Source organism: Streptantibioticus ferralitis (assembly GCF_029223525.1).
Lineage (GTDB): Bacteria > Actinomycetota > Actinomycetes > Streptomycetales > Streptomycetaceae > Streptantibioticus_A > Streptantibioticus_A ferralitis.
Genome location: NZ_JARHTQ010000041.1, coordinates 1 through 52686 on the forward strand (window position 1 = coordinate 1; position 52686 = coordinate 52686).

At 69.7% G+C, this 52686-nt stretch carries 46 protein-coding genes and 3 pseudogenes; 31 read left to right on the forward strand and 18 right to left on the reverse strand.

Going from position 1 to position 52686, the window contains the following annotated elements; genetic code table 11:
* Positions 1 to 204 precede the first annotated feature (204 nt).
* The 6 genes from P2L57_RS35445 (at position 205) to P2L57_RS35470 (ending at position 10017) form a co-directional block, all read left to right on the forward strand.
* Positions 205 to 732 (forward strand): DinB family protein, encoded by a 528-nt coding sequence (locus P2L57_RS35445; RefSeq protein ID WP_275821820.1) that lies wholly within the window; start codon positions 205 to 207, stop codon positions 730 to 732.
* 1165 nt (positions 733 to 1897) lie between these two features.
* Complete coding sequence (locus tag P2L57_RS40455; protein WP_275821822.1) at positions 1898 to 3745, forward strand: Ig domain-containing protein; 1848 nt, start codon at positions 1898 to 1900, stop codon at positions 3743 to 3745.
* A 302-nt stretch (positions 3746 to 4047) separates the two neighbouring features.
* The gene (locus P2L57_RS35455) at positions 4048 to 4899 is read left to right on the forward strand and encodes an Fpg/Nei family DNA glycosylase (protein ID WP_275821824.1); all 852 of its coding nucleotides are present in this window, start codon (positions 4048 to 4050) and stop codon (positions 4897 to 4899) included.
* 319 nt (positions 4900 to 5218) lie between these two features.
* Complete coding sequence (locus P2L57_RS35460) at positions 5219 to 6178, forward strand: LysR family transcriptional regulator (RefSeq protein WP_275821826.1); 960 nt, start codon at positions 5219 to 5221, stop codon at positions 6176 to 6178.
* Between the two features lie 572 nt (positions 6179 to 6750).
* A complete protein-coding gene (locus tag P2L57_RS35465) occupies positions 6751 to 8664 on the forward strand; it encodes a M9 family metallopeptidase (protein WP_372516062.1) in 1914 nt (637 codons plus the stop codon).
* 87 nt (positions 8665 to 8751) lie between these two features.
* The gene (locus P2L57_RS35470) at positions 8752 to 10017 is read left to right on the forward strand and encodes an alpha/beta fold hydrolase (protein ID WP_275821830.1); all 1266 of its coding nucleotides are present in this window, start codon (positions 8752 to 8754) and stop codon (positions 10015 to 10017) included.
* A gap of 123 nt (positions 10018 to 10140) precedes the next feature.
* On the opposite strand, the gene P2L57_RS35475 is transcribed toward P2L57_RS35470, so the two are convergent.
* The 7 genes from P2L57_RS35475 to P2L57_RS35505 all read right to left on the reverse strand — a co-directional run bounded on the left by P2L57_RS35475 (position 10141) and on the right by P2L57_RS35505 (position 17836).
* Positions 10141 to 11220 carry a PP2C family protein-serine/threonine phosphatase gene (locus tag P2L57_RS35475; RefSeq protein WP_275821832.1) on the reverse strand — a complete coding sequence of 360 codons (1080 nt, stop codon included), beginning with the start codon at positions 11218 to 11220 and terminating at the stop codon, positions 10141 to 10143.
* 761 nt (positions 11221 to 11981) lie between these two features.
* Positions 11982 to 12137, reverse strand: a complete 156-nt coding sequence (locus P2L57_RS35480; RefSeq protein WP_275821834.1) for a hypothetical protein — start codon at positions 12135 to 12137, stop codon at positions 11982 to 11984.
* Positions 12138 to 12260: 123 nt separating this feature from the next.
* Positions 12261 to 12584, reverse strand: coding sequence for a response regulator (locus tag P2L57_RS35485; RefSeq protein WP_275821836.1), 324 nt, complete (start codon positions 12582 to 12584; stop codon positions 12261 to 12263).
* Between the two features lie 410 nt (positions 12585 to 12994).
* Entirely contained in the window at positions 12995 to 14461 is a 1467-nt protein-coding gene (locus tag P2L57_RS35490; RefSeq protein WP_275821838.1) for an ABC transporter ATP-binding protein, read from the reverse strand.
* Positions 14458 to 15306 (reverse strand): ABC transporter permease, encoded by an 849-nt coding sequence (locus P2L57_RS35495; RefSeq protein ID WP_275821840.1) that lies wholly within the window; start codon positions 15304 to 15306, stop codon positions 14458 to 14460. Before P2L57_RS35495 ends, P2L57_RS35490 begins: the two co-directional genes overlap by 4 nt.
* A complete protein-coding gene (locus P2L57_RS35500; protein WP_275821842.1) occupies positions 15303 to 16295 on the reverse strand; it encodes an ABC transporter permease in 993 nt (330 codons plus the stop codon). The genes P2L57_RS35495 and P2L57_RS35500 overlap by 4 nt, the downstream gene beginning before the upstream one ends.
* Positions 16292 to 17836, reverse strand: a complete 1545-nt coding sequence (locus P2L57_RS35505; protein WP_275821844.1) for an ABC transporter substrate-binding protein — start codon at positions 17834 to 17836, stop codon at positions 16292 to 16294. Before P2L57_RS35505 ends, P2L57_RS35500 begins: the two co-directional genes overlap by 4 nt.
* 276 nt (positions 17837 to 18112) lie before the next feature.
* Between P2L57_RS35505 and P2L57_RS35510 the strand changes: the two genes are divergently transcribed.
* From P2L57_RS35510 to P2L57_RS35530, 5 genes are read left to right on the forward strand one after another with little or no spacing between them, the layout of a single operon-like run.
* The gene (locus P2L57_RS35510; RefSeq protein ID WP_275821846.1) at positions 18113 to 19105 is read left to right on the forward strand and encodes a TauD/TfdA family dioxygenase; all 993 of its coding nucleotides are present in this window, start codon (positions 18113 to 18115) and stop codon (positions 19103 to 19105) included.
* Between the two features lie 26 nt (positions 19106 to 19131).
* Positions 19132 to 20157 carry an ornithine cyclodeaminase family protein gene (locus P2L57_RS35515; protein ID WP_275821848.1) on the forward strand — a complete coding sequence of 342 codons (1026 nt, stop codon included), beginning with the start codon at positions 19132 to 19134 and terminating at the stop codon, positions 20155 to 20157.
* Positions 20148 to 21521 carry a type III PLP-dependent enzyme domain-containing protein gene (locus P2L57_RS35520; protein WP_275821850.1) on the forward strand — a complete coding sequence of 458 codons (1374 nt, stop codon included), beginning with the start codon at positions 20148 to 20150 and terminating at the stop codon, positions 21519 to 21521. Before P2L57_RS35515 ends, P2L57_RS35520 begins: the two co-directional genes overlap by 10 nt.
* Before the next feature lie 32 nt (positions 21522 to 21553).
* Positions 21554 to 22582 carry a cysteine synthase family protein gene (locus P2L57_RS35525; protein WP_275821852.1) on the forward strand — a complete coding sequence of 343 codons (1029 nt, stop codon included), beginning with the start codon at positions 21554 to 21556 and terminating at the stop codon, positions 22580 to 22582.
* A gap of 8 nt (positions 22583 to 22590) precedes the next feature.
* Positions 22591 to 24021 carry an MATE family efflux transporter gene (locus P2L57_RS35530; RefSeq protein WP_275821854.1) on the forward strand — a complete coding sequence of 477 codons (1431 nt, stop codon included), beginning with the start codon at positions 22591 to 22593 and terminating at the stop codon, positions 24019 to 24021.
* A 432-nt stretch (positions 24022 to 24453) separates the two neighbouring features.
* Here P2L57_RS35530 and P2L57_RS35535 read toward each other — a convergent pair whose 3' ends face one another.
* Positions 24454 to 24933, reverse strand: a complete 480-nt coding sequence (locus tag P2L57_RS35535) for a MarR family winged helix-turn-helix transcriptional regulator (protein WP_275821857.1) — start codon at positions 24931 to 24933, stop codon at positions 24454 to 24456.
* 214 nt (positions 24934 to 25147) lie between these two features.
* On the opposite strand from P2L57_RS35535, the gene P2L57_RS35540 reads away from it, so the two are divergent.
* The 4 genes from P2L57_RS35540 (at position 25148) to P2L57_RS35555 (ending at position 32575) form a co-directional block, all read left to right on the forward strand.
* On the forward strand, positions 25148 to 25774 hold the full coding sequence (locus P2L57_RS35540; protein ID WP_275821859.1) for an isochorismatase family protein: 627 nt from the start codon (positions 25148 to 25150) through the stop codon (positions 25772 to 25774).
* Positions 25775 to 26406: 632 nt separating this feature from the next.
* Entirely contained in the window at positions 26407 to 30354 is a 3948-nt protein-coding gene (locus P2L57_RS35545) for a type I polyketide synthase (RefSeq protein ID WP_275821861.1), read from the forward strand.
* Positions 30355 to 30389: 35 nt separating this feature from the next.
* Entirely contained in the window at positions 30390 to 31817 is a 1428-nt protein-coding gene (locus P2L57_RS35550) for a coproporphyrinogen-III oxidase family protein (protein ID WP_275821863.1), read from the forward strand.
* Positions 31814 to 32575 (forward strand): SDR family oxidoreductase, encoded by a 762-nt coding sequence (locus P2L57_RS35555; RefSeq protein ID WP_275821865.1) that lies wholly within the window; start codon positions 31814 to 31816, stop codon positions 32573 to 32575. Before P2L57_RS35550 ends, P2L57_RS35555 begins: the two co-directional genes overlap by 4 nt.
* Before the next feature lie 25 nt (positions 32576 to 32600).
* On the opposite strand, the gene P2L57_RS35560 is transcribed toward P2L57_RS35555, so the two are convergent.
* Entirely contained in the window at positions 32601 to 33494 is an 894-nt protein-coding gene (locus P2L57_RS35560) for an acyl-CoA thioesterase (protein ID WP_275821868.1), read from the reverse strand.
* A 167-nt stretch (positions 33495 to 33661) separates the two neighbouring features.
* Here P2L57_RS35560 and P2L57_RS35565 point away from each other — a divergent pair, with 167 nt between their 5' ends.
* The 3 genes from P2L57_RS35565 to P2L57_RS35575 all read left to right on the forward strand — a co-directional run bounded on the left by P2L57_RS35565 (position 33662) and on the right by P2L57_RS35575 (position 37733).
* Entirely contained in the window at positions 33662 to 35974 is a 2313-nt protein-coding gene (locus P2L57_RS35565) for an MMPL family transporter (protein WP_275821870.1), read from the forward strand.
* Between the two features lie 222 nt (positions 35975 to 36196).
* Complete coding sequence (locus P2L57_RS35570) at positions 36197 to 36814, forward strand: flavin reductase family protein (RefSeq protein WP_275821872.1); 618 nt, start codon at positions 36197 to 36199, stop codon at positions 36812 to 36814.
* 67 nt (positions 36815 to 36881) lie between these two features.
* A complete protein-coding gene (locus P2L57_RS35575) occupies positions 36882 to 37733 on the forward strand; it encodes a spermidine synthase (RefSeq protein ID WP_275821874.1) in 852 nt (283 codons plus the stop codon).
* Between the two features lie 109 nt (positions 37734 to 37842).
* Here the strand turns inward: P2L57_RS35575 and P2L57_RS35580 are convergent, their stop codons facing one another.
* Complete coding sequence (locus tag P2L57_RS35580) at positions 37843 to 38940, reverse strand: DUF8017 domain-containing protein (protein ID WP_275821876.1); 1098 nt, start codon at positions 38938 to 38940, stop codon at positions 37843 to 37845.
* A gap of 146 nt (positions 38941 to 39086) precedes the next feature.
* Between P2L57_RS35580 and P2L57_RS35585 the strand changes: the two genes are divergently transcribed.
* The gene (locus tag P2L57_RS35585) at positions 39087 to 39539 is read left to right on the forward strand and encodes a DUF4442 domain-containing protein (RefSeq protein ID WP_275821878.1); all 453 of its coding nucleotides are present in this window, start codon (positions 39087 to 39089) and stop codon (positions 39537 to 39539) included.
* 467 nt (positions 39540 to 40006) lie between these two features.
* Here the strand turns inward: P2L57_RS35585 and P2L57_RS35590 are convergent, their stop codons facing one another.
* On the reverse strand, positions 40007 to 40426 hold the full coding sequence (locus tag P2L57_RS35590; RefSeq protein WP_308292549.1) for an integrase core domain-containing protein: 420 nt from the start codon (positions 40424 to 40426) through the stop codon (positions 40007 to 40009).
* Positions 40326 to 40589 carry a hypothetical protein gene (locus P2L57_RS40980; RefSeq protein ID WP_372516064.1) on the reverse strand — a complete coding sequence of 88 codons (264 nt, stop codon included), beginning with the start codon at positions 40587 to 40589 and terminating at the stop codon, positions 40326 to 40328. Before P2L57_RS40980 ends, P2L57_RS35590 begins: the two co-directional genes overlap by 101 nt.
* Before the next feature lie 15 nt (positions 40590 to 40604).
* Here P2L57_RS40980 and P2L57_RS40985 point away from each other — a divergent pair, with 15 nt between their 5' ends.
* The 4 genes and pseudogenes from P2L57_RS40985 to P2L57_RS35610 all read left to right on the forward strand — a co-directional run.
* Positions 40605 to 40868, forward strand: a complete 264-nt coding sequence (locus tag P2L57_RS40985) for a hypothetical protein (RefSeq protein WP_372516065.1) — start codon at positions 40605 to 40607, stop codon at positions 40866 to 40868.
* A gap of 113 nt (positions 40869 to 40981) precedes the next feature.
* Positions 40982 to 41149 carry a hypothetical protein gene (locus tag P2L57_RS35600; RefSeq protein ID WP_275821880.1) on the forward strand — a complete coding sequence of 56 codons (168 nt, stop codon included), beginning with the start codon at positions 40982 to 40984 and terminating at the stop codon, positions 41147 to 41149.
* Between the two features lie 145 nt (positions 41150 to 41294).
* A pseudogene (locus P2L57_RS35605) lies at positions 41295 to 41339 on the forward strand (hypothetical protein); the annotation flags it as partial.
* Between the two features lie 261 nt (positions 41340 to 41600).
* Positions 41601 to 41813 (forward strand): annotated as a pseudogene (locus P2L57_RS35610) (transposase); the annotation flags it as partial.
* 124 nt (positions 41814 to 41937) lie between these two features.
* Here P2L57_RS35610 and P2L57_RS35615 read toward each other — a convergent pair.
* On the reverse strand, positions 41938 to 42501 hold the full coding sequence (locus P2L57_RS35615) for a hypothetical protein (RefSeq protein ID WP_275821882.1): 564 nt from the start codon (positions 42499 to 42501) through the stop codon (positions 41938 to 41940).
* Positions 42502 to 42721: 220 nt separating this feature from the next.
* Here P2L57_RS35615 and P2L57_RS35620 point away from each other — a divergent pair, with 220 nt between their 5' ends.
* On the forward strand, positions 42722 to 44374 hold the full coding sequence (locus P2L57_RS35620) for a serine/threonine-protein kinase (protein WP_275821884.1): 1653 nt from the start codon (positions 42722 to 42724) through the stop codon (positions 44372 to 44374).
* Here the strand turns inward: P2L57_RS35620 and P2L57_RS35625 are convergent.
* Positions 44325 to 44909: an MFS transporter gene (locus P2L57_RS35625; RefSeq protein ID WP_275821886.1), complete on the reverse strand. Its 585-nt coding sequence runs from the start codon at positions 44907 to 44909 to the stop codon at positions 44325 to 44327. The two genes, P2L57_RS35620 and P2L57_RS35625, sit on opposite strands and share 50 nt — an antisense overlap.
* A 105-nt stretch (positions 44910 to 45014) precedes the next feature.
* Between P2L57_RS35625 and P2L57_RS35630 the strand changes: the two genes are divergently transcribed.
* Positions 45015 to 45800 (forward strand): metalloregulator ArsR/SmtB family transcription factor, encoded by a 786-nt coding sequence (locus tag P2L57_RS35630; protein WP_275821888.1) that lies wholly within the window; start codon positions 45015 to 45017, stop codon positions 45798 to 45800.
* Between the two features lie 112 nt (positions 45801 to 45912).
* Positions 45913 to 46563, forward strand: coding sequence for a DedA family protein (locus tag P2L57_RS35635; protein ID WP_275821890.1), 651 nt, complete (start codon positions 45913 to 45915; stop codon positions 46561 to 46563).
* 25 nt (positions 46564 to 46588) lie between these two features.
* Here P2L57_RS35635 and P2L57_RS35640 read toward each other — a convergent pair whose 3' ends face one another.
* Positions 46589 to 47122, reverse strand: a complete 534-nt coding sequence (locus P2L57_RS35640) for a gamma carbonic anhydrase family protein (RefSeq protein ID WP_275821892.1) — start codon at positions 47120 to 47122, stop codon at positions 46589 to 46591.
* 74 nt (positions 47123 to 47196) lie between these two features.
* Between P2L57_RS35640 and P2L57_RS35645 the strand changes: the two genes are divergently transcribed.
* Complete coding sequence (locus P2L57_RS35645) at positions 47197 to 47982, forward strand: acyltransferase (protein WP_275821894.1); 786 nt, start codon at positions 47197 to 47199, stop codon at positions 47980 to 47982.
* A 254-nt stretch (positions 47983 to 48236) separates the two neighbouring features.
* On the opposite strand, the gene P2L57_RS35650 is transcribed toward P2L57_RS35645, so the two are convergent.
* On the reverse strand, positions 48237 to 49100 hold the full coding sequence (locus P2L57_RS35650; RefSeq protein ID WP_275821896.1) for an EamA family transporter: 864 nt from the start codon (positions 49098 to 49100) through the stop codon (positions 48237 to 48239).
* A gap of 162 nt (positions 49101 to 49262) precedes the next feature.
* Between P2L57_RS35650 and P2L57_RS35655 the strand changes: the two genes are divergently transcribed.
* Together P2L57_RS35655 and P2L57_RS35660 are read left to right on the forward strand one after the other, a co-directional pair.
* Positions 49263 to 49835, forward strand: a complete 573-nt coding sequence (locus tag P2L57_RS35655) for a helix-turn-helix domain-containing protein (RefSeq protein WP_275821898.1) — start codon at positions 49263 to 49265, stop codon at positions 49833 to 49835.
* A gap of 59 nt (positions 49836 to 49894) precedes the next feature.
* On the forward strand, positions 49895 to 50455 hold the full coding sequence (locus P2L57_RS35660; protein WP_275821900.1) for a YbaK/EbsC family protein: 561 nt from the start codon (positions 49895 to 49897) through the stop codon (positions 50453 to 50455).
* 8 nt (positions 50456 to 50463) lie between these two features.
* Here the strand turns inward: P2L57_RS35660 and P2L57_RS35665 are convergent, their stop codons facing one another.
* Together P2L57_RS35665 and P2L57_RS35670 are read right to left on the reverse strand one after the other, a co-directional pair.
* Positions 50464 to 50940 carry a GNAT family N-acetyltransferase gene (locus P2L57_RS35665; protein ID WP_275821903.1) on the reverse strand — a complete coding sequence of 159 codons (477 nt, stop codon included), beginning with the start codon at positions 50938 to 50940 and terminating at the stop codon, positions 50464 to 50466.
* A 103-nt stretch (positions 50941 to 51043) separates the two neighbouring features.
* Positions 51044 to 51451 (reverse strand): CoA-binding protein, encoded by a 408-nt coding sequence (locus P2L57_RS35670; protein WP_275821905.1) that lies wholly within the window; start codon positions 51449 to 51451, stop codon positions 51044 to 51046.
* 109 nt (positions 51452 to 51560) lie between these two features.
* Here P2L57_RS35670 and P2L57_RS35675 point away from each other — a divergent pair, with 109 nt between their 5' ends.
* Together P2L57_RS35675 and P2L57_RS35680 are read left to right on the forward strand one after the other, a co-directional pair.
* Positions 51561 to 51812 (forward strand): hypothetical protein, encoded by a 252-nt coding sequence (locus P2L57_RS35675; protein ID WP_275821907.1) that lies wholly within the window; start codon positions 51561 to 51563, stop codon positions 51810 to 51812.
* A gap of 139 nt (positions 51813 to 51951) precedes the next feature.
* A pseudogene (locus P2L57_RS35680) lies at positions 51952 to 52563 on the forward strand (phosphorothioated DNA-binding restriction endonuclease family protein); the annotation flags it as partial.
* Positions 52564 to 52686: the final 123 nt, after the last annotated feature.

The window sequence follows — 52686 nt, forward strand, 5'->3', positions numbered from 1 at the left end:
TGGTCGTCCAGCACGTCCGGCTCCAGCCCCGCCGACTGCACATTCTCCACGGCCTCAGCCGACACGGTCACGTCTGTCATCAGGTGTCACTTCCTGTTCGAAGATCCACCGTTGACCGTACAGACCCCCTTGAACTTCCGAGTGCCGACGGTTGCGGGCGTGTTCTTGCCGGTGTTCAACGGAGGCAGCGGTGAGGGTATGGGCATGACATGGATAGCACCGCCGGTAGAGCGCACCACGCAGCTGGGCGGCCTGGGCACCGTACCGGAGCGTCAGATGCTGGACGGCTGGCTGAGCTGGCATCGGGAGACGTTGTTGGCCAAGTGTGCCGGTCTGGAGCCCGCCCAGTTGGCGCGGACGACCGTGCAGCCGTCGAATCTCACTCTCCTCGGTTTGGTTCGCCACATGGCGGAGGTCGAGCGTTGGTGGTTCCGGCGGAGCTTCGCGGGTGAGGCTGTAGGAGATGTCTTCACCGGCCCGTCGGATGGCGATGAGGGACTCGACGGAGTTCACGAGGCGGACGCAGAGAGGGACTTCGGATTGTTCCGCGCCGAGGTCGAAGCGTGTGACGCCGCGGCGGCAGGACGTGACCTCGACGAGACGTTCACGTCCTCGCGCGGCGTCTCCCTCAGCCTGCGCTGGGTCTACGTGATGATGATCCAGGAGTACGCCCGCCACAACGGCCATGCCGACTTCCTGCGTGAGCGGACCGACGGGGCAACTGGTAACTGAGCCCGCTTCCTTGGGCGGTTCGTCCCTTCCGGATCGGGTGCGGGCTTTGGCGGCGCTCCTGGCCGCCGGTCGGGACGACGTCTGGACCAGCGAGGACGGCACCCGGGCCCCCTCGCTGACAGCCGCCAGGTGATGCCGGGGAGCTCACCGGCCTGCTCGCCCCTGGCGAGAGGCGACGCTGCGTCGGGACACGCCTACCCGTGTTGTGCCGTCAAATGTCGGGGAGTTGCGCAGGAGTGGGTTTCAACCCGTCCAGGGTGAGGTCGAGAACATTCGCCTTTGCGCAAGCTTTGCTTCACGGGGTGATGCGCGCCACGTGACATGTGAAATTGTACTTCTGTCATGCTCTAGTCATCCACGCGTCGCGTGCCCACCCCCGTCCGGGAGCACCTATCGTGAGTAGAGCCCACACCTCCGGCGGCCGCGTCTCCATCCTCGGACTGGCGTCCTCGGCGTTGAAGGACGGCCCAAGCCCAGGCTTCTCAGTTGCAGCTGCAACGATCGGCGGCCGTGAGCGAACCAGCGGCGTTCGCGGTGCGGTTGGCTGCTCAGCGTCCCCGCGTACCGCGCCCTCGGCCACCTCGTCGCCCTCGCCGCCGACGGTCTCCCCGCTGCCGACGGTCTCCCCGCCGTCGACGGTGAGCCCACCAACATTGTGGGTCCCGCCCCCGGAGAGCCCGGTGTGACCCCGGCCCTCAGCCTGTCTGCCCCTGGGTGCCCCTGATCCGGGATGCCCGCGGCGGCGCCTGCTCATCGGCCTGACTGCGACAGCTCCGCCCCGATTCCGGCGCGAGCGCCGGTGGCTACCGTCTGTCGATGCGGTTGAGGTCGACACCGCGAAGCCCTCGCCGGTGTCTGCAGGTGATGGCCACGGCCCGCCCACATCAACGAACTGACGGGCCGTCATCCATGTCGGCGCCGTGCAGTCGGCTGCCCGGCTGTCAGCAACCAGGGTGAGCAGACATCGCACTTCGCTCCATATCCGCGGGCCCACCCGACCCCGCCCATGAAGCATTCCCGTTGAGCACCCAACTGACCGCACGTCACCTTGCCCAGCCCTCCTACCAGGCATGAAGGGAACCCCGTGACAGCAGTGCCCTCACGTCCGCGCGTTCGCCGTGCGTTCGGGAAACTCACCGCCCCTCTGCTCACCTTGGCCTTGGCTGTGGCCGGAACCATCGCGGCCACCGGATCGACCCACGCAGAGGACCAACACCCGGCCTCGGCGGGCTGGGTACGGACCCATGACAGTTGGGTGCGGGTCCGGCCCGGCCATCCGCACACCGCCGCCGATGCCCTGACCGCACTGACTGCCAGAACGGTTCCGTCCGTGACCCGGCGGCCGTTCCACCCCACGGGTCTGGTCAACAACGAGCAGCCCGAGGTGACCTACCACGGCGGACAGGACTCGGTGGGCGTCACATCCGGACCCCCGAGGGTGTACATCGTCTACTGGGGCTCCCAGTGGGGCACCGCGGGCAAGGACGACGCAGGCTACACCACGCTCTCCAACGACCCGGAGCACGCGGCCCCCTACCAGCAGTCCTTCTTCAAGGGACTGGGGACCAAGGGCGACGCTTGGAGCGGCGTGATGACCCAGTACTGCGAGAGCGTCACCACCGGCTCCACGAAATGCCCTGTCAACTCCCCGCACGTGGGCGTCCCACACGGCGACGCGCTGGCGGGGGTCTGGGTTGACAACTCCACCGCCGCGCCGCAGGCCGCCACCGAACCGCAGATCGCCGCCGAGGCGGCGGCGGCCGCCAAGCACTTCGGCAACACCTCAACAGCCAGCAACCGCAACGTCCAGTACGTGGTCACCACCGCCCAGGGCCTGGATCCGGACCACTGGCACGAACTGAACAGTTGGTGCGCCTGGCACACCTTCGAGCGTTCCAGCTACGGCACCCTCGCATACACGCTCATGCCGTACCTCACGGACTACAAGTACTGCGGCACCAACTGGATCAACCCCGGGCCGCGTGGCCGCCTCGACGGCTGGAGCATCCTGGGGAGCCACGAGTACGCCGAGACCATCACGGACCAGAACGCCATCGGAGGATGGATCGACCCGGCCGGCCAGGAGGACGGAGACAAGTGTGCCTGGATCACCGAGGGGACGCCGGGCGGACTGTTCAACCTCCAACTCGCGACCGGTTCCTTCGCGGTCCAGACGACCTGGTCCAACGACCAGCACACCTGCTCCGGCTCCCATCCCGTGGTCGCCAACCGGCCGCTTGTGGTGAGCACCCTGTGTGACCGCACGGCACCCCTCGACCGTCCGGTGTCGGTGCCGGTCATCGCCACGGACCGGGCGTCGAAGGCACTGCGGTACTCGGCCTCCGGACTGCCGCGCGGTCTGTCGATCGACCCGCGCACCGGACTGATCCACGGCCGTAGCGACCAGCGCGGCACTCGCGCGGTCACGGTGACGGTCCGGGACAGTGCAGGGAACCAGGCGTCGACCCGTTTCCACCTCGGCATACTCCACAACGCTGCGTACGGTTGCGGGGGCATCGAGCAAGTCGTCGACCCGGGCTTCGAGGTTCCCGCGGACGCCAAGGGCAACTACCCGGGCTGGTGGACCCAGTCCTCTCCCGGGATCATCACCCAGTCCACCGCACACGCCTCCCGCTCCGGCAAGGGCTACGCCTGGCTCGGCCGCAACGCTTCCCAGGACGACACGCTCTCCCAAGCCGTGGAGACGACCCCCGGTTACACCCGGGCCCACTTCTCCTTCTGGCTGCACGTGGACTCCACCAACGCATCGACGCAGCCCCAGGACACCCTCACCCTGGAGCTGGACGACCAGTACTCCGGCAAGCGCATCGCCGTACTGCGCACCTGGTCCAACCTCGACACCACATCCGGCTACGTACCCGTCGGCATCGACCTGACGCCTTATGCGGCACCCGAGTTCGGCTCAACGGTGATCGTCAAGTTCACCTCGCACGAGACGGGCAGCGCCGCCACAGCCTTCCTCGTGGACGACACCTCGTTCCGCCTCGCGTGATGCCGCCGGGCGCTCCGGACGGGGCGGTCATCCGGGCCGGGCGCCATGGCGCCGCGTCGCCCGGCCGGACGTGGTGTCAGCTCCACCGCTGCTGCGCGCATGCGGTCATCGCGTCGTACAAGAACTGAGCCGGTGTGGTGGGGCGCAGAGCGTGGCGCCACGGCCCTGGCGCTCGCGGTCCCGGGAGGGCGGTGAACGCCAGGGCGGGCGGCCGGGCGGCCGCTCGGGAGGCGTCGTGCCGACCACCCAGCTCCCCTAGGGGCGCCGCGCGAGCTTGTCACGGCGCACATACGGTGGGAAGCATGCCCGAGCTGCCTGATGTCGAAGGGTTCCGGCGCGTCCTGGACTCCTGTGTGCGCGGGCGGTCTATCGAGCGTGTCGAGGTCGCGGATCCGGGTGTGCTGCGGGAGGTGACGCCGTGGCGCCTCGAACGGGCGCTGGTGGGACGATGCTTCGCGGAGCCGAGGCGGCACGGCAAGTGGCTGATCGCCGCCACGGACGGGCCCGTCGTCCTGCTGCACTTCGGGATGACCGGATCCCTGGTCTGCTGTTCGCCCGCGGACCCGCTCGGTCGGCATGACCGGGTGGCCTTTGTCGCCGGTGAGCGTCAGCTGCGCTACCGCGACCAGCGCAAGCTGCAGGGGATCAGGCTCGTGGCCGATCAGGACGGTGTGCGGCGGGCACTGTCCGAGCTGGGACCGGATGCCCTGGACGTGGGTCCCGCCGAGTTCGACGAGTTGATCGACGGGCGGCGGGCACGGATCAAGGCGGTGCTGATGGACCAGTCCGTGCTGGCCGGGCTCGGCAATCTGCTCGCCGACGAGATCCTGTGGCGCGCCCGAGTGGCCCCGGACCGCCAGGCCGCCGGCCTTGCCGCCGAGGAACGCCGACGAATCCATCGGGCGATGCGCCGCGTCCTGCGTGACTCAGTGCGCGTCGGGCACATTCCCGCGGGCTCGACCTGGCTCACCGGTCGACGCGACAGCCCGGACCCGGCCTGCCCGCGCTGCGGCACGCGGCTGAGGCGCGGCCGGATCACCGGCCGGACGACCCTGTGGTGCCCCCACTGCCAGGGGGAGGGCCAGGCTCTGTCCGGCGCCGCCGGAGTGCCCGCGGTCGAACAAGATCCGTCGGACGACCCAGGCCGGGAGTGACGGTCACCCGGCCTTCGGGCAGCCCTGGCATCCACTCCATGAAGGCTGGGCTCAGGCGGCCGGGAGCATCGGCGGGAGGAGCAGCCGGCGGTGCGCATGCCACTTGGAGCAACGGCGACGACGTAGGGACCCCAACTGCCGCCCGTCCGCGCCGCTTCCGCATACCCCCGCGGCAGCGGCGAATTGCCAATGAGGGCTTCGCCCTCCTTGCGCGGTGCTCGAACGCCGCCGAAACTGCATGGGAACACCAGTGCCATTGCACCGCGTGCTGTGCGCCTCAGCTGTTCGGGGCAGGCGCAAGGATGCCAGGAGCGAGCCGATGGATCTGGAACTCCGCCACCTGCGGGTCTTGTGCGCGATCGCCGATGCCGGGACCGTGAGCGGGGCTGCCGGCGTCCTCGGGTACTCGCAACAGGCGCTGAGCGCACAGCTTCGACGGATCGAGAGCTACTTCGGCGACTTGTTGTTCGAGCGCAACTCCGGTGGGGTGGAGCCGACGCCGTACGGCGTCGAGGTCCTGACGCAGGCGCGCGACGTCGTGGCCCGGGCCAACGCCATTGGGCGGCGGCGACCTGCGGACGGCGGGCGGGAGCGGCGGGTGCTGCGACTGGCCGCGACCAACTCGCCGGTCCTGCCCGGCATGGCCAGCAGGATTCGGAGCCGATTGCCCGATCTGGTGTTCACGGTGAGCAGCGTCTATGCGTCCTCGGAGATCGTCGAACTGTTGGAGCGGGGCGAGCTGGACGCCGCGATCGCGGCGGACTACCCCGGGCTCGACCTGCGGCACTCCGATGCCGTCACGCATCGCGGATTCGCCACCGAGCCGTCGTTCGTGGCGCTCTCAGCCCGGCATCGGCTCCGGAGCGCCCTGGAGATCACGCTCGCCGACCTGGCCGACGAAGTGTGGTTCCTGACTCCGGATGACGGGGCCGGCTGGCCCAGTGTGTTCTACGGGGCGTGCCGGTCGGCCGGGTTCACCCCGGCGGCGGTCAACGAGTTCCTCGGCGACCAGCTGCACCTGCAGGACATGATCGCGGACGGCCTCGGCGTCTCCATGGTGCAGGCGACGACGCGGCCGATTCCCGGAGTGGTCGTCAAGCCGCTTGCCGGCACGCCGCTGTGGTGCCGCTACGTACTGGCCTGGCGCCGGGAGAGCATCACTGACGAGATCGCGGAGACGCTGTTCGGCTCGGCCGTCGCGGCATACCGGAACCTGATCGCGCAGGCGCCCCACTTCCAGTTGTGGGCATCGCGGACGCACAAGAACGTCCGCGCATAAGGAATCGAATCCGCCGCGGGCGGAACCGTGCGCAAAGGTCGGCCACGGGAGGGCCGGATGTTGTGGCCCGAGCGGGCAGACTGCTGTGTCTCAGGGCGTTGTCGCGGGTCACGGTGACTGGGAGCGTGCGTGGTGCACCCCCCACGTCCCCCTGGCGTTCACCTCCCTGAAGGAGCGTCATGATAGGCACCCGACCAAGACGAGCGCTCGGAAGGCTAGCGGCGAGCCTGACGGCCGCCGTAATAGCGCTCTGTCTCGGCACCGGCCCGGCGCTCGCGGTCGTCGCACCGAGCCATGCTGCCGGGACCGTCGGCAGTCCCCCCACCCACCAAACCCGGACCCACACCCACCAAACCGGGACCCCCACCCACGAACCTCGGACCTCGGCCTCGCCTGCCCCCACCGGCGCCTCGACCGCTGGAACTGACGCCGGCGCCGTCCAGCACGGGCGGCTGTCGCCAGGCCGGATCCCGCCGCCGCGCCCCATCGTGGCCCGGGGCTCCGCGCAGTCCTCGCGGAAGCACACGCAGTCCTGCACTCCGGCGGCCTTCAGCAGCCGCACCGGTCAGGCCTTGGCCTCCTACATAGAGTCCTCGACCACCGACTGCATCAACACCCTGTTCTCGACCACCGGAAGCGACGCGCACGGCGTCTTCCAGGAGTCCCAGATGATCCCGGTCGCGCAGGCCTTCCAACGCCTGTCCGGGGGATACTCCGGCGACAACTCCGCGGGAATCTGGCAGCTCGTCATCTACCTGCGCGCCGGATACTACGTGCAGTACTACGACTCCGCCGACGTCGGCTCCTACGACGCGAATCTGACCACGGCGGTCGTCGGCGGCCTCAACGCCTTCTTCGCCGGCGCCCACTCCAAGGACGTCTCCACGACGAACGGCAACGTCCTGGGCGACGCCGTGATCCTCACCGACAGCGCCAACATCCAACAGGACTACCTGGGCACCTACAAGCGGATCCTCAACGCCTACAACAGCTCGTGGGACGCCTACTACGCGATGGACGGCGTCGTCTACGACGTCTACACCCCGTTGTGGCGAGGCCAGTGGAACCCCGCCTTCGTGACCGCCATCACCCACGATTCGAGCATCATCACCACGCTCGACTCGTTCGCCCTCCATCACACGAGCCTGCTCGGCGGCAACAACACTTTCCTGGACGCGGACGCCGGCCAGGACCTGGCCATCTACGTCCAGTTCCCGGCGCTCCAGGCGACCGTCAGACCACTGATGCTCGGCCTCCTGCACGCCTCACACATCTCCGGCACCACCGCCGCGCTCTGGGTCGCCGTCGCCGAGCAGAGCAACGCCTACGACAACGCGAACTGCTCGTACTACGGCACCTGCGATCTCACGGCCCAGCTCACCGCGGCCGCGCTGCCGACCACGTACCACTGCAACTCCGAGATCACGGTCCTCGCGCAGTCGCTGAGCCCGGCCGACCTCACCGCCGCCTGCTCCAACCTCGCGGGCCAGGACTCCTACTTCCAGGGCGTGGCGAAGGACAACGGCCCGATCCCGAACCAGTACAACACCACCGACAACGTCGTCGTGTTCTCCAGCCGGCTGAACTACGTCATCTACGCCGGAGCGATCTACGGCGTGCCGACCAACAACGGCGGAATCACCCTCTACGGCGACCCGTCGGCCCCGGGGAACCAGGACTACTCCATCCTGTACCAGGATCCCGGCCCGGACGGCTACACGGACAACATCTGGAACCTCAACTACGAATACACCCACTTCCTCGACGCCAGGTACGACACCAAGGGCACCTGGACCCAGATAGAGACCGAGCCGAACATCTGGTGGGTGGAGGGGATCTCCGGATACATCTCGTACAGCTACCGAGGCATCGTCGACACCGAGGCGGTAGCTGACGCGGGAAAGCACACCTATCCGCTGAGCACCCTGTGGCAGACCACCTACGCCAACAGCGACAACGACCGCGTCTTCCCCTGGGGCTACCTGGCGGTGCGCTACATGCTCGAACAGCACCCGGCCGACGTCCAGGCGATCCTGACGTACTTCCGGAACGGTGACTACACCGGCGCGTACAACTACTACACCAACACCATCGGCACCAGGTACGACGCGGACTTCAACTCCTGGCTCGACGCCCTCGCGGGCGTCGGCACCCTCCCGACCTGCGCCGGCACCAACCACCAGGCGATGGGCCAGAACTGCTCGCGCGGCAACCAGTCGGCCACCGCGGGCAACCTGGACTACCTCTTCATCTGGCTCCCGGCCGGCACGACGACGCTGACGGTCGCCACGAACGGCGGCACCGGGAGCGCGTCCCTGTACTACGACCCCGACACCTGGGCGACGCCGAGCACGTACACCGCCTCGTCGACCAACTCCGGCGCGGCTCAACACATCACCGTCAGCAACACCTCGGCCGGCTACCGGTACATCAGCCTGTACGCCGTCACCGACTTCAGCGGAGTCACCGTGACCACGCGGTACTGATCCGCTGACCCCGTGCGGTCCCCGGCCGGTCGATCACCGTCCGGGGACCGCTCCTCCCGCGGCTTCCCGAAGAGGTGACCAGCCCGTATGAACCCCCGCTATGCCATCACCGACCACGCCTTCACCGTTCCCCTCGACCACGACGATCCGAGCGGTCCGACGATCGAGGTGTTCGCGCGCGAGGTGGCTGACCCGACCCGGGCCGTCGACAAGCTGCCTTGGCTGGTGTTCCTGCAGGGGGGTCCGGGCGGTAAGTCGCCGCGGCCGCTGGGCCGCTACCCCGGCTGGCTCCACCGAGCGCTCGCAACGCACCGCGTGCTGCTGCTCGATCAGCGCGGCACGGGCCGCAGCACGCCCGTGACGCCAGGCGCGGCGGCCAGGTTCGGATCGGGCAAGGATCTCGCAAGGTACCTGTCGCTCCACCGCGCCGACACCATCGTCCGCGACGCGGAGCTGATTCGGCGGCAGCTCTGCGGCGACGAGCCGTGGGAGACCCTGGGCCAGAGCTACGGCGGATTCATCACGCTGACGTATCTGTCCTACGCACCTGAGGGACTCCGGGCCTGTCACATCACCGGCGGCATCCCCGGCCTTGCCGCCACCGCCGACGACGTCTACCGGCACACCTATCCGCGGGTCGAGGCCAAGAACGCCGAGTACTACGCGCGCTATCCGGACGATGTGGAGAAGGTGCGCCGGATCGCGGACCTCGCCGACTCCGGACGAATCCTGCTGCCGGACGGCGACCGGCTGACGGCGCGACGGCTGCGGACCCTCGGCCTGGTGTTCGGCATGGGCGACGGGTACGAGCGCGTGCACTGGCTCCTCGACGAGGCCTTCGACGCCGCCGGGGAGTTGACGGACACTTTTCTGCTCCAGGTGATGCAACAGACCGGGTTCGTCGAGAACCCCCTGTTCACGATCCTCCAAGAGCCGTGCTTCGCCCAGGACAATCGGCCGACGGCCTGGGCGGCGCGACGGATCGCGGGCGAACACCCCCGCTTCGCCGAGGACGCGGCCCCGTTGCTGTTCACCGGGGAGATGATCTACCCCTGGATGTTCGAGGAGATCAGAGCCCTGCGACCGTTCGCCGAAGCCGCCGAACTGCTCGCCGCCTGGACCGACTGGCCGCCGCTCTACGACCCGCAGCGCCTGGCCGCCAATCAGGTCCCGCTGGCCGCGGTCGTCTACCACGACGACATGTACGTCGACGCGGACCTTTCGCTGCGCACCGTGCGCCAGCTGGGCTCGGCCCGGGCGTGGGTGACCAACGAGTGGGAGCACGACGGTGTGAACGCGTCCGGCGACGCCGTACTGTCGCGGCTCATGGACATGACCGCCGGTCGTCTGTGACCGACCAGCGACGGCACGCCGTTAACGGGGCCGTCGACTCACGCACGGGTTTCTCACCGCCCTGCCAGCGCCCGTCCAACTGCTCCGGGTGGGTGCCATCGAGCCGGGATCGGGCGGCTCGGCCTAGCCGGGGGTCTCACCGGGAAGGCGGTACGCGGCGAGGGCGGCAATGTCGTCGTGGAGGCTCGCGTCGCTGTAGGCGAGCAGGTCCTGGTGCAGTTGGTCGAGGAGCTCGCGGGGTGGGAGAGCGGCCCATGACCGGATGCGTTCGACGAGTGGGTAGAAGGCTCCGGTGCGGTCGCGTGTCTCGGTTACGCCATCGGTGTACATCAGCAGGTGGTCGCCAGGGCTGAAGGGCTCCACGTCCACGTGGTAGTCGTCCCCGAGCAGAACACCGAGGTTGATGGGCGGTGAGGGATCGGTCGGATCCAGTTCGGTGACCCCGTCGCGGGTGATGAGCAGGGGCGGCGGGTGGCCGCAGTTGACGATGCGGACCACGGGTTCGTGGTCGGGAATTTCGGCGAACACCGCGGTGACGAAGCGTTCCGACACGTCGCTGCCTGGAAGATGCGCGGCTCTGCGGCTCATGCTTCTCTCGACTCGGCGCGCCACCCCGGCCAGATCAGTCTCGTCGTGGGCGGCCTCGCGGAAGGCACCGAGCATCGTCGCGGCCGTTTCCACCGCGAGCAGGCCCTTGCCCCGGACGTCGCCGATGAGCAGGCGGACTCCCTGCGCGGTGGGCACCGCCTCGTACAGGTCGCCACCGATACGTGCCTCCGCGGCGGCGGACAGGTAGAGGGTTTCCACGCAGACCTGGCCGAGATGGTGGGGTACCGGGCGCAGCAGCACGCGCTGCGCGGTCTCGGCCACGGAGCGCACGGTGGCGAGGGTGCGCTCCCGGCGCGTTCGGTGGGCGGCCAGAATCGTGCCGAGGACGCCGACCAAGGTGGTGGAGATGTAGACCGCTACGTAGTGGCGTTCCCACAAGTAGCCCACGGAGCGGCCCGCGCAACACGGAGTGCCGGCCAGGACAGCTTCGAACGAGGCGGCGAAAACCGTGATGGCGGCGACGGCGACGGGGCCGTGCGCGAAGGCGGCGACCACGGGGAGGGCAATGAGCAGGAAGCTCACCGGCCACTGCACTGGAGTGAGCGGTTCGAGCACCAGGACCGCCGCGACGTATATGGCGGGCAGCCAGCGCATCCATACGGGCGGAGCAGGTACCGCCAGACTCGACTGCGCCGCGCGGCGGCTTTCAGCTGTGCGCCGACCGGGCCACCTCACTGCTCGCTCCGGCGGAGGCGGCGCGGCGGCACCGGAAGTCCTGGAGAAGCGGACGGCCGCACGACGGTGTGGCCGAGGTCCCGGCGAAAGCCCTCACGGATCCACTCACGCGGCCTGTACACAAGAACTCCTGGCGGGGCTCGGTCAAGTCAACCAGCCTTATGCGGCTCAACGGCTCAACCCGACCATTGCTTCAGCAAGGGCACGTTAGAACATTTGCGACAATCCTACGACTTTGAGATCCCTGCGAGGGATGCTGAGCTGCACTAGGTGGGACGTTGTCGCACAGGTCGCAGTAGGGAGTCATGTCAGTGCCGGGCGAGGTGACGGGCAGGCTGCCATGGACAGCGCTCGGCGCGGCGTTCATGCAGGTCAGACGCGTCCCATAGCGGCTTGAACAGCCTCACCGGATCCGCCCGACATCCTGTCCTCAGGTGCGAAGTGGGGCGGAAAGTGGTATCGGTGAGCGGCGTTATCCCAGGTCAAAGGTGCTGGGTAAGCAGGGCCCGGCTCGGTCGCCGCTCCGTCAACTCCTCCGCCGACGATGTCATCGAGCCGTACGACACACCTCATGGCGCGACTGGCGCCGCCGCTCGCGAGGACGGCCCCGTTGGAAGGTCATGCCGATGTGGCCAGCGCTGAGGCGTTGGCGCAGATGGGTTGGGTCGGTTCCGATGCCGTCAGCGGCCATGAGCTCTCGGGCCGCGCGGTTTCACCAGCAGGTCGTGCGGGGTGGGCCCGTAGCAGGCCGCGGTGTAGGTGATCGGGATACCGCAGCGCTCGGTCGTGACGCTGACCAGCGAGCGGATGGCCTCGCCGAGTCCGGCCCGGTTCACCGCCGATGCGGCAGTGACAGCGACGGCACTCCCGCGAAGGCAAGCCGCAGCATGGCCTGGGCGCGCTGCGCCGACACCTCACGGCAGCGCATCAGGCGCTTCATGGTGCTCGCCTCGGCCGCGTTAGTCCTTGGTCAGATACCCGCTGACACCGTCCTGTAGCGCACCGTAGACCAGGGCGCTGTCATCCTTGGCCGAGAGGATGAGCACCCTGGTCGGCAGTTCCTCACGCCGAACCGCACGGGCCACCTGATGACCGTCGAGCCGCGGCATGCGGTAGTCCAAGACCGCCACATCCGGTCGGAGTTCGCGAATGGCGGTCAGTGCCTGAGCCCCGTCGGCGACGTCGGCCACGGTGTCGACGTAGGCAGGTAGCGCACGCACCACGCCTTCCCGGTAGACGGCATGGTTTTCGCCTATGAGCACCCGTACGCGCTTGTCGTCCATCGGCTCAGCCCCTCCGCTCGAAGGGTGCCAGCGCAGCACACGCCGGCTACCGCTATGGCAACAGCGGCCCCCCAGAGGGCGTCGCGGTAGGTGGCCACGGAATCCGTCACGTACGCGCGTGCTGCCAGTGCGTCACCGGATACGGATATGTCGTGGTCAGCTCCGCAGCATGGACACACGACATGAGTTGCTCCGCCAGCCGAGTCCCTCGACGACAAGTCGATGCGGTGGGATTCGGTGGTGCTGGCGGAGACGGAGACCGTCTGGCCCTGGCCCAGTTGCTCCGGCGCCATACCGGCCACACGCCGCGTTGTGCCCGGCATGCCGCCGACGTCAGCAGAGCGCAAAGGCACGTGTCGACAAGCGAGAACTGGCCGAGTGGGCGCTCGCCAAGGATGCACGGGGCCAGGTCAGCGCCGGTGCGTGGCGGTCGGCTGGGTGGTGGGGAGCAGACTCCGGGTGGGTCCGGTATCGACGAGGCGTCCTGCCGCGAGGATGTGGATGGTGTCGGTGTAGGCGGCGATGAGCTGGAGTTCGTGGCTGACCAGCGCAATGGTGAGGCCGCGTTCGGTTCGCAGCCGGGTGAGCAGTTCCATGATGGCGGTCGCGGTGTCGGGGTCGAGGGCGGAGGTGACTTCGTCGCACAACAGGATGTTGGGCTCTGGCGCCAACGCGCGGGCGATGGAGACGCGTTGGCGTTGACCGCCGGAGAGTTGGTGGGGGTAGCGGCGGGCGAATTCGGCGGGTAGGCCGACGTGGTGGAGGAGTTCGGCGACCCGGTCGGGGACCTGTGCTTTCGGCACGGTTCGGTGGAGTTGGAGCGGGCGGGCGAGGGCGGCGCCGATGGTGCGGGCGGGGTTGAGGGCGCCCAGGGGGTTCTGCGGTATCAGTTGGATGCGGCGCTGGTGGTCGCGGGTGCGCTTGCGGGCAGCGGTCGGCAGCGGTTGGCCGTCGAGGGTGAGGGTGCCGGTGTCGGGGCACTGCAGTCCTGCCAGGACTCGCAGCAGTGTGGTCTTTCCGGAGCCGGAGGGGCCGACGATACCGGTGGCGCTGCCGGGGGTGGCCGTGAAGTCGATGTCCGCGAGGGCGGGGTGGGGCGTCCGGCGTTGGGTGAAGGTCACCCGGATCCCGGTGGCGACGAGCGCGGCGGCGCCGGTGGGTTGGGCGGGCTGATGCGCCTTCTCGACGGCAGGCGTTGGGGTGTGGCCGTCGAGGGCGATGACCTCGTCAGCGCACCGTGCGACGAGTTCGGGGTCGTGGCAGGCGATGACGATGGCGAGGTGGCGACGGTCGGCGAGGTGGCGCAGGAGGTCGGCGATGTCGTCGCGCAGGGCGGCGTCAAGTCCTGCGGTGGGTTCGTCCAGCAGGAGCACATCGGGTTTGCGCGCGAGCGCGCGGACCAGAGCGACCCTGCGCTGTTGTCCGCCGGACAGCGCGGTGGGGCGACGGTCGAGCAGTCCCTCGTCGACCGGCAGTCGGCACTCCACCAACAGGTCCCGCAGGGCCTGAGGGGCCGGGTCCGCGGCGACTTCGCTGACGAGGCGGCGAACGCGCATGCGCGGGTTGAGGGCGGAAGCCGGGTCCTGGCCGACGTAGGTGATGTGGTGGCGGCGTAGCTGTCGCAACTCGTCGGCGGGGAGGGCGAAGATGTCGTGGTCGAGGACCCGGATGGTTCCTGCGGTGAGGTGGGCCCCCGCGGGCAGGGCGCCGACGAGGGCGCGGAGCAGGGTGGTCTTGCCGGAGCCGGATGGGCCGGTGAGGGCAGTGATCTGACCCCGGCGGAGGACGAGGCTGGTCTCGTTCAACAGGACCGGCCCATCGGGGATGTGGATACCGACGCCGGTGGCCTGGACGACCGGTTCGCTGGTGGGGGTCATCGGGTGGTCACCGCCCGTCCCGCCGTGGTGGGTGCGAGTGCGTCGGCGGCGAGGTTGACGCTGACGGCGAGCAGGCCGATGGCGATGCTGGGCGCGACGACGGCCCAGGGGTTGAGGAGGATGCCGGGTGCGTTCTCTCGGATCATCAATGCCCAGTCGGCGGCGGGTGGTTGGGGGCCGAGTTGGAGGAATCCGGCCATGGAGATGACGTAGACCGCTTCGACGAAGCGCAGCCCGAACAGGGCCAGCACGGTCGAGCGGAGGTTGGGTAGGAGTTCGCGCAGTGCCAGATGTGACAGGTGTTCCCCGCTCGCGGTGGCCGCTTCGATGAATCCGGAGGCGGTCAGGGGCGCGGCGGCGCTGGCGATGACGCGTACCGCGTAGGGGGTGCCCAGGGCGATGGCGGCGGCGATGACGGCGAGGCGCCCGCCGCCGGGCCAGGCCAGGGCGATGAGCATGACGCCGAGGACGGGTGGCAGGAGGATGGCGATGTCGGCGGTGCGCTCGGCCCATCGGCCCAGGGTGGGGCTGAGCACGGCGAAGCAGCCGAGGACGGTGGCGAGGGCGGTGACGATCAGTGCCACCGCCAGTGCGCTGCCGATCAGTGCACCGCCGCCGTGCAGAAGTCGGCTCAGCACGTCGCGGCCCAGTTGGTCTCCGCCAAGGACCGCGCTGCCGTCCGGTGCGGCATACGGTGCGGTGATGGGTTGGTCGAGGGCGTGCGGTGCCAGGAGCGGTCCGAGCAGGCCGAAGAGTGTCAGCAGGAGGCCGGGGGCGACACGCGGCAGGATCCGCGGCCAGGAGCGGGGGCGCGGCTGGCTGAGCACGGTGGCGGTGGTGCTCATGGTCGGGCTCCCAGGGTTCGGGCGCGGATGAGGTCGGCGAGCAGCAGAACGAGGCTGATGACGGCTCCGGCGCAGGCGACCACACCGGCGATTACGGGGGTGTCGCGGTCGCCGATGGCGCCGGCCAACACGGTGCCGATGCCTGGGTAGTTGAACAGGGTCTCCACGACCACCGCGCCGCCGAGCAGCATTCCGGTGGAGGTGGCGATGCCGGTGGCGATGGCGGGCAGGGCGCCAGGAAGCTGGTGCCGCAGCAGGATGCGGCGGGACGGGAGGCCGTCGAGGTGGGCCGCTTCCACATGCGGGGCCTTCGCCTGGTCGGTGAGGGCGGCGCGGACGACGCGGGTGTTCCATCCGGTCTGTGGGACGGCAAGCGCCAACACCGGCATGACCAGCATGGTCCAGGAGGCGGGGGAGCCGTCGGCGCTGGTGGTCGTGGCGGCGGGCAGCCAGCCGGTCCACAGGGACAAGGCCAGCAACAGGCCCACGGACACCACGAATTCGGGGAGCGCGAAGGCGGCGGTGGAGGCGAGGCCGATGACGCGGTCCACCACACCGCCTGGGCGGGCCGCCGCCCAGCAGCCCAGGGCGAGCGCGGCGACCACGGTCAGGGCGAAGGCGGTGCCGCCGAGCAGGATGGTGTTGGGGAAGGGCGCGGAGAGCAGGTCGGTCACGCGCTGGCCACGTGCCGAAGTGCCCAGGTTGCCGGTGGGCAGCGCGGTGATCCACTCCCAGAACCGGATCCACACCGGCCGGTCGAGCCCCAACTGGTGGCGGCGGGCGGCGATGTCAGCGGCGCTCTCGCCGCGGTCGGAGGTCGCCGAGGCGGCGTCCCCCGGCAGCAGCTGGATCGCGGCGAAAACGACGGCGAGCAGCACGAACAGCATCAAGACCCGCTTGGCGAGCAGCAGTGCCACCCGGCCGCACACCACCGTGGCGCGGTGCAACACCGAAGGTGTGAAGGCTCCTTCCAGCGCGGTCTCGCTCATCGTGACAGCCAGACGTTTTCCAGCTGGACGCGGCCGTAGCCCGGCAGTTTGGGCAGGCCGTGGACCTTGTAGGTGGCCAGGTCGATGCCGTCGGCCATGCCCCACAGCAGGTAGCCGGACCTGTCGTACTCGATCTGCTGCAGCTCGTGCAGAGCAGTGGCCCGCGCCTTGTCGTCGGCTGTGCCGATGACCTGGCGGTATGCCTGGTCGAACTGCGGGTCGGACCAGCCTGCTTCGTTCTGTCCGGCGCCGGTGACCATGGTCTTGGAAGCGAAGAAGACCACGGAGTCGTTGGTGCCCCAGTAGTTGGTGTAGAAGTCGCCCTTGAGCCAGGTCCTGTCGTAGAAGGTGCCCGATTCCTGCTTCACGACGTTCACCTTGATGCCGGCCTCGCGGGCCTGGGCGGCGAACAGGGTGGCCGACTCGGCGAGGCCCGCGATGTCCTCGGTGGTGACCAGGTCGTAGGTGCGGGACAGGTCGAACTTCGCCTCCGCCAGTAGCTGTTCGGCCTTGGCCAGGTCGCGCCTGCGCTGCGGGATGTCCTTGGCGTACTGCGGATCGCCGGTGCCGAGGATGTCGTTGGCAACGCTGCCGTATCCGGACAGGACCTGCTTGACCATGGCTTCCCGGTCCACGACGAGCTTCATCGCCGCACGGACCCTGGGGTCGGCGAAGGGGCCGTCGGCGGTGCGCATCACGATGGGCATCGCCATGTCGTTGGGGCGGCGGATGACCTGGATGTCCGTGCGGGCGGCGGCGGTTCGGGCGGCGACGGCGCCCGCGTTGGAGGCTACGTCGATCTGCCCGGACAGCAGGGCGTTCGCCATGGCCTGCGGGCTTTCGAACATGGTCACCTCGATGGCGTCGAGGTGGACCCGGCCGCGGTACCAGTGCTCGTTGCGCAGCAGCCGGGCGTTGCCGCCGCGGTACCAGTCGAGCTTGAACGGGCCGGTGCCCGGGGCCTTGGCGATGTCCTTTTCGGGGGTGTCCTTCTTGAGGACGAAGGTCGTCAGGCGGGTGAGCAACGGCAGTTCGCCGTTGGCGTAGTCGGAGACCAGGACGACGGTGTCCTTGCCGTCGGAGGTGATGTTCTTCGCCTGGATACCTGGCAGCCGGGCGGCACCGGCGGGGGTGTTGCGCAACCGGCGCAGCGACCAGGCCACGTCGTCGGCGGTGACCGGGGTGCCGTCGTGGAAGGTGGCGCCCTTGGCGATGGTGAACCGCCAGGTCCCCAGGTCCTTCGACGGCGTCCAGCCGGAGGCCAGCCGGTCGACGGTGTTCTGCTTCAGGCCCGGTGCGGTGAGGGTGTCGTAGACGAGCGCGATGATCAGGTAGTCGCTCTCGTTGCCCTGGTTGCCGTGCGGGTCACGGGTGATCGCCGACGCGTGGCCGAGAGCGCCGACCCGGAGGGTGCCGCCTTGCTGTGGCGCGCCCTCGGGCCCCGAGGAGCCCGCGTTCTTGCTGCCGGAGCAGGCGGACAGTAGCGCGGCCGCGCCTATGCTTCCGCCGGCCCACAGTACTTGGCGCCTGTTCAGGTTCACGTCGTCCTCACTCCACATCGGGCGGCTACTTAGGATTGCCTACCCTAATAATGATCGCCTCCGCAAGCCCGCGCCCCAGATCGAACTTAGGTTTGCCTTACCTAAATTTTCGGGATAGGTTCCTCGTCGTCCGCTGACGCCGACCGACCGGCCGATCCCCGCTATGGGGCCCTGGGACAGGCCGTTGAGCCTGCTCCGCCTTGCCGCCACTTGGAGCGTTCGCGTCACGCCGGGGCTGAGTCCCCTTGCCTACCAACGGAAACGGATGATCTCGCCATGAGTACGGGAGTCGCCCCCGTCCGCCAGCTCGATGCCGCCTCGGTCCGCGAACTCCGCGAGGCCGCCGAGCAGGTCCTCGCCGATTTCGGCACCTCCGCCACCGCCCCCGACCTGCTGGCCCGAGTCGCCGAAGCCGCCACGGCTCTCAGTGAGCCAATTCGCCACCAATGCCGCCCGGTTGACACCGACGACGGCCTGTTCGTCCTGCGCGGTCTGGAGGTTGACGGCGACGCGATCGGCCCGACCCCGTCCAGTTGGGCCACCGCCGGTGACAGCGGCGCCGCACACGACATCGCCCTGCTGTTGCTCGCCACGGTCATGGGCAACCCGATCGCCTGGGAAGGCCAGCAGGACGGCCGCTTCGTCCACAACATCGTGCCCTCGGCCGGTCATGAGGAGGAACAGACCGGCGCCAGCAGCGCCGTGCTCCTCAGCCCGCACACCGAGGACGCCTTCCATCCCGGCCGTGCCCATCTGCTGATGCTCAGCTGCATGCGCAACCACGACAACATCGCCACCACCGCCGCCAGCATCCGCAAGGTGAAGCTCGACGAGGCCGATGTCGCCCTGCTGTCACGGCCGGCGCTGCCGATTCTGCCCGACGACGCCTACGCCGAAGCCCAGGGCTTCGACGGTCAGCCGCCGAACGTGCCTACCTTGTGGCACTCCCCGGACGGTCTGACCCTGCGCTTCGACCCGGCCTACACCCCGATGGAACAAGCTTCCCCCGCGCACCGTGCCGCCTACCGGCGCTTGGAGGACGAACTGGCCCGCGTCTCGGTCGCGGTGAGCCTTTCGCCGGGCGAGATCCTGGTGGTCGACAACGACCTCGTCGTGCACGGTCGCGTGCCGTTCAAGGCCCGCTACGACGGCACCGACCGGTGGCTCAAGCGCGCCTCGGTGCATGTCCCCGGACGCCGTACCCGCCCGCTGGCCGAGGCCGAAGAGCACGGCTACGGCCAGGCCGCCATCGAGGCGTACACCGCCTGAAGACCCACCAGGAACCGAGGACGGACATGAGCCAGACCACCGCAGCCACAGCCGACCGGGACACACCCGCCGACGACACCACCCTGCGCGTACTGTCCGCGAGCGATCTGGCGGGCATCGACATCACTCTCGCCGATGTCGTGGACACCGTGGAGAACGCCTACCGCACCCTGGCCGCCGGCCAGTCGGACAACCCCCGCAAACTCACCGTCAAACCGACCGACGGGCACTCCGTCTCCTACGCGATGCTCGGCCGCGACGGCTCCCGCGACGTCGTCGCGATCAAGACCTCCTACAAGCACGGCCTGGACAAGGGCCGTGGAGAGCAGCACTACTACACCTCACTCACCCTCTACGACGACACCACCGGCCTGCCGATCGCGATGATGGACTGCGCACGGATCGGCTCCCTGCGCACCCCCGCCGTCTCGGCACTGCTGGCCCGGGAATGCGCCGCCCCGGGAGCACGTGCTGCGCTGGTGATCGGCACCGGCACCCAGGGCCGCCTGGCACTGCCGTTCCTGCTGACCACCCTGCCCGACCTGGACCGGCTGATGGTGTTCGGAACCCACTCCGAGGGGATCGCGGCCGTACGGGAACAACTGCGCGCCCACTTTCCCGAGCGGGACGTGGAGATCGTCGCCGACCTGCGGGCCGCGGCCGCCGATGCCGACATCATCGTCGCCACCGCGGGCGGTCACACCCCGGCGGCCGTGGAGGCCGAGTGGCTGAGGCCCGGCACCCTGTCGATCCTCGTCGGCCACGGCCTGGCGCCCTCGGCACTGCACCGCGCGGACCGGGTGGTTGCCACCAGCGAGGCACAGATGAAGGTCACCGGTACCGACATGGCCGATGGCGACGGCAACCTCCCTGCCGTCGACACCGAGTTCCCGCCGGTGATTGCCGGTATCACCGCGGGACGCCGCTCAGCTAAGGAGCGCATCTTCGCCTACAACAGCGGCCTGGTCGTCACCGACATCGCGCTCGGTCACCGCTTCGCCCAACTGGCCGTCGCGCAGGGGCTGGGAACGCGGGTGCCGCTGTGGCGGTGAGTGATGCACGGCTTCCCACTCTGCCCGCGCTGCCCGATCCGGAGACGGACGCGATCCTCGACAGCGGCCTGCTCCACGAGCTGTCCCACGCTTTCGGCGGCCCCTTCCACTTCCTGCTCCCAGCGCGTTTCGCCGACAACGTCGCTGACTTCCGGGCCGCGTTGGACGAGGCCGGGGTGGACGGACAGGTGTACTACGCGAAGAAGGCCAACAAGGCCGCCGCATGGATCGAGCACTGCGCCACCAGCGGCACCGGCGTGGACGTGGCCAGCCTCGGCGAACTACGCGAAACCCTCGGCCACGGTGTGCGCGGCGGCGACATCGTCGTGACCGGCCCCGCCAAGAGCGACGATCTGCTGCGCATCGCCGTGCTCCAGGGCTGCCTGATCGCGGTCGACTCGCTCGACGAACTCGACCGGCTCATCGCACTGGCCACGGCCGGGGCTGCCCATCCCGCCCGGCTGCTGCTGCGTCGGCTCCCTCCGCAGCAGCCGAACAGCCGTTTCGGTATGAACGAAGCCGAACTGGGGGCGGGGTTGGAACGCTGTGTGCGGGCCGATCGCGCGGTACGCATGGAGGGGTTCAGCTTCCACCTGACCGGCTACGCCGTGCGGCCGCGCGCCGACCTCGCGGGACATCTGGTCGACCTCTGCCTCAAGGCACGCACCATGGGGCTACCGGCCGACCGGATCAGCATCGGTGGTGGCTTCGCGGTCGACTACACGTCGGCTGACGACTGGCAGGCCTTTGTCACCACGCAGCGGCCGGAGCACTACCACGCGGGCAAAGCGTTCACGGTGGCCGACTTCTACCCGTACCACTCACCAGTCGCCGGAGCCCACGCGCTGCGCGCCGTCCTGGCCACCGCCCCCGAAGGCGGCACACGAAGCCTGGCGGCCCAGCTGAAGGAGCACGGAATCCACCTGTTGCTGGAACCGGGCCGAGCGCTCCTGAACCGCGCCGGCGCATCCGTCTTCCGGGTCCAGGGCGTCAAGGACCGTGACGGCTACGGGATCGTCACCGTGGACGGCACCAGCCTGAGCCTGTCAGAGCAGTGGTTCAACAGCGAGTACCTTCCAGAGCCGGTACTGGTCACACCCGCTGGGACAGCCGACGCGGGTGCGACCTTCCCGGCTTGCGTCGGCGGGGCGAGCTGTCTGGAGTCCGACATGCTCACCTGGCGCAAGATCCCGCTGTCCGCCCGTCCGGCCCCTGGCGACCTGCTTGTCTACCTCAACACCGCTGGATACCAGATGGACTCCAACGAATCCTCCTTCCACGACCTGCCACTGCCGCCCAAAGTCGTCCTCAACCGCCCGGACGGCCAACCGCGGTGGCGTCTGGACCGCCGCCCGCCATGCTGACCCCCACCCACCTGCCACAGGAGTCCCCTGCCATGAACGAGGCACTGGCGCGCCCCGCCGTGGTCTCCCGGATATCCGACCTCATCGGATACACACCGCTGCTCGAACTGTGCCGAACCGACAACGGCAGTCGCCTGCTCCTGAAGCTGGAGATGTACAACCCCACCGGCACCGCCAAGATCCGCATGGCCCGGCAGATGGTCCTCGACGCCGAGGCACGCGGCCAACTGCGCCCTGGCGGACGGATCATCGAGTCCACCTCCGGCAACACCGGCCTCGGTCTCGCGGTCATCGCCGCCGAACGCGGCTACACCTTCACCGCCGTCGTCGACAACCACGCCTGCGCCGACAAACTGCGCGGCATGAAGGCACTCGGCGCGGAACTCATCTACGTCACCGACGACGGCACCGAGGAACTGGCCACCGCAGCACGCGAGGAACTGGCCGAACAGATGGCGTGCGGGCAGGAAAACACCATCTTCACCGAGCAGCACAACAATCCCAGCAACGCCGTCGGCTACTTTCCCGTCGCCCATGAACTCCACCAGGCCCTGGGCGGGCGGATCGACATCCTCATCGGCGCCGTCGGCACCGGCGGCTGCCTGTGCGGCACCACCCGCGAACTGCGCAAGCTCATACCCGACTTCACCACCATCGGCGTCGAGCCCAAGGGGTCCATCGCCTTCGGCGGCCCCGCGCACGACTACTACCAGTCCGGCACCGGCACTCCCGAAGGCGCCGAGATCGGTGCCCTGGTCGACTTCGACCTCATCGACGAGGGCGTGAAGGTCGGCGACATCGAGGCGTTCGCCACCGCCCGCGCCATCGCCCGCAGAACCGGCGTGCTGATCGGCGGATCCGCGGGCGGCGTCGTCCACGAAGCGCTGACCCGGCTGGCCGACCTGCCGCCCGAGACCACCATGGTCGCCCTGGTCAACGACGGTGGCGAGAAGTACCTGGACACCGTCTTCGACGACGACTGGATGAACGCCCGCAACCTCATCGATCCCGCCGTGGATCGCGAGATCGACGAAACTCTCGCCAAGCTCCGCAGGGACTGACACCCTCCATGCAACCGAAGCCGACCGCTCTCCTCCGCGACAGCCGCGCCCTGGCCGTCCTCGCTGTCCCCCTCATCCTCACCCAGCTCGCCCAGGTGGCTCTCACCACCACCGACACCGTGATGATGGGCCTACTCAGCACGACAGACCTCGCGGCAGGCGGCCTCGCCGTCGTCATCTTCAACCAACTCCGCACCATGGGCGTTGGATTGGTCACCTCCGTCGGCAACCAGATCGCCGCCGCCTCCGCACACGCACAGAGCACCGAAAACGAACCGGACCGTGACGGTGCCAAGAGGTACGCGGCCGAAGAACAGGTTCGCGGTATCGTCCGAGCGAGCCTGGCACTGGCCACGCTCGCAGGCGTGGTCGGCAGCATCCTCATGCTCCTCATCGGCCAATGCCTCACCTGGCTGGGACAGGAAGCCGACGTCGTCAACCGAGCGCAGACCATGCTGCTGGCCCTGGCACCTGGACTCATCCCCTGCCTGTGGTTCCAGGCCATCCGCCAGTTCACCGTCGGCATGCGAAGCCCGCAGGCACTGCTCCAGATCACCATCGCCTCGGTCGCCGTCAACGCGGGCCTCAACTGGGCACTGATCCACGGCACATGGGGTCTGCCCGAACTCGGCCTGCCCGGCATCGGTGTCGCCACCACCCTGGTCTACCTGCTCTCCTTCCTCGCCCTGTACCTGTCCGCGAAGAAGGACCCGGTCCTGGCCCCGATGCTGAGCCTGAACATCACCAAGGCCGACCGCGCCGTCGTGCGCAGACTCATCGGGCTCGGCGTACCCATCGCCGCCACCTACGGCTCGGAAGCCGGATTCTTCTCCGTCACCGCCCTGATGGTCGGCAGCTTCGGCGGAGCCGCCCTCGCCGCCCACACCGCCGTCAACCAACTCGTCTACATCGTCTTCCAGATCGCCGTGGGCCTCTCCCACGCCGCCTCCATCAACGTCAGCCGCGAACTCGCCCTCGGCCGCATCGAGGTAGCCCAGCGCATCAAGAACACCGCGCTGGCATGCGCCGCTACCGTCATGGCCACCGTCGCCGTCCTCTACCTCACCCTGCCCCATCTGGTCCTGCGCCCCTTCCTCGACCCCAACGCCGCCGCGGACGAGAAGGCCGTCCACATAGCCGCCCAACTCCTCTTCGTCATAGCCGTGCTGCAGTTCTTCGACTGCGCCCAGAACATCGGCGTCGGCCTGCTGCGCGGCCTCGACGACACCAGGAGCGGCTTCCGCATCACCCTCATCGGCTACTGGCTCGTCGGTCTCCCCACCGCCTGCCTGCTCGGCTACGCGGTACGACTCCACACTCTCGGCATCTGGCTCGGCCTGCTCACCGGTCTGGCCACCACCGCAGTCCTGCTACTGCGCCGCTACGCAGCTGGGCTGAGCACCCTGACCAGCAAGAAGGAAGCCCCGGTCGCTCGGTAGCCGCGGCAAGAGCACAGCGTCAACTCCACCTACGAGGAGTGGGAAGGCCGACAGACGATCGGCATCTGAAGGTGACCGAGTGGGAACACCTCCAGCCCCACATGTCCTGGGAAGCGCGGGCGAGGGCAGCGCCGATGGGAGCGGGCGGGGTTGAGGGCGCCCAGGGAGCTCTGCGGCCACCGCATGCCGGGCCGCGTGCTCGGGGGACGGGCTCTGCTCCAGGCGCTGGGTGCGGGGCCGAGTCGAGTCGGCCGGCGCCCGGCAGTTGTTGTAGGCCATCCTGATCACCTGCACCGCTGGACAGGCCGCGCCGACACGCTCGCCGTCGCCTTCGTGGGCGCGTCAGTCGGCGTGGCCGACCCGCAACGGGCCATGTTGCCGACGGGGTCCCCGATGCCGGTGTTGCCCCCAGCCCCGGCCGGCTCTGACGGGCTACTTCGCCGGGGGCCGCGTGGGCGTGGTAGCGAGCTGGGCTTGGCGTTGGAGGTCGGCGACGCGGGCGAGTGTCGATTTGAAGGCGGCGTATTGCTGTTCACCCAGTGCCTGGGCGTGGCGATCTTCGATCGCGCGCATGATGGCGGTGGCGGTCTCCATCTGGAGCACGCCGCGGTCGGTGGGACAGATCAGTTTGGCGCGACGGTCGGCGGGGTCGGGCCTGCGCTCGACGTAGCCGAGGCGCTCCAGGTCGTCGATGAGGGTGCCGATGACCTGTTTGTGCTGTCCGGAGGCTTGGGCCAGTTCGCTGGCGCGTATGCCCTCGGGGCGCAGGTAGGCAAGGACGGCGCCGGTGCGGGGCTGAATGTCGTCGAAGCCGCGCTCGGCGAGTGACGCGTACAGCTCGCGTTGGACGGAGAACAGCACCCGGGCAGCGAGCACGCCGATGTCCATTTCAGTGGTCTGTGGCCCAGCCACGTCCCCTCCTTTCCCGGCGGGCGTCCGCCGCTGCGCTGTGTGACCGGCGATCTTAGTCGGCCGCCCGTCGGTCCCGGCGCCGCCGCCCTGCGGCCCGTCACCAGGTGGCTCTTGCGTTCCGGGGTGGGGATGTATAGCTTTCAAGTCGTCACTAAACTTGACTATCAAGTTTGGTGACTAAAACGGTCGTGACCCAACCCCGAAGGGGCGGAAGATGAGTGAGCGCAGCAAGTTCCTGGAGTCCATCACCCGGGAGAACGCCGCCGTGGTGCTGGTGGACCACCAGGTCGGACTCCTGTCCGGAGTGCGGGACATCCCTCTCGGCGAGCTGAAGCACAATGTGGCGGCCCTCGCGCGGGCGGCGACCGCGCTGGACATCCCGCTGGTCGTCACCACCACCGCGGCCGGGAGCATGTGGGGGCCGACCACTCCCGAACTGGTCGAGGCCCTGCCTGCCGGGCAGGAGATCATCGACCGCAGCACGGTCAACGCCTGGCACGACGACCGGGTCCGTGAGGCCATCGAGGCCACCGGCCGGCGGAAGTTGATCTTCGCCGGGGTGTCGCTGGAGGTGTGCGCGGCCCTGCCCGCCTACTCCGCGACCGCCGCCGGATACGACGCGTACGTGGCCGTGGACGCGTCCGGCACCTTCAGCCAGGCCAAGCGCGACGCCGGACTGCTGCGCATGCAGCAGGCGGGCGTCGTCGTCAGCGACTACGCCACGCTCATGGTCGAGGCCCTCGCCGACAACGCAGCCCCCGAGGCCGGCGCGGTCTACGCCGCCCTGGACATGCCCTTCGCCGTCCTGGTCGGCCAGATCTCCGCGGCCTACCAGGCGTAGCCCCATGCCGCGCGGGACCTCCGGGTGCGCTCCCTTCGGATGTGTGTGGAATTCCGATACCGGATGTTTCCCAGCGTACGCTCTGATTAGGGGCGCTCATCGATCCATGGTTATGGTGCCGGGCCGCGGGTTGATGCGGCGGCCGGGTCGAATCCAGGAAATGAGACCACGCTGTGGGCCGCGTCAGGGCTGGCCGAGGGGATGCGGTTGTCGTGCTATGGGTGAAACATCACGTGGAGTGCGTGAGTGCGTGGCCATACTTCAGCCCGTCGCAATGTGCTCAGCGGAGGCCAGAACCTGAGGCAACGACTTGTTGGCGCTGCTGGTGAGAAGCCGGCTTTCGCAACTCGAAGCATTCGGCCAACAAGGGCTGCAGGATTCTCGTAATTTCTCTGGAGTCACTCCCGTAGTTGAACGCTCCTTGACTGTTTACTGACCGGCGCCCTAGCCTTGCGAGGGTGAGCTGCGCGAGAATTCTGCCAGTATGTATGCGCAGAGTTGTGATTCATCGATACTTGAGAACCCGGAACTAAAAGTTCTGGGCGTTCCGCAATCGATGCTGTATCAGGCCGTGATCACTTCCTGGATTGCAGTGCTGGCATGGCCTCCGGTACACCGAAGGGGGATTATGCATGGATGCTGAGCCCGTAGCATTAGTGGGAATCGGGTGCGCACTCCCCGGTAAAGTGCATGGTTTGGACGATATTCACGCGGTCCTGCGGGACGGGCGGGACTGTGTCGAAGAGATCCCGCCCAGCCGGTGGGACGTGGACGAGTTCTACGACCCCGACCCCTTGGCCCCGGGCAAGACCTACGTCCGCCACGGCGGATTCGTCGACGACATCGACCGGTTCGACGCGGCGTTCTTCGGGATCTCGGACGCCGAGGCGGTCCGCATGGATCCGCAACAACGCCTGCTCCTGCAGACCGTGTGGCACGCCCTGGAGCACGCAGCGCAGAACCCGGACGAAATCAGAGGAAGCAACACCGGCGTCTTCCTGGCGCTGATGAACACCAACAACTACTGCGTCCTCAAGCACGACACCGAGGGATTCAACGGCATCACCGCCTATGACGCGATGGGCGACGCGACCAGCATCAGCGCCGGGCGCATCGCCCACTTCCTCGACCTGCAAGGGCCCTGTTTCGCGGTCGACACCGCCTGTTCCGGGTCGTTGGTCGCCCTGCACCTGGCGCGGCAGTCCATTCTCACCGGCGAGTGCGACGCGGCGGTCGTGGCCGGGGTCAATCTGATCCTCAACCCCGAAGCGCACATCGCCTTCTGCAAAGTGGGCCTCTTCTCCCGCAGCGGGCAGTGCCGCGCGTTCGACGCGAAGGCGGACGGCTACGTCCGCAGCGAGGGCTGTGTGGCCGTGCTGCTGCGCCGTCAGTCTCTCGCCGAGGAGCGCGGTGATCCCATCCTGGCCAGCATCGTCGGCACCGCGATCAACCACGACGGGCACACACCCGCGCTGACCGCTCCCAACGGAGGGAACCAGGAGCGGGTGATCCGCACCGTGCTCTCCCGCACCGGTGTCGATCCCGCCCAGATCGGCTACGTCGAGGCCCACGGCACCGGAACCCCGGTCGGCGACCCCATCGAGATGGGCGCCATCGCCAACCTGTACGGCCACGACCGTGCCCCGGACCGACCGCTCTACGTCGGCTCGGTGAAGAGCAACTTCGGGCACACCGAAGCCCCAGCGGGCCTCCTGGGTGTGGTCAAGGCCGCCCTCTCGCTGCACCGCGAGACCATCTACCCCAGCGTCCACCTGGACCGGCTGAATCCCAAGATCGACCTGAACGGCGCCGTGGTGGAGGTTCCCACGGAGCCCGTGCCCTGGCCCCGGGGTGACGCCCCACGTCTGGCCGCCGTCAACTCCTTCGGCTACAGCGGCACCAACGCCCACGCCATCCTGCGGGAGGCACCGCTGCCCCAGCGCGGCACCGGCGGGCCGAAGTCCCGTCCGGCCGAGCTGCTGGTGCTGTCCGCCAAGTCCGCCACCAGCCTGGACGAGCTCGCCGAGCGCTGGGCGGAACACCTGTCCCGGACCGACCGGGAGACCCTGCCGGAGGCCGTCTTCACCGCCGCCGCCGGGCGCGCCGCGCACCGCCACCGCCTCGCGGTGACCGGGCGGAGCGGCATCGAGATGGCCAACGACCTCCGTCTGTGGCGGACCCGCCGGACACCTCCGTCGGTCACCGGCGGACACCCGGCCAAGCCCGTCAGGACGGCGTTCGTCTTCACCGGTCAGGGCGTGCAGTACCCCGGTATGGCCCACGAACTGTACGACAGCGAACCGGTCTTCGCCGCCGCCATCGACCGGTGCGCCGAACTGCTCGACGGCGAACTGCCGGTGCCACTGAAGCAGATCCTGTTCGAGGAGCAGTCCCCCGAAGTGCTCGACGACACGCGCCTGGCCCAACCGGCGCTGTTCGCCGCCGAGTACGCGCTCGCCACCCAGCTGCGCTCCTGGGGAGCCGTCCCGGACGCGATGGTCGGGCACAGCATTGGCGAGGTCGTCGCCGCGTGCGTCGCCGGCATGCTCTCCCTGGAGGACGCGGCCCGCTTCAGCGCGCTGCGCGGCCGACTCATGGGCGAACTCCCGCGCGACGGAGTGATGCTGGCCATCGCCGCGACTCCGGGAGCCGTGCAGGGCTGGGTGTCCGGGCGGGAGGCCGATGTCTCCATCGCTGCGGTCAACGGCCCTCGCGCCGTGGTCGTTTCGGGCCGGGCGGATGCCGTGGACGAGGTGGCGCGCCTCGCCGAGGACCAGGGCTGCCGGACCACCCGGCTGCGCACGTCCCACGCCTTCCACTCGCCGTTGATGGAACCGGTCCTGCCCGAGCTGGGCAAGGCGGCCGCCGGACTCCGCCCGACCGCCCCGGCCGTGCCGGTGTTCTCCGATGTGACGGCCGAGTCCCTGACCGGCGCCGAGGGACCCGAGTACTGGAGCCAACAGGCCCGCCGGCCGGTCCGCTTCCACGACGGCATGCGTGCGGTGGCAGCCCTGGGGTGCAGCGTGGTCGTCGAGATCGGCCCGCACCCCGCCCTGCGGGCGTATGTCCCGGAGGCGTTCGGCACCGCCGGCGTGACGGTGATCCCCACCCTCCTGCGCGACCGGCGGGACGTGCGCAACCTCCTTGCCACCGCGGGCGCCCTGTTCACGGCGGGTGCCACCGTCGACCTGCCTGCGCTCTACGGCGGCCCGCGCCACCGCCGTACCCCGTCCGCCCCGCTGTACCCGTTCCGCAGGGACCGCTACTGGGTGGGATCCACGCCGCAAGCGGCTCCTCGGCCCCGGACGGCAACCGCGCCGTCCACGTCCACGCCGCCCGCGGCCGAGCCCGAGCCGCGGCGGACGGTCCGCCGACATGAGCTGGTACCCGGCACGCCGTGGGCGGACCACCGCATCCTGGGGGCGACCGTCTTCCCGGCCACCGGCTACCTGGAACTGGTCGTGGACGCCTACGCCTCCGCCAACGGCCACTCCCCGACGCCGGTCGAGCTGACCGATATCGACTTCATGCGGCCCCTCGTCCTGGCTCCAGGCAGGAGCAGCGGCATCCAGGTGGACCTGGAAGGCGACGGTCCCGCAACGGACGGTGGCTTCCGGTTCACCGTGGCCGGGGGCGACGGGGACGGCCTGCCCCGGTACTGCCGCGGGAAGGTCGGACCGACCCGGCAGCAGGGCCGCTCCGGGATGCGTCCCGAGGAACTGCGCGCTGAGCTGCCCACGGCGCTCGCACCCGCACGGCTCTACGGGCTGTTGCGGGAGGACGGCCTGGAGTACGGCGCGAGCTTCTCCACCGTCCGCGAGCTGTGGCTCGGCGAGGCGGCAGGCCAGGCACTCGGCCGGATCACGGCCGCTCCCGACGGTGCGTCCCGCGTGGGCCACGAGCACGGGTTCGCCACCATGCTCGACGGCTGTCTGCACCTGACCGCCGCCGCGGCCCGCGACGGCGCGGCCAAGGGCGCCTACGTCCCGGTCGCCGTCGGACGGATGATGCTGTACGGTCCGATTCCCGACCAGATCTGGGGTCACGTCCGGCTGCGGCCCAACGCCAACGGGACCGCGTTCACGGCCCAGTTGCGTGTCCTGGACGACACCGGGTCCGTTCTCGCGGACCTCGAGGACATCGAGTTCCGGCGCATCGCCTCGCTGACGGACACCTCGGCGGTCCCGGCCGCACCGGCCGACGCTCGCTCCCGGGAGAGCGGCGACTCGCGGCGGGCACTGCGGGAGCGCGTCGAGCCCCGCCCTGCCGGGGAACGCCGGCAGGTGGTCATCGACTGGCTCACCGACGAGATCATCGACACCCTCGGGCGGATGTCGGCCGAGTTGGAGATCGACATCCACGCTCTCGACCCCTCCCTGGCCCTGCTGGAGATCGGCCTCGACTCCCTGAGCATCACCGAACTCCAGCGTCGCATCCAGGAGAAGCTCGACTTCCGCTTCAAGGCGATGGAGGCACTGGAGTATCAGAGCATCGAGGAACTGGCGGAGTACCTGCTCCAGCGCGTGATCCTGGCGGATCCGGCCGACGACGGTGCAGTCACCGACCCGGCGGCCTCCTGAAGCCCGCCTCCCACTGAGGGGAAGTGTCAGTAATCGTGTTAAGCCCCGACTACGTCAACAGCCACCTCGACAGCCATCTCGGCCAACGCCAGGTCAACAAGATCCAGCACGGCTTCCCGTCGCCGCGGTTCTGGAACGAACTGTCCGTGCCCATCGACGAGATCGCCGAGGACCGCCGTCGTCTGCGTGAAGCGGACGGCCCCTCCCCGGTGTTCTTGTACGTCGGCGTCCCGTACTGCATCCAGACTGATCCCGGAAAGTGCGGGTACTGCCTGTTTCCCGTCGAGGAGTTCCGGGGCAATGCCGCCCTGGAGGACTACTACGGCTACGTGGAACGCGAAGCCGAGTTGTACCGGGGGCAGATGGAGGGTTCCGTCCTCGCCGGGGCGTACTTCGGCGGGGGCACCTCGAACCTGTACAAGGCCCCCGTCTACCACGGGCTGATGGACATGGTGCGTCGTCTCTTCCCGGACATCCGGGAAGAGGCGGACCTCACCCTGGAGGGAATCCCCCAGCTCTTCTCCTGGGAGAAGATGCAGGCGATCCGCGACTCCGGCATGAACCGGATCAGCATGGGCGTCCAGCAGATCAACGAACGGCTCAACAGCTTCAGCGGACGCAAACAGACGACCAAGCACGTCATCCAGAGCCTGGAATGGGCCCGCGAACTCGGCCTGGCCGCCAACGTGGACCTGATCTTCGGCTGGCCCCAGCAGACCGTGGACACCATGCTGGAGGACCTGGAGACGCTGATCTCCTGGGACGTCTACGACATCACCCACTACGAGCTGAACGTCGGCGGGCCGACCGACTTCGCGCTCAACCGCTTCCACGAGCTGCCCAGCACCCTGGCCAACCTGGAGATGTACCGGGCGGGGCGCGACTTCCTGCTCGACCACGGCTACGAGCAGTTGTCGACGTACAACTTCCGCCGCCCCGGCGACCCCGCGAGCCGTGACTTCCGCGAGGGCTACAGCCCACGCCTTGAGCGTGTGGACGCTCTCGGGCTCGGCTACGCAGCGATCACCTTCTTCGGCAACCCCGCGCTCCCGCCGGGCCGATCGTGGTCGTTCATCAACCACCAGAACCTCGCGAAGTACAAGGAGGCGGTGGACAACGGCCGGTTCCCGATCGAGCGGGGCTTCCAACACACCCCCGAGGACTTCCTGCTGACGGTGCTCTTCCGCAGCCTCATCGGCACGGAGATCGACCGGACCCGCTACCGCGTCGGCTTCGGCCTCGACATCTACGAGAAGTTCGCCACCGTCTGGGACGCACTGGCCGAACGGGGTTACGCGCAGATCACTCCGGAGCGGATCCAACTCGTCGGCGACGGCCCGTTCTACGCCCCCATGATCTCCACCCTGATCGCCGAGGAGCGCTACCGCGAGCTGCGCGAGGAGGCCGCGCAGCGCAAGAAGGGGGCCCGCCGGCCCGTTGCGGCCTCCCGGGGTGGACAGTGACAGACAACCTTCCCCTGGCGGGCCGTGGCTGTGTCGTCACTGGCGGCTCGCGGGGCATCGGCGCCGCGATCGTGCGGCTGGCGCTGGCACAGGGCGCCGACGTCGTCTTCGGCTACCACAGCGACGAGAAGCGGGCGAGCACTCTGGTCGACGAGTTGCGCGCCGCCCACCCGGACCGGCAGTGCAGCGCGTTGCAGGCCGACGTGGCCGACGGCGGGGAAGCCGAACGCTTCGCCACCGAGGCCCTGGACCGCTTGGGCCGACTGGACGTCCTCGTCAACAACGCAGGCATCACCCGCGACGCCCTGTTCGCCCGCATGCGCCCCGAGCAGTGGCACGAGGTCATCGGCACCAACCTCGACAGCATGTACACCGTCACCCGGCCCCTGCTGATGCCCCTGGTGAAACAGCGCGGCGGCGCCGTCATCAACATCACCTCCTCCACCGGGCTGCACGGTGTCCCCGGCCAAACGGCCTACGCCGCCGCCAAGGCCGGGGTGATCGGCTTCACCAAGTCGTTGGCCAAGGAGATCGGTGCACGGGGCGTCACCGTCAACGCCGTCGCCCCGGGGCTCATCGAGACCGACATGACCGCCGCGATACCGGAAGACAAGGCCGAGTTCCTGAAATCCCTGATCCCGAGTCATGCCTTCGGCTCGCCGGACGACGTGGCACACCTGGTGTGCTACCTCGCGTCCGAGAAGGCCCGCTACATCACCGGGCAGGTCATCGAGATCTCCGGTGGCCTGGTCTTGTAGGCACCCCTACGGGGCGTGGGATCCCTCAACCGACGTCCTCCTGGCCGCCGCTCACGCGGAGCAGGCCCTCCTGGGCGAGGGTGGCGACCAGGACGCCGTCGCGGGTGAAGACGCGACCGAGGACGAGTGCCCGTCCTCCGAAGGCGGCCGGGGACTCGTGTGCGCAGAGCAGCCAGTCGTCCGCGCGGAAGGGGCGGTGGAGCCACAGGGTGTGGTCGATGCTCCTCCCGCTCGCACGGAGCCACGAGATCCCGTGCCGGACCAGGACCGTCTCGAGCATGGTGACGTCGGAGAGGTACGCCAACAGGCACGCATGAAGCAGGTGTTCACGGCCGACGGCCGCCTCGGCGGGCAACTCGCCCTTGACGCGCACCCAAACCTGGGTCCGGGGGGACGCAAGCGATGGGTCCTTTTCCATGTCGAAGCTCAACGGTCCGACGAAGCGCAGCTCGTAAGGATTCCCGAGCGGGCGCATGACTTCGCCGAACGCCGTGGTCAGCCGGTCCTCAAAGGTCGGCAGGTCCTCCGGGTCCGGGACCCGCGGCATCGGATCCTGATGGGTGAGGCCCGGCTCGGGGCGGTGGAAGGAAGCGGTCAGGGCGAACACCTCCCGGCCATGCTGAGTCGCGCGGACCCGGCGGGTGGCGAACGCGGTGCTGTCCCTCACGCGTTCGACCCCGTAGCCGAAGGGGATGGCCGGCAACGCGGGCCGCACGAAGGAACAGTGCACGGAGTGCACGGGCAGTTCGGCGGAGACCGTGCGGCCGGCGGCGGCCAGCGCCTGACCGGCCATATGCCCTCCGTACACCGGGGAGGACTGCCCCAGGGAAGGCCGCCCGAGGAAATGATCCCCGTCGTCCGGGTCCGGGTCGAGATCGAGCAGGCCGAGCAGGTCCAGCAGGGTGTGTTCCTGATCCATGGGCCCCACTTCGCATCGGCGCTCCCGGATTCGGGAGCCAGTATCGCCGTCGCAGCCTCGCCAATCAATCGAATCGGGGGCAAGCAGCCCGAGTTGCCCGCGTGACAGGACGTGGGCATGTGCGGTATGTCGGAAACACGGTTGGTACCCGGCCCGGGAGGCCCATCATGTTCGACCGCGTCAGCGCGCTGCTGTACCGGCGGCGCGTCGCTGCGCTGTGGGTGAGCACGGTCGTACTCGTTCTGGCCGGGATCGGTGGTCTCGGCGTGGAACACCGGCTGGTCCACGGCGGGTTCTCCGACCCCGACGCGCCGTCCTCCCGCGCCGGCCGCTTGGTGTCCGAGCACTTCCCGGCCGCCGGCGACGACTTGGTGCTGCTGGTGCGGGGTACCGGCTCGGTCGACTCGCCGGCGATGACGTCCCTCGGCACCGCGCTCACCCGGCGCGCCGCGCAGACCCCGGGCGTACGAGCCGCCACCTCGTACTGGACGGCGGGGCGAGCACCCTCGATGCGCTCCCGTGACGGCGCCGTCGGGCTCATCTCGCTCTCCCTGAGCGGCGACGAGGACGCCCGGGCGAAGACCGCCGAGCGGCTGGTGCCGGAGATCCGACGGCACGCGGAGGGGCAGACGGTCATGGCGGCCGGTCCCGCGCAGGTGCAGTCGGAGGTGGGCAAGCAGACCGCACACGACCTGCTGCTCGCCGAGGCGATCTCCACTCCGATCACCCTTGTCCTCCTTCTGCTGGTCTTCGGCAGCGCGGTGGCCGCCGCCCTGCCGCTGGTCATCGCACTGCTGTCGATCCTGGTGAGCCGCGCCGTGCTGAACGCCCTGGCGGGTGCCGTGTCGATCTCCGTGTACTCGATGAACTCCACGACTGCGCTAGGTCTCGGCCTCGCCATCGACTACAGCCTGTTCATCCTCGCCCGTTTCCGGGAGGAACTGCGCGATGGCGCCACCGTCCGGGAGGCGCTGCGCCCCACCGTGCGCACGGCTGGGCGGACGGTCGCCTTCTCCGCGCTCACCGTGGCCCTGTCGCTCACCGGCCTGCTGGTCTTCCCTCAGTTCTTCCTGCGGTCCTTCGCCTACGGCGGCATCGCGGTGGTGCTCTCCGCGGCTGCGGGGGCGGTCTTCGTCCTGCCCGCTCTGCTCGCCGTCCTCGGCCACCGGGTCAACCGCTACGACGTCTTCGCCCGGCTGCGGGGTCCGGCGCGGCGGGCAGCCTTCCGTACGACGGGCCCGGCAGCAGACCCCGCCGACGGGCGCTGGTACCGGTTCGCCACAGCGGTGATGTGCCGTCCGGCACTCTACGGCGGCGCCGTGGTGGTGCTGCTGGCCGTCCTCGCATCGCCCTTCACCCGGGTCTCCGCCGGCCTCTTCGACGACCGCTCCCTGCCCGCCGACTCCCAGGTGCACCGCGCCACGCAACTGCTGCGCGACCGCTTCGACGCGAGCGTGCTGCGCACCGTCCCGGTGGTGGTGGAGGGCATGGGGCGCGACCGGGCCCGCGATCTGGACCGCTACGCCCGCTCGGTGTCCGCCGTGCCCGGCGTTCGGCAGGTGACCGCAACGACCGGTACCTACGCCGACGGTCGCCGCATCCAGGACCCGGGCCCGGCGAATGCTGCACTCGCTGACGCCGACAGCTCGCTGCTCTCCGTGGTCTCCTCGGCGGAGCCGGACTCGCCCGCCGGCACCGATCTGGTCGGCCGACTGCGGAAGGTGACGCCGCCGGGCGGGGCGGAGCCCCCCGCCCGGGTGTCGGTGGGCGGACAGGCCGCCGAGGTCAGGGACAGCACCTCGGCCATCGCCCGGGCCACTCCGGCGGCGATCGGGATCGTGGTGGGCGCCTCACTGGTGCTGCTCTTCCTGTTCACCGGAAGCGTGCTGATGCCGGTCAAGGCGCTCGCGCTCAACACGCTCAGCCTCAGCGCCACCTTCGGGGCGATGGTGTTCGTCTTCCAGGAGGGACACCTGTCGTTCCTGGTGGGCAGCCCTTTGCACACCGGCACGCTGGACGCGACCATCCCGATCCTGACCTTCTGTGTGGCCTTCGGACTCTCCATGGACTACGAGGTGTTCCTGCTCTCCCGGATCCGCGAGCGGTATCTGGACACCGGAGACAACACGGAGTCGGTCGCCTTCGGCCTTCAGCACACCGGGCGGATCATCACAGCCGCGGCGGTCATCGTCGCCGTGGTGCTGTTCGTCTTCGCCGTCTCCGGAGTGACGCTGCTGAAGCTGCTCGGCGTCGGCCTGGCGCTGGCGGTTGTGCTGGACGCGACACTGGTCCGTGCCGTACTGGTGCCCTCCTTCATGCGGCTGGCCGGACGAGCCAACTGGTGGGCCCCCAGGCCGCTGCGCCGCCTCCACGACCGTATCGGTCTGCGCGAGAGCGCCGCGGACAGCGGTTCCGAGTCAGCCGGACACGCAGGCGCACAGCCTCGCGACGCGGCCCTCGACAGACTCCCACCGGACTGACCGGTAGGTGAGTGCGGCAGGTTCAGGTGACCTGGCCACCGCGGGCGTGCGCGGGGACCTCGAAGTGCTCCCGGACGGACGGTGACGGTACGGGTACCACGAGTGCTGACTCCGGATGCTTGTGGCCTTCCGATACCAGGCACTTTCCGGCGAACATCGCGATTTGGGTCGGCCGTCGATCCGCGGCCAGGGTGCCGGGCTTCGTCCTGGATACTGGGCGGCATGCGCATCGACTTCGACCCCGAGACCATGGACCGCCAGTCGTTCTACAGGCTGCTGACCGCGGTCGTGGTACCTCGTCCCATCGCTTGGATCTCGACGCTCTCAGGCGACGGTGCTTCTGCAAACCTTGCCCCGCACTCCTTCTACACGATCGCCAGTGTGCAGCCGCCCATCGTGCAGTTCACCTCGGTGGGGCGCAAGGACTCGCTGCGCAATGTCGAGGAGACCGGGGAGTTCGTGGTGAATTTCGCGCCCGAGCAGCTCTTCGAGCAGATCAATGCGACCGCGACGGACTTTCCGCGTGGGATGAGTGAGTTTGATGAGGTTGGTGTGGCGCGTGAGCCCAGTGTGCGGGTGAAGCCGCCGCGGGTTGCCGCGTCTCCGGTGGCGTTGGAGTGTGAGCTGCACAGCACGCTGCGGTTCGGCGACTCTACCGTTGTCTTCGGGCGGGTGGTGCACGCCGCGGTGTCGGAGGCTCTGCTTTCCGACGGTCACCCGGAGGTGCGGGAGATGCGGCCGCTGACCCGGCTCGGGAAGGACGAGTGGGGGACGCTCGGTGACGTCCTGGAGATCTCGCGGATCCGCTACGCGGACTGGCCGGACCGTACCGACGGGTGAGCACGGCCGCTGACGGAGGCGGCCGGACGGTGGCCCTCCCGTCGGCCGAACCGGTGACAATGGTGTGATGAGCGAGGACGAACGGGTCCCGGTGTACCGGGAGGTGGACTTCGGCGTCGCCCGGTTGCTGCCGGACGTGGACCGGCCACGGGCCTGGCTGCTGACGGTGGACGGCGCGCCGCAGTCGTACGTCGACCTGGACGATCCGGAGTACCTGGAGTTCGAGTACGTCCGGCGGCTCGGGCACGTTCTGGACGCCGCGGCGCCGCCGGGGCGTGCGCTGGATATGGTGCATCTGGGTGGCGGCGCGTTGACGCTGCCCCGGTATGTGGCCGCGACCCGGCCGGGGTCCCGTCAACAGGTCGTCGAGGCCGATCGCGGTCTTGTCCGACTCGTCACGGAAGTCCTGCCGTTGGCGCGGGACGCCGGTATCGAGGTGCACGCCGCGGACGCCCGCGCTTGGCTGGAGCAGGCTCCGGGCGGGTCGGCGGATGTGCTGGTGGCCGATGTCTTCGGAGGCTCACGAGTGCCCGCGCATCTCACTTCGGTGGAGTACGCGCGGGCCGCGGCCCGAGTGCTGCGGCCGGACGGGCTGTATCTGGCGAACCTCGCGGACGGTGCTCCGTTCGCGTTCCTGCGATCACAGATCGCCACCGTTGCGGCCGTGTTCGCACAGGTCTGCCTGGTGGCCGAACCCGCTGTGCTGCGGGGGCGGCGGTTCGGCAACACCGTGCTGGTCGCGGGCGCGCGGGAGCTGCCGATCCCGTACCTCGCGCGGCGGGTGGCCGCCGATGCGTTCCCGGCGCGGGTCGAACACGGCGACGGCCTACGGGAGTTGGCGCGCGGCGCGCATCCGGTGAGCGACGCCGATGCCGTGCCGTCGCCCCAACCTCCGGACGGTGCCTTCAGCGTGAAGTGAGCGTGGGCCGAAGCCCGGCCACCCGGCGGAGGCGGTCAGCGGCGGCGCACTGTGCCCCGCCCACGCGGGTGCGGCGTCGGCGGGGCCGGCGGCCTTGGGGATCGCGGACCTACGGGATCTGGCGGATGCTTCCCTCGATCGTCGTGATGGTCTGCGACGGGATCGCCTCGGGTATCCCGGTGTTCGTGTAGAGCACGAACACCGTCAGCTTGCTGTCATGGCCAACCCATGCGACGGCGTAGGCGGCGCCGTCCGTGGCGCACTTGGTGGCCTTGGGGACGTTCGTCTCGGTCGCCGAGGCGGCATAGCCCTTGACACCGTGCGAGTTGGAGAAGGGGGACGCCGGTGTGGACTTCAGCGTGCCCTTCTGCCTGCTCTTCATGTCGTTGAAGCCGTAGTACGCCCAGGCCTGGGCCTGGTTCTCGGCGGCGTCCTGGACGCTCTTCGCGCCCTCGGCCCCCTTGGTGCCCGCCGCTCCGGCCGAGGTGTCGGAGCAGTAGTTCTCCTTGTACATGGCGGGGGCGCCCATACCGACTGCCGGATTGCCCTTTTCACCCTCGAAGCCGATGATCTCGTCCTGCTTCTTGACCGTCCAGCCCTGCGGTACGTCGAAGGCGACCTTGCGGTCACCGCGTACCACGACCTGCCAACCCGGAACGACGGGCTGGACGTTGGTCCCGTCGCCGCGCGGACCCGCTTCCTGGGGGCCGGTGGGCGTGCTGGTCGACGATATGGCGGACGCCGAGGCGGACGGTGTGACCGGGGGCGTCGGGTTGTTGCCGCCGCCGCGCAGGCCAAGGGCGATGCCCGCACCCGCGGCTACCACCACGACCGCGACGGCGATCGCCACGCCGATGGTGGTTCCGCGGCGCTTGGCGGGCGGCTGCGGGGGGATGGTGGGCGGCCCGGGCGGCGACCACTGCGGCGGCACCTGACCGAATCCCGGCTGCTGGGGCGGCTGTTGCGGGTATCCGTACCCCTGCGGCGGCTGACTGGGCGGCGGCCCGTACTGCGGCTGCCCGAAGCTGGACGGCTGCCCGAAGCTGGACGGCTGGCCGGCGGCGGGGGGCGGCCCGAAGGTGCCCGGTTGTCCGAAACCGGGCTGCTGCCCGCCGGATTGCGGGCTTCCGGGAGGCGGGGGCGGTCCCTGCGGGTGCGCATCCCGCGGATCCGGCTGTCCGCCGGGTTGCTGTTCTTCGGGCCACATGGCCAGAAACCATACGGGTCGGGCGCACCGCGGGCCATGCCAGGTCCGGCTGTCCGCAACCATGCGCCGGGGGTGAGACGGGGGGAGATCCGCCGCTGTGGTGCAGGGCACGGCCCCGCGGAGCTACCGACTGGTAACATCCGGGCATGTCTGACACCTTGCCGTCGATCGGCGAAATGCTGAGCGCCACCGTTCCCATGGTCCGCACTCTGAACCTGGAGTTCCTGGAGGCCACCCCGGAGCGTGCCGTGCTCCGGCTGCCCGACCAGCCGGACTACCACAACCACATCGGCGGCCCCCACGCAGGGGCCATGTTCACCTTGGCCGAGTCCGCCAGCGGTGCCATCGTCCTCGCCGCCTTCGGCGACCAGCTTTCGCGTGCGGTGCCGCTGGCGGTACGTGCCGAGATCGGTTACAAGAAGCTGGCCAAGGGGACGGTGACGGCCACGGCCACCCTGGGGCGTCCCATCGCCGATGTCATCGCCGAACTCGACGCGGGCGGGCGGCCGGAGTTCCCGGTCAGCATCACGATCCAGCGTGAGGACGAGGCGGTCACGGGTGAGATGACGGTCGTGTGGACTCTCCGTCCCAACAGCTGAGTTGACGGAACGGAGGCACGAGGACTGCGGGCCTTCCGGGCTTTTGGTCGGAGACGGCGTGGGGGCGTCCAAGCATCGGATGCCCCCACGTTGCGTGTGCGGCGGTTGCACCAATCCCCAGGATTAGCGCGGCCCTGGGGGCGGCCGCAGCGTCGAGTCCCCGGCAAGAGCAGCAGAACTTGGGAAGCCGAGCAGCTCATAGCTTGATGGAGGGTCTGCGAGTCCGTCGTGTCGACGTGTGTCCAGTCAGGGATCTGGTCCGCCTCGTTGATCGGCGTGAGTGGTGCTTCACCGGTCGCACAGTGCGACCCACCGGCGTAGGCGCCGTTTATGCCCGCGGCCTGGCCGCCGACGAGCGCGCCTCTACGACGTGCAGGGTCCCTTTCCGGCGACCTAAGCTGGGGGCTTACCCCCCGTACCGCTTCAGAATGGCTTCATAGCCGGTGCGCTGGGGTTTCGTCGGGTGGTCAGCTGGCGCTGCGGTACTCATTGACGAGTCTGGCAACGGCTTGTCGGCGTTCGATCCGGGTTGACGGCAGGGGGATGACGTCTGGGTCGTCCAGCGGCGCGAGCTGATCTCGGCCCTGATGGGGCCGGTGGCCGTCGAAGTGCCGGGCGTAGTCGTGGAGGATCTTCTCGGCGTGTCCGCGGTGGAAGATGAGCAGGCGGTCGGTGCACTCTTCGCGTACCGAGCGCACGAACCGCTCGGCGTGCGGGTTGCAGTTGGGGCTCCTCGGAGGGATCTTGGCTACGGTGATGCCCTCGCTGGGCTTCCAGCACGCACCATCAGCAAGGCACTTCCGAGATGCAGGTTTCCCACACGCCGGCAGCGGTCTCCGCCGCGTTCGACGACCCGAATCTGCTCGCGTATGCCGGGCTGGTCCCAGTGGTGCGACTGGCTGAGCGGTGCTGTCTGCCGCGGCTGGTGGCGGAGAAGCTCAAGCTGACCGGGACGAAGAACGGCGCGGCTGCGGCGCCGGACGCCAAGGTGACCAGCATCGTGGTCGGCATGGCCGCAGGGGCGGACAGCATCTCGATGTCCTGCGTCACGGTGCGATGCCGGTCGTGTTCGCAGGTATCCGAGCCCCGTCCACGCTGGGCACGTTTTTGCGCGCGTTCACCCACGGCCATGCGCTCCAACTCCATGCCGTGCACCGCAGGTTCCCCGGCGCGCTGGCCGCGCACACCCCGTCCCGGCACACGAACACCAACACCGACCCCAGAGAACCACCACAACATCGCATCGGACCCGCATCGGTGGATCGAGGCAAACCGGGCGTTGACGCCGCAGGCGTGCCCAACGCAATCCAACTCGCCCTGGCCAACTAACCCTGGCGGCAGGTGGGTGCCGTCACTGGGCGTGTTCCTGACAGGGATACGATCGTGCTGCTGGCGCGCCCTCAGGGGCGCGCCGACGCCGTTACAAGATCTCGAGGAGCAATGTGTACCGCCTGAAGTCCGCGCTGTCCGTCGCCGTGCTGGCCGCAACGGCCCTGCTCGCCACCGGGTGCGGCACGCACCACCACACGGTTGTCCACCATGTCGTGGTGCACCAACCGGTCGTCCACCACACCGTCGTTCACCACATCACCGTGGTGCACCACCACTGACGCCTGCGACGGCTCGCTGCCGTCAGCGCGTTGTGGTGGGGCACGACGAGGCCCCGCACTCTCACCTTCCGTTCCAGTGGTCGTCGCAACACCCCGGTTCAGGGGATGCGATGGACTTCAAGATCCGGGAGAGCCGCAAGGAGCAATGGCCCCGCAACGGGCCATTGCCTCCGAGCTGGGCCGCAGCCCTTCCACGGTCAGCCGCGAGATTCGCCGCAACGGCGTCCCGCTGCGCGGAAACCACTCCCGCTGGGTCTGTCGCCCCCATGCCGCCCAGCGGCGCGCCGAGCAGCGTCGCCCCCTCCCCAAGCCCAGCGAGATCGGCCAGAACACGGAACTGCGGGGCTTCATCCAGGCCCACCTGATGCTGCGGTGGAGCCCGGAACGGATCCGCCACGCTCTGCGAAGACGGTTCCCCGACCGGCCGGAGATGCACATGGTCCACGAGACCTGCGACCCCGGTAGCCCCTGGCAGCGCGGCTCCGAGGAAAACACCAACGGCCTGCTGCGGCAGTACTTCCCCAAGCGCACCGACCTGTCCCGGCACACCCGCGAGCGCCTCGGCGCCATCGCCGCCGAACTCAACGGCCGCCCACGCAAAACGCTCGGCTGGGAAACCCCAGCCGAGCGTCTGCATAAACTGCTCGCCACCACACGCCAGTGACCACGTGTTGCGACGACCCCTGGAATCCGCCCACCCGTGCGCGGGGCCTCGGCTTGCTTGTTTCCGGTCACTCGGCCCGTCGGGGCCGTTGCGGGGGTCGAGCGCGGGCGGTGCGGCCCGGTTTTCAGGCGCCGGGGCCGTAGTAGTTGCCCGGGCCGGTGATGCCGTTGCCCAGCTCGCCGCCGCCCGCGCCGCCGCCGGAGATCACACGCGCGTCGTCGACGTAGGTGAACCCCTTCTTCCAGTAGTTGGCGGCGTCCTTGGAGAAGTGCTCGTTGGACCAGCCGCGGTGGTTGTGCTGGCCGTGCTCGTCGTTTTGGCCGTGCTCGTCGTTTTGGCCGTGCTCCTCGTGTTGGCCGTGCTCGTTGTGCTGGCCGTGCTCGTCGTTTTGGCCGTGCTCGTTGTGCTCGTTGTGCTCGTTGTGCTCGCCGTGCTCCTCGTGCTGGCCGTGCTCGTTGTGCTCGCCGTGCTCGTCGTTTTGGCCGTGCTCGTTGTGCTCGCCGTGCTCCTCGTGCTGGCCGTGCTCGTCGTGTTGGCCGTGCTGGTCGTGTTGGCCGTGCTCGTTGTGCTGGCCGTGCTGGTGGTCGCCGTGGTGCTGGTCGTGGGCGCTGGCGATCCCGGCGGCGCCCAGCATGAGCACGGCGGCGGTGGCCGTGGCGGCGGCGAGACGGGGCAGGGTTCGGGACACGAAGGCCTCCAGAGCTGTGGATTTCCGCCACCCGGCGGTGGCGTGGTGCGTGCCGTACGCCCCTGTCTCTCACCACTGTGGTGATGGCATATACCGAGATTTGCCGGTATTCATCCTGATGGCGGTCTTCGATTGGCTCGGTCGGAGTGCCGGACTTACAGTGCCCCTCCTCTAGGCTGTAGCCCGCCAGGGGACAGGTGAGCGAGGGGACGGTGGATCCGTGGCTACGGCGGGGGAGACTGGTGGTGACCTCAGCGGCAGACTGCTGGGTGGTCGCTACCGGGTGACGGGCCAGCTCGGCCGGGGCGGTATGGGCGTCGTGTGCCGGGCCGTGGACGAACTGCTCGGTCGTGATGTCGCGGTGAAGATACTGCGCGCCTACACGGACGCCTCCGCACCGGAGTTGGCCGATCTGCGTACCCGTATGCAGCGGGAGGCGCGGGCTGCCGCCCGTATCCGGCACTCCGGCGTGATCACCGTGCACGATGTGACCGAGGAGGACGGTCTCCCGGTCATCGTCATGGAACTGGTCGACGGACCGTCACTTGACGATGTGCTCGCCGAGCGTGGGACGATGGATCCGCGGGAGGCCGCCGCCATCGGCGCCAAGGTGGTGGACGCGCTGGACGCGGCGCACCAGGCCGGAGTGCTGCACCGGGACGTCAAGCCCGGCAATGTGCTGCTGGACCGCAGCGGTCGGGTGGTGCTCACCGACTTCGGCATCGCCAGCATGGAAGCCCCGGAGGACGGGGCGGACACCAAGCTGACCCGCGGCGGCGAACTGGTCGGCTCGCTGGACTATCTGCCGCCGGAGCGCGCCCAGGGCCAGGAACCCGGTCCTGCCTCGGACATCTGGTCGCTCGGTATGACGTTGTACGCGGCTGTCGAGGGCGCGTCGCCGTTCCGCCGCTCCTCGGTGTTGTCGACGCTGACCGCCATCGTCACCGAAACACTGCCGGAACCGCGGCGGGCCGGTCCGTTGGCTCCCGTTCTGCTGGCGCTGATGCACAAGGACCCCGCGGCACGGCCGTCCGCCGCGCAGGCGCGGCAGTTGCTGGAGGCCGTGGCGGCCGGAAGTGAACTGCCGGCCGCCGCCGTTCCCGCGTCCCCGCCCACCGGTGGCGCGGACGCGGCCTATGTGCCTGCGGTGACCCAGCCGAACGCCGCCTCGGGGCACCCGGGACCGCAACCGCGCGAGCCGGTGACGCAGGTGAGCCGGGAGGGCGGGCAGACCGCGGCGCTTCCGGAGCGTCGGCGGGGACGTGCGCTGCTCGCCGCGGTCGCGGCGGTCGTCGTGCTCGCCGGGGGCGGCGTCGCGTACGCGCTGACCGCGGACGACAGCGGGACCGGCGGCTCCGCCGCCTCCCGACCCGGAGCCGTCGTACCCTCGTTCAGCTCGCCCGCCGATGGCGGAACGGAGCCGGGGAGGGACGGGCACAAGGGGAAGGGTGACGCTTCGCCGGGCTCGTCCCACAAGCCGGGCCACGGCAGGCACGACGGCTCCAACGGCCGCCCGACCAACGGCACCGGCGACGGTTCGGTCACGCCCCCCGGTTCCTCAGGTGGCGTCAAGGGCGACGGCCCGCCGCCCGCGCCCTGTACGTTCATCGGCGCCAGCAAGTACAACTGCACGGTGTGGCATGGCGCCCCCTCGTACAGCCAGGGAGGCGCGCGGGTGGGCACGGTGCACGCGGGCACCAACTACTTCTACTGCCAGGCGAACCTGGGCCGCCGGGCGACCGACGGCCAGCGGACGAACACCTGGTGGGCGAGGACCGACGACGACAGCGGTAACACCAATGTGTACGTGAGCGACGTCTACCTCAAGGGTGGGGCCAACGACCAGCCCGTTCCGGGGCTGCCCACCTGCTGACGCCCCACACGCCCAGGCCGCCGATCACCGGGCCCGCCGCCGCGCCGAGACCGGAGACCGCGCCCCACACGCCGAACGCCTGGGCGCGGGCGGCCGGTTCGGGATACCCGGCCCGCAGCAGTGCCAGCGAGGCCGGGACCATCATCGCCGCACCGGCGCCCCGCAGCAGCCGCGCCGCGATCAGCTGCTCAGCCGTGGTCGCGCCGCCGCACGCCGCCGAGGCCACCGTGAACACCACCAGCCCGGCCAGGAAGGCCCGCCGATGGCCGAACCTGTCGCCCAGCGCACCGCACAGCGGTATCAGGCAGGCGAAGACGAGTGTGTAGCCGTCCACCACCCACTGCAGTGCCGCGGCGCCGGCCCGCAGGGCACTGCCCAGCACCGGAACGGCCACGGTGACCACCGTGACATCGAGGATCACCATGAAGAATCCGAGCGACACCGCGAGCAGCGGCAGCCAGGAGCGTCCCGAGTCGACACCGGTGGTGCGGGACGACTGGCCGGTGGCGGTGGCGAGTTGATCCGTAGGAGCCATGTGCCCACCGTCACGCGGAAACCCTTCGACGGCGCGCGAAACATGGACGTCGAGTTCCGGCACGTTTCGATGCCGGACGAAATGTGTGCTGCCTACGCTGGAGGCATGCAGACGAACACCGTCGCCCCGCAGGAGCACGAGGCGGATGTGGCCAGAGCGGCAGCCGTGTTCGGCGACGCCTCTCGGGTTCGGGTTCTCCTTGCGCTCGGTGACGGGCGGCGACTGTCCGCGAGCGTGCTGGCCGCCGAAGCCGGGGTGAGCCCCTCGACCGCCAGCGCGCACCTGGCCCGGTTGCTGGAGGCCGGACTGGTGACCGTCGAGACGCATGGCCGCCACCGTTACTACCGGCTCAGCGGTCCCGAGGTCTCCGACGTCCTGGAGGCGCTCGCCCGGGTCGCCCCGCCCAAGGCCGTGCGCTCGCTGCGCGAGGGCACCCGCGCCGCGCAACTGCGGCGGTGCCGTACCTGCTACGACCACCTCGCCGGGCGGCTCGGGGTGGCGCTCATGGATGCCCTGCTGGCGAAGGGCATCCTCACCGGGGGCGACGGGAGGTACCGGGAGGAGGCGGCGGACCGCGACCGGCCCTCCGCGTACGGGCGCGATGTCCCCTACGAACTCACCGAGCACGGCCGCGAGATCCTCACCGAGTTCGGCGTCGACCCGGACGATTTGCCACGCCGCAGACCGGCGATCCGCTACTGCGTGGACTGGAGCGAGCAGCGCCACCATCTGTCCGGCGGGCTCGGCGCGGCGCTGACCGGGCGGCTGTTCGCGCTGGACTGGATCCGCCGGGGTGACGCGCGGCGTGTCGTCCGGGTCACCGACGAGGGCCGTGCGGGCATGGTGGCCACCTTCGGCATCCCGGAGGACTGGGACGTGCCGGTGGCCTGAGGTGTGCTGCCGGTAAAGGCGTTGTTTCCACATCACGCCGGGGTTCGCTTAGGCTTCCCGTCAGCGGTCTCAGCCACAGACGGTCACGGGGGACCAACGGGAGGAAGCGGCCTTGCACCTATCGGAATGGCTCCAGCACATCCCGCCCATCGCGGTCTATCTGATGGTCGCCGGGGTGATCGGGGTGGAGAGCCTGGGCGTTCCGCTGCCCGGCGAGGTGGTGTTGGTCAGCGCGGCGCTGCTGGCTTCGCACGGCACGGTCGACCCGCTGGTCGTCGGGGTGTGCGCGGTGGCCGGTGCGGTGGTCGGCGACTCCATCGGCTACGCCATCGGACGCAAGGGCGGTAGGGCGCTCTTCGATCGGCTGGGCCGCAGATTCCCCAAGCACTTCGGCCCCCAACACCTGGCCACCGCGGAGCGCTCCTTCCAGCGCTGGGGCATGTGGGCGGTGTTCTTCGGCCGGTTCGTCGCGCTGCTGCGGATCTTCGCGGGCCCGATCGCCGGCATGCTGCACATGCGGTACTGGAAGTTCCTCACCGCCAACCTGCTGGGCGGCATCGCGTGGGCCGGTGGTACGACGGCGGCCGTCTACTACGTCGGGGTGGTCGCCGAGGCCTGGCTGAAGAAGTTCTCCTACTTCGGCCTGGCGGCGGCGGTGCTGATCGGCATCGGGTCGTTCGTCGTGGTACGCCGCCGCGCCAGGTCGCATGCGGCGCGGGAGGAAGCGGTCGCGGAGCCGGTCTCCGCCCCGGCCGGGGAGTGAGCGGGCCGCGCGGTGAACGCGCGGCTCACCCCGCGTCGAACGCCTTTTGGTGGGCGGCGGCCAGCTGTACGTAGTGCTCCGCGTTGGCCCGTACCAACTCCCGCTCCTCATCGGTCAGTTGGCGCTTGACCCGGGCCGGGACACCGGCTACCAGCGAGCCGGGTGGGACCCGCATGCCCTGCGGCACCAGGGCGGCGGCCGCGATCAGCGAACCCGCGCCGATGTGCGCCCCGTTGAGGACGGTGGCGCCCATTCCCACCAGTACGTCGTCCTCGATCACACAGCCGTGCAGCACCGCGTTGTGCCCGACCGAGACCCGTTCGCCGACGATCGCGGGAAACCCGGGGTCGGCATGCACGGTGCAGTTGTCCTGGATGTTGCTGTCGGCGCCGATCGTGATCCGTTCGCAGTCGCCGCGCAGCACCGTGTGGTACCAGGCGCTGGCCCCCGGGGCCAGCTGTACTTCGCCCACGATGACGGCCGTTGGCGCGGCGAACGCCTCGGCGGCCACCTCGGGTTCGCGCCCGGCCACGCCCGCGACCAACGCCCGCTGTGCCATGCAGACTCCTCCGCTCATGTCCCGGTCCGGATCCGGGTACCGCGATGATCCCATGCAGTCGCTACTGTGTGCGAGTGCCGAAGAACAGCAACGTGTTCTCATCCTTGCCGTCCCTGACGGCTCTGACGGCCTGGCGCCGCCGGATTGCCTCTGGCCTGATACACCGTGGCGCCCGCTGGGTGCGGGAGACCGCCGCCGTTACCGCCGAGCGCCCCGGCCCGTTCCGATTCGGCCGGATCGGTCCCGGTACGCGACTGGCCTACCCGCAGGGGACGATCTTCGGTGAGCGGTGGATCGAGTTGGGCGACTACTGCATCATCGGCGAGCAGGTCACGCTGACCGTGGGCATGGTGCCGGGCATGGAGTTCGGACCGGATCCGGTGCTGCGGCTCGGGGACGGTGTCGTCCTGGGGCGCGGCAGCCATGTGGTCGCCTCCCAGCCGGTGGTCTTCGGCCGGGAGGTCTACTGCGGCCCGTACGTCTACGTGACCAGCGACAACCACTCGTATGACGACCCCGACCAGCCGATCGGCAAGCAGTGGCCGCGTACCGCGCCGGTCGAGATCGGTAGCGGAAGCTGGCTGGGTGCGGGCGCGGTGATCCTGCCGGGCGCGCGGCTGGGCCGCAATGTCGTGGTCGCGGCGGGCTCGGTGGTACGCGGCGAGGTGCCCGACCACGCGGTGGTGGCAGGGGCGCCGGCGCGGATCGTACGGCGTTGGGACGCCGACCGCGGCTGGCAGCCGCCGCTGCGCACCCCGCCGCCGGTGCCACTGCCGCCGGGGCTCACCGCGGAGCAACTGCTGGCCCTCGCTCGGCTGGATCCGGGCGACGAGGCGTCCGCCGTGACGCCAGGGGAGTAGCGACCGCCGGAGCGGCCGTCCCGATCGGGCCAGCGGGCTAATACTGCAACCGCACCTGCCACGTCATCGCAGGTCAGAAGCGGTGCGGCGGTCTCCGAACAGTGCGGGGTCGGCCGTCTACGGCCGGGCACCACCGCGCCCGGGCAGATCGCGATTCAGCAGGTCAGCGTCACGTTCGCCTGACGGCATATCAATTTCTGTCGCCCGACGCACCCGCTCCGACCCGCGCCGATCCGCCGAGTGCGGTTGCCGTACTAACCGGCCGCGAGCAGCACCGACCCGGCGAGGGCGAGTCCGGCGCCCGCGGCCTGCACCATGCGCAGCCGCTCCTTGAGCACACCCCGGGCGGCGAGCGCCGTGACCACCGGGTACAGCGAGGCGAGAACGGCGGCCACGGCCACCGCGCCATAACGCGTCGCCAGTGCGTACGAGCCGTTGGCGGCCACATCGGCCAGACCGACGAAGGCCAGCGCCGGCAGGCTGCGCCACACCGGCAGCAGGCCGCCTTCCGGTAGCGCCGGGGTACCCCGGCGTACCGACACCGCCAGTGCCGTGCCGCCGACCACGACATTGCACAACCGCTGGACGAACAGCGCGAGGAACAGCCCGGTCACGTTCACCGAGGCCGCCGCGATCAGCGCCATCACCGCACCGAACCCCAGCGCGGCGACCAGGGTCAACGCGATCGCCTGGCGCTGTACGGGTGCGCCGCGCAACTGCGGGCCACCGGCGAGCACCACCCCGGCGACGGCCACCACGATGCCCGCGTACTGGAGCGGCCCAGGCCGCTCGCCGAGCACCAGACCGACCCCCACCGGAACCACCACACCGATGGTGGCCAACGGTGAGACCACGCCCATCGGGCCGAGCGCGAGGGCCCGGTAGAAACAGAGCATCGCGGCCGGGCCGACCACGCCCGCGGCGACCGCGAACCACAACCGCGGCCCCGCCTCGCTCCACCCGCCGGTGCCGACCACGATCCCGCCGAGCACCAGGGCCGCGGCGGCCTGCGACACGACGACCACGGTGAGGGCGGGGAACCGCCGGGTGAGCAGCCCGCCGCCGAAGTCGGCGAGACCCCAGAGCAGGCTGGTGGCCAGAGCGAAAACCGCTGACACGGTGCTACCTCGCAGTACAGTGTGATGGACGCTGTGGTGCAGTCCACCGTAGTGCACTGTATTGCATTTCGTCATCCAGAATATTTAACGGTAGGGTCGCGGCCGGGTCGGCGCGGGGACCCCGTCGTGACGGGAAACGCCAGCCAAGGGGGCGGTAGGTCGGTGCCGGATCTAGAACGTGTCGCGCAGTCGCTGGCGCGCAATCTCAAACGGCTGCGCCAGGAGCACGGCTACTCCCTGGACGCCTTGGCGGCCCGCTCCGGGGTCAGTCGCGGCATGATCATCCAGATCGAGCAGGCCCGTACCAACCCCAGCGTCGGCACGGTGATCCGGCTCGCCGACGCGTTGGGGGTGAGCATCGCGGGCCTGATCGACTATGCCGACGGCCCCACGGTCCGTATGGTCACGCCGGAGCAGGCGGTCAAGCTCTGGGAGACCCCGGCCGGTAGTCACGGCACGCTCCTCGTGGGCACCGAGGCGCCCGGTCCGCTGGAGTTGTGGTCATGGCGGCTGATGCCCGGAGAGGGGCATGACTCCGACCCGCACCCGGTCGGCACCGCGGAGCTGATCAGGGTCGACGCGGGCGAGTTGACGCTAGTGGTGGACGGCGAGGAGTTCCGGGTACCCGCTGGTTCGGCGGCCGGCTTCGAAGCGGGAGTGCCGCACGGCTACCACAACACCGGCTCGGTGCCGGTGGAGATGACGCTGGCGATCTCGGTACCGCCGCCGCGCTGAGCCCCATTTCGCCGGCGGGCCGGAGCGCGGCCATCGGGGAGCGCAGTAGCGTGCGGAGCATGCGCGCTCCCATCGGAGACTTCGACGAGGCACTCCCGGCATCCCACCACCTCGATCTGCTGGCGCCACCGGTCGCCGACGCGCTGCGCGGGTGGCGCGGACCGGTCCCGGCGGATCAGTTGCTCTACGTGGACTCCGACCCGGCCGACGCCGACACCGCCGTCTTCGGCGAGATCCACGGCATTCCGCCGCAGCTGTCGGCCAACTGCGTGGTCGTGGCGGGCAAGCGCGGCCAGCGGGTGACGCTCGCCGGATGTGTCGTGCTCGCGCACACCCGGGCCGATGTGAACGGGCTGGTGCGCCGTCATCTCGGCGTCCGCAAGGCGTCCTTCGCGCCGATGGACACCGCGGTGAGCGAGAGCGGTATGGAGTACGGCGGCATCTCGCCGATCGGGCTGCCCGCGCAGTGGCCGCTGCTGGTGGACGCGGCCGTGGTCGACACCCCGTACGTCGTCATCGGCAGCGGACGGCGGCGCGGCAAGCTGCTCGTGCCCGGCAAGGCGCTGGCCACACCCGCGGGCGCCGTCGTACTGGACGGGCTCGGTGTGCCCGCGCGGTGACGGACCGGTCAGCCGAGGGGGCGTGACAGGTCGAGGGAGAGTGCGGTGGAGTGCTCGGCGAAGCCGAAGTCGCGGTACATCCGTTCCGCGTCCGAGGTGGCGTGCAGATCGACCCGGGTCACTCCCCGCTCGGCGAACCAGCCGAGGAGTGCCTCGGTGGTCGCCCTCGCATAGCCGCGTCGGCGGTGGGCCGGGTCGGTGCACACGTTGAAGACGAAGCCGATCCGGCCGGTCGGGTGCCCCGGAGCGGGCAGCCGCTGCTCCACCGTGCCCACGGCGCAGGCGGCGAGCCTTCCGTCCTCCGCGTCCACCACGAACGCGCCGAGCGTCGCGTCGCGGCCGGACAGCTGCCGCCGTATGAGCTCGCGCGCGGTCTCCTCCCATCTCCCTGGTTCGTCACGGCCGTTCATCGCATGGAACATCAGGCGGCGCAGCCGTACCAGTTCGGCGGCGTCGTCGGGACGGGCTGCTCGTACGGTGATCACGCCGGGACGCTAGCGCAACCGGCGGGCGTTCGCCGAGCCGTCTTCGGAATTCGATCGTCCGCTTTGTGCTCGCGGTATGCGTGCGGCCCGCCGCCGCGTGCCGTCAGCGCAGCCTCGGCAGCTCGATCGCCGGGCAGCGGTCCATCACCATCTCCAGGCCCGCGTCGCGCACCCGGTGGTACGCCTCCTCGTCCACCACGCCGAGCTGGAACCACACCGCCTTCGCCCCGATCGCCACCGCTTCGTCCGCCACCGGGCCGGCGAGCGCGGAGTTGACGAACACGTCGACGACGTCGACCGGGAACGGAATCGCGCCGAGCGAGGGGTACCCCCTCTCCCCGTGCACCGTCTCGGCCCTCGGATGCACCGGCACGATCCGCTTGCCGTAGCGCTGCAGCAGCTCCGCGACGCCGTACGCCGCACGCTGCTGGTTGGCAGACAGTCCCACCACCGCCCAGGTATCACCGAGCCCCGTGAGGATCCTGCGGATCGATGCCGGGTCGCCGTACACGCTTGCCTCCTGCGGATTGGTGGGTCACTCGACCACGCAACGAGCATCATCACCCGGGGATTCCCACCACCGGGTCGGCCGCCCTGCTTTCGCCGTCCGCGCGGGAATTGTGCTCCGTGATGGTTCCGCGTCGGGCACGGCCTTCGGGCGCCGTTACTGGTGCGTGGCGGCCGTTGAGGCGGTCGTCGGGGGCGTGCCGGTGTCGGCGTGCGGCGCCGCGGGGTTGGCGCTGGCCGCCTTCGGATTCTCCCCGGCGGCCAGCGCGGCGAGCGCTGGGGTCGCTCCAGGGGCGCTGCTGCACGGCTCGGTGTGGTGGGGCGTCTTCGACATGGCCGAGCGCCGCGCGCGCTCGGTGGGCTGAGTGGCTCGCGGTCGCGGGGGCACTGTCAGAGGTCTGCCCTAGTCTGCCCGCATGACGCAGACGCTTCGTTACCAGGTGACGATCGCCGCCGGTCCCGATCGGGTGTGGCAGGCCCTGAAGGCTCCACAGGGTGTGACGCGTGACGCGCGATGAACTGTTCGACGGGCTGGCACGGTTGAAGAGGGCGACAGTCGGCGGTCGGCGGGCGCCGCACAAGCCCCTGCTGCTGTTGTGGCTGTTCGGACGGTATGCGGCGACCGGAAGTTCAGCGGTGACGTATGCCGAGGCGGAGGAACCGGTCAGCCGACTGATCAATGACTTCGGGCCGTCAGTGGCTGGCGCCGCTGCCCAACGGCAGCGCGCCGCAATGCCCTTCGTGCACCTCGAACGCACGTTGTGGCAACTCCTCGACGACAGCGAGCGCCCCATAGGGCCCGATGCGCCGGAGCGCGGCACATGGCTGCGGGAGCGTGGAGCCGTCGGACAACTGTGTACGGAAGTGGAGTTGCTGCTCGCGGACCCCGGCACCCTGGCCGCCGCCGTAAGGGTGCTGCTCGATCAGCACTTCACGCCCGCACTGGAGACGCTGATATGCGACGGCGCGGGGTTGGATCTGCTCGGCCTTGAGGATGCGGCCCACTCGACGACCCCACGCATACAACACCGGCGGACCCGGCGATCGGGCTTCGCCGAAGAAGCCCTGCGCGCCTATGCGTTCGCCTGCGCGATGTGCGGCTATGACGGGGCGCTAGTAGGGCTTGGTCATGTTGATCTTGGCGGTGCGTGTCCTTCGGCCGCTGCATGCGTTGAAGGTGTGTGACGCCGGAAGAAATCGCAGCCATCCGTGGCGAGTTGGAAGCATTCGCAGCTGATG

Coding starts and splice junctions, on each gene's coding strand:
- P2L57_RS35445 (WP_275821820.1), top strand. CDS start 205: ATGACATGGATAGCACCGCCGGTAGAGCGCACCACGCAGCTGGGCGGC.
- P2L57_RS35455 (WP_275821824.1), top strand. CDS start 4,048: ATGCCCGAGCTGCCTGATGTCGAAGGGTTCCGGCGCGTCCTGGACTCC.
- P2L57_RS35460 (WP_275821826.1), top strand. CDS start 5,219: ATGGATCTGGAACTCCGCCACCTGCGGGTCTTGTGCGCGATCGCCGAT.
- P2L57_RS35470 (WP_275821830.1), top strand. CDS start 8,752: ATGAACCCCCGCTATGCCATCACCGACCACGCCTTCACCGTTCCCCTC.
- P2L57_RS35475 (WP_275821832.1), bottom strand. CDS start 11,220: ATGCGCTGGCTGCCCGCCATATACGTCGCGGCGGTCCTGGTGCTCGAA.
- P2L57_RS35485 (WP_275821836.1), bottom strand. CDS start 12,584: ATGGACGACAAGCGCGTACGGGTGCTCATAGGCGAAAACCATGCCGTC.
- P2L57_RS35490 (WP_275821838.1), bottom strand. CDS start 14,461: ATGACCCCCACCAGCGAACCGGTCGTCCAGGCCACCGGCGTCGGTATC.
- P2L57_RS35495 (WP_275821840.1), bottom strand. CDS start 15,306: ATGAGCACCACCGCCACCGTGCTCAGCCAGCCGCGCCCCCGCTCCTGG.
- P2L57_RS35500 (WP_275821842.1), bottom strand. CDS start 16,295: ATGAGCGAGACCGCGCTGGAAGGAGCCTTCACACCTTCGGTGTTGCAC.
- P2L57_RS35510 (WP_275821846.1), top strand. CDS start 18,113: ATGAGTACGGGAGTCGCCCCCGTCCGCCAGCTCGATGCCGCCTCGGTC.
- P2L57_RS35515 (WP_275821848.1), top strand. CDS start 19,132: ATGAGCCAGACCACCGCAGCCACAGCCGACCGGGACACACCCGCCGAC.
- P2L57_RS35525 (WP_275821852.1), top strand. CDS start 21,554: ATGAACGAGGCACTGGCGCGCCCCGCCGTGGTCTCCCGGATATCCGAC.
- P2L57_RS35530 (WP_275821854.1), top strand. CDS start 22,591: ATGCAACCGAAGCCGACCGCTCTCCTCCGCGACAGCCGCGCCCTGGCC.
- P2L57_RS35540 (WP_275821859.1), top strand. CDS start 25,148: ATGAGTGAGCGCAGCAAGTTCCTGGAGTCCATCACCCGGGAGAACGCC.
- P2L57_RS35545 (WP_275821861.1), top strand. CDS start 26,407: ATGGATGCTGAGCCCGTAGCATTAGTGGGAATCGGGTGCGCACTCCCC.
- P2L57_RS35560 (WP_275821868.1), bottom strand. CDS start 33,494: ATGGATCAGGAACACACCCTGCTGGACCTGCTCGGCCTGCTCGATCTC.
- P2L57_RS35565 (WP_275821870.1), top strand. CDS start 33,662: ATGTTCGACCGCGTCAGCGCGCTGCTGTACCGGCGGCGCGTCGCTGCG.
- P2L57_RS35570 (WP_275821872.1), top strand. CDS start 36,197: ATGCGCATCGACTTCGACCCCGAGACCATGGACCGCCAGTCGTTCTAC.
- P2L57_RS35575 (WP_275821874.1), top strand. CDS start 36,882: ATGAGCGAGGACGAACGGGTCCCGGTGTACCGGGAGGTGGACTTCGGC.
- P2L57_RS35580 (WP_275821876.1), bottom strand. CDS start 38,940: ATGTGGCCCGAAGAACAGCAACCCGGCGGACAGCCGGATCCGCGGGAT.
- P2L57_RS35585 (WP_275821878.1), top strand. CDS start 39,087: ATGTCTGACACCTTGCCGTCGATCGGCGAAATGCTGAGCGCCACCGTT.
- P2L57_RS35625 (WP_275821886.1), bottom strand. CDS start 44,909: ATGGCTCCTACGGATCAACTCGCCACCGCCACCGGCCAGTCGTCCCGC.
- P2L57_RS35630 (WP_275821888.1), top strand. CDS start 45,015: ATGCAGACGAACACCGTCGCCCCGCAGGAGCACGAGGCGGATGTGGCC.
- P2L57_RS35640 (WP_275821892.1), bottom strand. CDS start 47,122: ATGGCACAGCGGGCGTTGGTCGCGGGCGTGGCCGGGCGCGAACCCGAG.
- P2L57_RS35660 (WP_275821900.1), top strand. CDS start 49,895: ATGCGCGCTCCCATCGGAGACTTCGACGAGGCACTCCCGGCATCCCAC.